Raw genomic sequence first — 57,671 nt, 5'->3', positions numbered from 1 at the left:
GCATGCCCTTGGACTGGTGCTTGACGAAGGCGGTGATGCCCAGCATTTCGTCCGTTTCCCACTTGAACGGCTCGGCCTGCATCTGATTTTCGCGGCACCAGTTGATGCGCTGCTCGATGTTCATGAGCTTGTCCCAATCCTCGAAATAGATCGGGTAGCGCGCGGCCACGCCCGCCATGCTCTCTTCGGCGTCGCCGTGGCAGTCGGTACAGGCCTTGCCAGCCTGGCCGGCCGGCGTTTCCCAGATGTCCATGCCGCGTTCCAGCCACAGGAAGGCGGGGTTCTGGAACTCGTCGTCCTGCATGGCGCGCGTCTGGGCCCCGGCGAAGGTGTAACCGGAGCGCACGTCGCCCACCTTGTAGGGGCCCCAGTCGATGCGGGTGCTGTCACCGTCGGCGGCAAGGGCCGGTGTCGCGGCGAGCATCACCGCGCCCGCGACCGCGGCCAGGGCGGATGCACCGGGCGTCCTGAACGTGTTGGTCATGGGTCCTCCCCCGTTCCTGTTCATTGCGGCCTTGTTTTTTGCGGCCTTTTTGGTGTGCGGGTGTCGGTCGGGTCCCGCCCGGGCGGCGCCGGTCCTGGCGCGATGTGGTGCCGGACACGGCCGGTCAACCGAGCGGGCCGGTCACGGTCGGAGCCGACCGGAGCGCCCGCCGCCATGGAATGCGCCGCCCCTGGTGGGATCACGCCACCTCAATGGACTTGCTGTCCTCGTAGACCGAACCGTCGTCGTCATGCCAACGGAAGGTGAACTCGCCGCTTTCCTGGACCTTGGCGTAGAACGACAGGTACGGGTTGGCGGAAATGGCGGGAGCCAGGTCCACCGAGAAGAACTCGGTGCCGTTGAACTCGGCCACGAACTTGTTGATGATCTGGCGCGGGATCGGATTGCCGTCCTTGTCCTTGCGCTGACCGCTTTCCATGCCGTGGTTGATGAGGGTCTTGATCTCGACAACGTCTCCAGGGGCCGCCTTCCTCGGGGCCTTGACGCGGGGGCGGATGGTCGCCATCGGTGGTGTCTCCTGATGCTGCGCGGTTACGGGGGGCGTTTACGGGGGTCCCGGGTCGGGTCGGGGCGCGGCCGGATCAGCCGCCGCAGCCGCCGATGGTGACCTTGACCTGCTTCTTGCCCATCATGGCCGAGCCGTCGCTGAGCTGGGCGACCGCGATCACGTTCTGTGTGCCGGCCAGGCGCAGGCGGGTCGAGCCGGCGGCTTTGCCGCTCATGGGCGTGAAGTGGAACACGGCCACATCGGGCGACGGGTTGCCGTCGGCCAGGATCATGACGTCGGTCACATGCACGTCGTCGCCCATGGGCGCGTCGATCTCGAAGCTCAGCGGCACGGTGTTGCCGTTCTCGGCGATCTCCGGCAGATCGAGGGACACGCCGCCCTCGGCGGGGACCTCGCCGACCATGCTCTTGATGGCGTCGTTGACGGCCCCCTCGTCGGCGATGGCGAGGGCGGGGAACAGGGTCATCCCGGTCATCACGGCGGCACCGCCGCCGATGCTGAACAGGACGGTGCGGCGGCTGAAGCCGTCCGTTTCATGGGGTCCTTGCATGCGTGTCGTCTCCTTTCCGGTTGTTGGGGGGCCCGGGGCCGGCTGACATCGGCCGCCCGGGCCGCGATCAGTTGTCGGCGGCGGCGCGGGCGCCGCTGGTGTCCTTGAGGGTCATCAGATAGGCGATGATGTCCTCGACCTGCTGCGCGTTCAGGATGGTCTTGCCCTCGAAGCCCGTCCGGACGCGGTGCAGGCCCTCGGTCTTGTAGAAGGCCGGCATCATCGAATAGGGGTTGAGGACCTTCGGGTCCACCATGCGCAGGCGCAGTTCACCCGCGTCGTACAGGTCGCCGACCCCGTACAGCGCCGGCCCGGTCTCGCCGTGGAACTGTTCCTCGGGAATGGGCATCTGGTGGCAGCTCAGGCAGTTGCCGAGCTTGCGATTGATGACCCACTTGCGGCCCATGACCGGGTCTCCCGGGGTCTCGGTGAGAGGCTCCGGGATGGTGTAGCCGTCCACGACGGTATATTCGGGCGCGCTGTCGCCGGCGGTGGCGGGGCCGGTGGTCGCGGCGGCGGCCACCAGGGCGGCGGCGCCGAACAGGGCGGCGGCCGGTCCCGCCCGCATGGTCTTGATCTGCATTCCCCCAGGTCCTCCCTGTGACGTTTTGTTTCCGTTCGGACCGGCGAGGATCGCCCACACGGGGCCGGGCGGGCCGATGAGTCCCGCGACCGCGCACCCGCGCGGCGCGACGATCTGGGGCGCGACCGGCTTCCGGTCCGACGCCTGGGGCGGTCCCACCGGAGGGAGGGACGCATGTCTCGGGGAGCAATGCCCGCGCCTGCCCGGGCCGGTTGGGTCCGGTCGCCTGGAGCAGCGGGGTGGCGGGCCTGTCCCTCCCTGTGTCCGGATGCCTTGTGTTGTTGTTGGTCCGCCCTCGGGGATCCGGGGGCGGCGGCATCCTGGTCTTGCGGACCTCTGCCGGTCTCACGCCGTTCGTGATCCGGAAGAAGCCCCGAAGCGGTTCAACTCCGTTCGGGTCCAACGTTTGCTGGACCCTAGCGCATTAGCTTTTTATAATTCAAGCATGACGGAATGTTCCGTGATTGGCAAGGCCCAGTTTGGCGCTACAGTATTCCGTTGTCCCGCGTGCGGCGAGGCCGTTCCGCGGCCGGACCCGGCCAGGGTTCGGGCAAGATCCCGCCATTTTGCGGTCCGTCCGGACCGGCAGTCCCAGAGGCTCGGAGCGGTGTGATGACCCTGCATATTCGTCCGTCCAAGTCGCTTTGGACCGCCATGATGGTGCTGGGGGTCATGGCCCTGTCCTGGGTCGGTGCGATCCGGGCCGGTGCGGCGGCGGAGCTGGTCATGTTCGAATCGCCGACGTGTCATTACTGCGAGCAGTGGCATGCGGACCTGGGCCCCATCTATCCGAAGACGGCCGAATCGGCGCTAGCCCCCCTGCGTCGGGTGAACCTGCACCAGGATTGGCCGGCGGATCTGCGCGGCATCCGCTCCGTTTCGTTCACGCCGACATTCGTGCTCGTCGAATCCGGGCAGGAGGTGGGCCGGATCACCGGCTACGCCGGGGACGAGTTCTTCTGGTTCCAACTGTCCGAACTGCTCAAGAAACTGCCGCCCGCCGAGGACGGCGCGGCGCAGCGGGAGGGGGGCTCCTGACGACGTGGGCCCATGATCCCGACTCCAAACACAAGAATCGACTTCGTCCAACAGGGAGGAACACCCCATGGGAACGTTTGATCTGAGCATGAAAGGCCTGCGCCGCCTGGCCGCTACTGTGGCCATCGGCGGCGCGGCGGCTCTGGGGGCCGGAACCGCCGCGACCGTGGCCACCACCGGGCCGGCCCTGGCCGCCGAGGGCGAGATGATCGCGCCCACGCTGGGCGACGACGGCCTGTATCATCACGACTTCTTTCTGCAGTCGTTCCTGGACCTGGGCGAGGACCTCGCCGACAGCCAGGCCGACGGCAAGCGTCTGGTCGTGGTGTTCGAGCAGCGCGGCTGCCTCTACTGCAAGAAGGTCAATGTGGAGATCCTGGGGGACCCGGCGATCAACACATATGTGCGCGAGAACTTCAATGTCGTGCAGTTGAACCTATTCGGTGAGCGTCTCGTCACCGACCTGGACGGCGAGGAAATGCCCGAGAAGCAGCTCGCGCGGCGCTGGGGTGTGCTGTTCACGCCGACGTTCGTGTTCCTGCCCGAGGACCCGGCCGACGCCGAGGGGATGACCGGCAAGGACGCCGCCGTGTTCAACATGCATGGCGCGTTCGAGAAGGGCACCTTCACCGCAGCGTTCGAGTGGGTGAAGCAGAAGGGCTATGAGGGCGACACGCACTTCCAGCAGTACGTCGCCGACAAGATCGCCGCCCGCCGCGCCACCGAGGAGGGCGACGCGACTCAGTAGAGAGCGCGCGGCCGCGCGATGAACGCGGGTGCGCGCGGCCGGAATTTCCACGATGCGGGCCTGTATTGCGCCGACATGACATTGCACGGCGGTGCGATTTGGGCGCATCCTTCCCCGGCGGCGGATCGGTCTGGATGGGTTCGGGCCGCCGCCGCAGGTTCAACGTCACAAGAACGTTTCGGGAGGAGTCCATGAAATCGCCCTTGAAGGTGGCCGCCATCGCCCTTGCGGCCACTCTGATGTCCGGTCCGGCCCTGGCGCAGATCGAAAAACCCGAGTGCGTGGCTCCGGCAAAGCCGGGCGGCGGATTCGACCTGACCTGCCGCATTGCGCAGCAGGGCCTCGCCCCGCAACTGGACGACCCCATGCAGGTGACGTTCATGCCGGGCGGCATCGGGGCCGTGGCGATCAACCTGTTCGCGACCACCCGGACCGATGATCCCAATGCCATCGTCGCGTTCTCGTCCGGCTCGCTGCTCAACATCGCGACCGGCAAATTCGGCAAGTGGACCGAGGACGACGTGCGCTTCGTGGGCACCGCCGGGGCGGACTTCGGGGCCGTCGTTGTGCGCGAGGACAGCCCGTACCAGACGCTTGACGACCTGATGGACGCCTTCAAGGAGGACGTGAAGGGCGTCGTGGTCGGGGCCGGCGGCTCCGTCGGCTCGCAGGACTGGATGAAGGCCGCGCTGCTGCTGAAGTCCATCGGCGAGGAGCCCCGGGCCATGCGCTACGTGGCCTTTGATGGCGGCGGCGACGCCATCGCCGGTCTGCTGGGCGGCAGCATCCAGGCGTACATGGGCGACGTCGGCGAGATGGTGCCGCACCTGGGCGCGGGCCAGATGCGCATCCTGGCGTTGATGTCGCCGGAGCGCCTGCCGGAGCCGTTCGCCGAGTACCCCACGGCCATCGAGCTGGGCTACGACGCGGAGTGGACCATCCTGCGCGGCTTCTACATGGGCAAGGATGTCTCCGACGAGGCCTACAACGCCTGGGCCGATGCCTTCAAGGCGGCCTACGAGACCGAGGCGTTCGCCCAGATCCAGAAGGAAAAGGGTCTCATGCCGCTGAATATGGCCGGTGACGAACTGGATGCGTCGGTCAAGAAGCGCATCGCCAACCTGCGAGACGTCGCACGCGAGGCGGGCCTGATCGAGTAGGTCGCGCCGCGGTCTCTTCATCCTTGATCGTGACCACGCACCGCCCGGCCTGGAGTCCGTCGGACTCCGGACCGGGACGGTGTCGGGTCCGCCTTCTGTCCGGAGTCTCGCATGGCCGACCGGATTTTCGCCGCCGTCGTCCTGGCCGTGGTGCTGGGCTACGGCATCATGGCCTTCGCGGTCATCAAGGCCCCGTTTCAGTACGACCCGTTGGGGCCGGAGACCTGGCCCCAGATCCTGACCGTGGCCGCCGCCCTGTGCGGGCTGTACGTGCTGCTCAAGCCGGATGTGTCGGTCATGACCATGACCGGCGGCACCGGGATACGGCTGGTCGTGACCATCGGTCTGCTGGCCGCCTACGCCTGGGCCTATGAGCCGCTGGGCTTCATCGTGTCCACGATCATCTATAGCGCCGCCATGGCCTTCATGCTCGGGGGCAGTGCGGGGCGGGCCATCGCCTTCGGAGTCGTGTCCGGCGTGGCGGGGTACCTGATCGGGGCGTGGCTGCTGGACCTGAACCTGCCCGGCGGCGTGCTCGGCGACTGGGCATAGGGGGGGCACCATGGACGTCATATCCGGGCTGAGCAGCGGCTTCGCGGTCGCCCTGCTGCCCCTGAACCTGTTCCTTGTGCTGGTCGGGTGTTTCGCGGGCACCCTGATCGGGTCGCTGCCGGGCATCGGCCCCATCAACGGGGTCGCGATCCTGCTGCCCATCGCCTATGGCCTGGGTCTGCCGCCCGAATCCGCGCTCATTCTGCTGGCCGGCATCTACTACGGCGCCGAGTACGGCGGCCGCATCTCGTCGATCCTGCTCAACGTGCCGGGCGACGCGGGCGCGGTGATGACCACCCTCGACGGCAATCCGCTGGCGCGCAAGGGTGAGGCGGGTCGGGCGCTGTCGCTGTCCGCCGTCGCCTCGTTCTGCGGCGGCACCATCGCGGTCATCCTGATGAGCCTGTTCGGGCCGCTGCTGGCCAGCTTCGCCGTCACCTTCAGCCCGGCCGACTATGTGGCGCTGATGGTGTTCGCGTTCGCCAGCCTCGCCTCGCTGGTGGGCAAGAACCCGATCAAAACCCTGTTGGGCGCGCTGATGGGGCTGATGCTGGCGACCATCGGCATCGACGCCAACACGGGCGTGGCCCGCTACACCTTCGGCATTCCGGACATCCTGGCCGGGATCGACTTCCTGATCGTGGTCATCGGGCTGTTCGGCATGGCGGAGCTGATCCACATGGTCGAGGTCCAGGTCAGCGGAAAGCTCAAGCTGCTGCCGATCGGCAAGAGCTTCGTCTCCTGGCGCGACATCATGACCGTCAAGTGGACGATCCTGCGGTCGTCGCTGATCGGCTTCTTCATCGGCGTGCTGCCGGGGACGGGCGCGTCGGTGGCCTCGGCCGTCACCTACGGCACGGAAAAGCGGCTCGACCCGGACGGCGGGCGCACGTTCGGGCAAGGCAACATTCGCGGCCTGGCCGCGCCGGAGGCCGGCAACAACGGCGCCGCCGGCGGGGCGATGGTGCCGATGCTGACCCTGGGCATTCCCGGGTCCGGCACCACGGCGATCCTGCTGGGCGCGTTGCTGCTGTTCAACGTGCAGCCGGGGCCGCTGATGTTCGAGATGCGGCCCGAGATCGCTTGGGGCCTGATTGCCTCCATGTACATCGGCAACGTGGCCCTGCTGGTCATCAACCTGCCGATGGCCGGGCTGTTCGCGCGCATGCTGACGATCCCGCAGAAGTACCTGACCCCCCTGATCGCGGTGCTGGCGTTCATCGGGGTGTACTCGGTCGTCGGCAACCCGTTCGACCTGTACATGATCATTGCCCTGGGCCTCTTCGGCTGGGTCCTGCGCAAGCTGGACTTCGCCCTGGCCCCGGTGATCCTGGGCTTCGTGCTGGGCGGGCTGTTCGAGGACAACCTGCGCCGGGCGCTGTCCATCTCCGGGGGCGACTGGTCCATCCTGGTCTCCAGCGGCAACAGCATCGTGCTGTATGGCCTGGCCGTGCTGATCGTGGCGGTGCCGGTGTGGCTCGCCCGTCGCCAGAGGAGCCGTGTTGCCACCGATGGATAAGGCGGCGGCGGCGCGGGTGCTCCTGACCCTGACGGTGGCGGCCGGTGGGGCCGGCGCCGCCGTCTGGGCGGGGATGCCCGCGCCCGCTCTGCTGGGCAGCACGGTGGCGGTGACCCTGGCCGCGCTGGCGCGGCTGCCGGTGCGGATGCCGGTGGCGCTGCGCAACGGGGCCTTCGCCGTCATCGGCTGTTCGCTTGGCACCGGGGTCACGCCCGATTTCCTGAGCGACGCGGCGCGCTGGCCGGTCAGCTTGGCGGTGCTGTGCGCGGTCATCGTCCTGACCATGGTGCTGTCGGGGCGCATCCTGGAGCGGGGATTCGGCCAGAGCCGCGACACCGCCATTCTGGCCACCTCGCCCGGGGCGTTGTCCTATGCCCTGGCGATCTCCAGCGCCGGTGTGGGCGACGCGCGGGCGGTCATGGTGCTGCAGAGCCTGCGCCTGCTGGCCATGACTCTGGTGCTGCCGTCCATCCTCGGGCTGTTGGGCGGGGCCGGCGGTGCGGTCTGGGGCAGCCATCATCCGACCGTGATGGCCTATCCGGTGGCCATCCTGATGCTGGCGGCCGCCCTGGCGGGCGGCTGGGGGCTGGACCGGCTGAAGGCCCCGGCGGCCTTCCTGCTGGCGGGCATCGCCATCAGTGGTGGGCTGCATGGGCTCGGCGTGGTGGCCGGGCAGTTTCCGCCCGCGTTCCTGATGGCCGGATTCACGGTGACGGGCGCCGTCATCGGTACACGGTTCCGGGCGCTGGAGCTGCGGGAACTGGCCCGGCTGGCGCTGGCCGCGCTGCTGACCATCAGCCTCGCGCTCACGATCTCGGCGTCGCTGGCGCTGCTGGTGGCCTGGGGTCTGGCGATGCCGTTCGGACAGGTCTGGGTGGCCTACGCCCCGGGCGGGGTGGAGGCCATGGCGGCCATGGCGCTGTCGCTGGGCTACGACCCCACGTACGTCGCCACGCACCACGTGTTCCGGATCGTCTCGCTGATCCTGGTGCTGCCCGTGGTCCTGCGCGTGTTCGGCAGCGGGCGCGGGCGGGCAGAGGACGCGTAGGTCGGGCCCGACCCAACCCGGTTCAAGGACGAGAAAAATCAATGGCCCGGTCCTGGGTGGGACCGGGCCATGCGTTGTGTGGGCGGAGGGGTGCGGGATATGACCGCCGTCTTCCGGCCGACGAAAAGGCTACACTTTTTGTCGGCCGGCCGGTGCGACCGCACCGGCGCCGCGAAGCGGCGGAGGTGATGCAACGGACGAGTCCGTTGCATCTGATAAACATCAGGCTGCGTCCTGCGCGCTTTTCTCGGCGGCCTTGCGCTTCACGTGGCTGGCGGCGCTGGGTGTGGCGCAGCCGCCGGACTGCCTCGCGGCTTCCTCGGCCGCCTTGGCGGCGTCGGACCGGCTCATCTGCTGGGTGACCAGATCATCGAACACCCACTGCGCGGGACGCTGGTTCTCAAACGACACCTCCGGCGCCATCGGACCGTCGGTCTGGATGCCCTTGAGCGCCAGACCGAGCGCCTTCCACGGCTTCGAGACCGTGTCGGCCACCGCCGTCGCCTCGTAGCCGCAATGCATCATGCAGTTGGCGCACTTCTCATAGCGGCCGGTGCCGTAGCTGTCCCAGTCCGTCTCCTCCATCAGTTCGCGGAAGGTGGAGACGGTGCCCTCGTTCAGCAGGTAGCAGGGCCGCTGCCAGCCGAACACGTTGCGGGTCGGGTTGCCCCAGGGGGTGCAGTCATAGGTCTGGTTGCCGGCCAGGAAGTCCAGGTACAGGCTCGACTGGTTCCACTTCCAGCCCTTGCCCTTGCCCTTCGCGAACAGGTCGCGGAACAGTTGCTTGGTGCGCTGGCGGTTCAGGAACACCTGCTGCGTCGGGGCCCGCTCGTAGGCGAAGCCGGGGGCGATGGTCACCCCCTCCACGCCCAGGTCGTCGGTGGCGAAGCTGACGAAGTTCGCCACGCGGTCCACATCCACGCCCTCGAACAGGGTCGTGTTGCAGGTCACGCGGAAGCCGCGCCGGCGCGCCTCGCGGATGGCGGCCGTGGCCTTGTCGAACACGCCGTCCTGGCAGACGGCGGCGTCGTGGTGCTCCTGGTCCCCGTCCAGGTGAATGGAGAACGTCAGGTACGGGCTCGGCTTGAAGTCGTCGAGCCGCTTCATCAGCAACAGCGCGTTGGTGCAGAGGTAGACGAACTTCTTGCGTTTCGTCAGTTCCTCGACGATCTGCACCATCTGCCGATGCAGCAGGGGCTCGCCCCCGGCGATGGAGACGATGGGCGCGCCGCATTCATCGGCGGCGGCGACGCACTCGTCCACCGACAGACGCTTGTTCAGGATGCTGTCCGGATAGTCGATCTTGCCGCAGCCGGCGCAGGCCAGGTTGCAGCGGAACAGCGGTTCCAGCATCAGGACCAGGGGATAGCGCTTGGTGCCGCGCAGGCGCTGCTTCATCAGGTAGGTCCCGACGCGAAGCTGCTGGATCAGGGGGACGCCCACGGTTTCACCTCTTCTCTGGTCTCGATGTCGTCAGCCTGGACCCGTGCGGTCAGGCCATGTGCAGGTCATGGCGGTCGCGGGAGTCGTCGGGCTCGATGCCCCGGTCCCGCATGGCGTCGGTCAGCACGCGCGGCAGCTTGAACTGCATGTGCTCCTCGATGCCCGATGTGGTTTCGGTGGTCGCCGGCGCCACCTCGCCGATGCGGGCCACCAGATCGCGCACCAGGCTTTCCGGGGCCGAGGCTCCGGCGGTGACGCCCACCACCGAGACGCCCCGGAACCAGTCGTCCTGGACCATGGTGGCGTCGTCGATCAGATAGCTGGGCACGCCCATGGTGGTGCCGATCTCGGCCAGCCGGTTGGAGTTGGACGAGTTGCGCGCCCCCACCACCAGCAGCAGGTCCACCTGCTCCGCCAGCAGGCGCACGGCGGTCTGGCGGTTCTGGGTGGCGTAGCAGATATCCTTGGCGCCGGGGCCCTTGATGCCGGGGAAGCGGCGCTTCAGCGCGGCGATCACCTCGCGGGTGTCGTCCACGGACAGCGTGGTCTGGGTGACGTAACCCACCATCTCGGGGTCGCGCACCTGCAGCTTTTCCACGTCCTCGACGCGGCTGACCAGATGCACGCCGCCCGGGATCTGGCCGCGCGTGCCCTCCACTTCGGGGTGGCCCTCGTGGCCGATCATGATGATCTCGCGGCCCTTGGCGGCCAGGTTCTGCCCCTCGCGGTGGACCTTGGAGACCAGCGGGCAGGTGGCGTCGATCACCGGCAGGGCGCGGCGTTCGGCCTCCTTGACCACCAACTGAGGCACCCCGTGGGCGCTGAACACGGTCATGGCGCCGTCCGGCACCTCGTGCAGTTCCTCGACGAACACGGCGCCCTGGCGGCGCAGGGTCTCGACCACGTGCTTGTTGTGCACGATCTCATGCCGCACGTAGACGGGCGGGCCGTAGATCTCCAGCGCCCGTTCCACGATCTCGATGGCGCGTTCGACCCCGGCGCAGAAGCCGCGCGGGCTGGCCAGGATGACGCGCAGGGCGCTCGGCATTTCGCCGGACGGGGTTTTCGTGGCGGCGGGTGTGTCCACAGGGGCTCTCCTCAAGCCTTTGTCGGATCGGTGATCCTTGTGTATAGGGACGCGCCCTCGCATTGCAACAATCCGGTCCCCTCCCTTTGTGCGTGGACCATGGTCTGCGACTGATTCGCAACAGTGCCCCATCCGCGGGCGCGCCCTTGTCCTGCGGCCGGGGGCGGGGTACGCAGGGAGAGGCGTCCGGCCCCTTCCGTTCCCCCAACAATGAGGCGGTTTCATGCCCACGCTCGTCACCGGCGGTACCGGATTCGTTGGCGCGGCGGTCGTCCGCGCGCTGCTGGCGCGGGGCGAGGCCGTGCGCTGCCTCGCCCGGCCCGGGGGCGACCGGCGCAATCTGGCCGGACTGGACGTGGAGATCGCCGAGGGTGATCTGACCGATCCGGCCTCGCTGAAGGCCGCCGCGCGCGGGGTGGCGGCGCTCTATCACGTGGCGGCGGACTATCGGCTGTGGATCCCGAACCCGCAGGAGATGGAGGCGGCGAACGTCCAGGGGTCGGTGAACGTGATCCGGGCGGCGCTGGAGGCCGGCGCCTCACGGGCGGTCTACACCAGCTCGGTGGCGGTGCTGAAGCCGCATCCCGACGGCTCATCCGCCGACGAGGACACGCCGACCACCGAGGCCGACATGATCGGCGTCTACAAGGGCAGCAAGTTCCGCGCCGAGCAGGCGGTGCGTCGGCTGGTCGAGGTCGAGGGCGCGCCCGTGGTCATCGTCAACCCGTCCACGCCCATCGGGCCGCGCGACATCAAGCCCACGCCCACCGGGCGCCTGATCGTGGAGGCCGCCGCCGGGCGCATGCCGGCCTATGTGGAGACCGGCCTGAACGTGGCCCATGTGGACGACGTGGCGGCCGGCCATCTTCTCGGCTTCGACCGGGGCCGGGTCGGCGCGCGCTACATCCTGGGCGGCGAGAACCTGACCCTGGCCGATATCCTGGCCGAGGTGGCCCGGCTGACCGGCCGCAGACCGCCCAAGGTCAGCCTGCCGCATGACCTGATCCTGCCCTTCGCCTGGACCGCCGAGGGCATCGCCCGGGTCACCGGCAAGGAGCCGTTCGCCACCGTGGACGGCCTGCGCATGGCCAAGAAGCGGATGTTTTTCAGCAGCGCCAAGGCGGAACGGGACCTGGGCTACGTCCACCGGCCGGCCCGCGACGCCATCGCCGACGCCGTGGCCTGGTTCCGGGAGAACGGGTATCGCTAGGGAGTTGGCGCCCGTGTGCGGCCTTTATTGCGCCAGGATCGTGCGCTAGGCCAGACTGATCCCCTCGATCCTGAAGCCTGGACAGGAGCCCGTGCCCATGCCTTCCGCTTCCCTTCCTGCCTGCGCGCGGCGGTCGGTCCGTCGCTCGGCGCGGCCGCTGGCCGTCGCCGTCCTGACCGGACGCCTGTTGGTGGCGACCGCCCTGGCCTTGCTGCCCCTTCAGGCCGCCCACGCGCAGGACAACCGCGCGCTGATCGCCGACATGCAGGTGCGCATCACGCAGCTTGAGGATCTGGTGCGCAATCTGACGGGATCGCTGGAGGAAACGCAGTTCCGCAACCGCCAGCTTCAGCAGCGCCTCGACCTGATCGAGCGCGAGTTGGACATGCGCCTGGGGGCGCTGGAGGGCGGCGGCACGGCGTCAAGCGCGTCCGGCAGCGGCGCGGAGGCCGCGCCGTCGCCGTCCGGCGACGGCGGCGGTTCGGCGCTGGCCCCGGACGAAGGCGTGCTGGGTTACACGAGAACCCCGGCGCCGTCGTCCTCCCGGCCCTCGTCGGGCGGGTTCGCGGGCAGCCCCGCCAACATTCTGCCGCCCGGCTCGCCCGAGGTGCAGTACAACCACGCGTTCTCGCTGCTGAGGCAGCGGGACTACGGCCGCGCCGAACAGGCCTTCAAGGCGTTCGTCGAGGCCAACGGCACGCACACCCTGGCCGGCAATGCTCAATACTGGCTGGGCGAGACGCACTATGCGCGCGAGGATTATGAGTCCGCGGCCGTGGCCTTCGCCAAGGGGTACAAGGAGTTCCCGGACAGTTCCAAGACGCCGGACAACCTGTTCAAGCTCGGCATGTCCATGTCGGCCCTGGGCAAGAAACGCGAGGCCTGCGCGGCGTTCCAGAAGCTGCGCGCGGACTTCCCGAACGTGGCCGGAACGCTGCAGCGCCAGGTCTCCGACCAGATGGCCCGCAACGGGTGTTAGCGGACGCGCCGCCCCTGGAGGTGGAGACCTTCGCGGCCCTGATGGCGCCGCTGGCGCCGTTCGGGCCGGCGCCGCATCTGGCGGTGGGGGTGAGCGGTGGGCCGGACAGTCTCGCGCTGGCCCTGCTGGCGGGCGCGTGGGCGGCGGCCCAAGGCGGGCGGGTCACGGCCCTGACGGTGGATCACGGCCTTCGTCCGGAGTCCGCCGGTGAGGCCCGGCAGGTGGCCGCCTGGATGGCGGGGGCGGGGCTGGATCATGTCACCCTGCGCTGGGTCGGGCCGCGCCCGGCGCATGGTCTGCAGGCGGCGGCGCGGATGGCCCGTCTGGCCCTGATGGAGGCGTGGTGCCGGGCGCATGGCGTGCTCGACCTGCTGCTGGCCCACCACGCCGGGGACCAGGCCGAAACCGTGCTGCAGCGCCTGGGGCAGGGCAGCGGGCCGGACGGGCTGGCCGGCATGGCGCGGGTGTCGTGGCGTCGCTGCGTGCGGGTGCTGCGCCCGGTGCTGGATCAGCCGGCGGGCCGGACGCGGGCCACCCTGGCCGCGCGGGGGCATCCCTGGATCGAGGACCCCAGCAACGCGGACACCGTGTTTCAGCGGGTGCGGCTGCGCCATCTGGCCCCGTCACTGGCGGAAGCCGGGGTCTCGGCCCCGGGGCTGGTGCTGTCGGCGGCCCGGGCGGCCGAAGCGCGCGAGGAGCGCCGCCGCCGTCGCGACGCCCGGCTGGCGGCGACGGTGACCTTCGACGGCCTGGGGGCGGCCCATGTGAACATGGCGCGGCTGCTGGACGGGCCGCCGAGCGAGGTCCGCGCCGCGCTCGGTCGGCTGCTCGCCTGCGTCGGGGGCTCGGAGCGGCCCCCCCGCGGGCAGCCCCTGGAGCGCCTGCGCCGGCGTCTGTCCGAGGCGGGGCCGCCGCGCGGCCTGACGCTGGGGCGCTGCCGGCTTTTGCCGGGGGCGGACGGAACGTGGCGGGTGTGTCGGGAGGACCGGAACCTGCCGGACCCGATGCCTCTGCCGGGGCCGGAGGCGCCGCCGCTGCTTTGGGACGGGAGGCTTCTGGTCAGGGTCGCCGGGGACGGTCCCGATCCGGGCTGGGCTCTCGCGCCGCTGGGAGCCGACGGCTGGCTGGATGTGACCCGCGCGCTGCGAGAGATCGGGGCCGAGCCGCCCACCGTACCTGTTGCCGTGCGGCCGGGTCTGCTGGCGCTGATTTCGCCCGACGGCATGGTTTCTGCCGTGCCCCAGATCGGGTACCCTGTGCGGCCGGTTCGGGGCCTGCCCCGCCTGGACGTGGAACGGGCGCCGGGGACATCCCTGACAGAGGGACCATGCCGCTTGTACGGGGCCGGCGACGGCCTATCTGATGAGGAACCGTAGGACAATCGGCGCGTGCTGGGTCCGGTGCCGGTCCGCCCGCCGTCAGTGAAGGGTTCGAGCCTTGAATTTCAGCCGCAATCTCTTGATGTGGATCATCATTTCCGTGCTGTTGGTGGCGTTGTTCAACGTCTTCCAGGGCTCGGCGCCGCAGACCCCCGAGACGTCGATCCCGTACTCGGAGTTCATCGACCGCGTCGAGAGCAGCGACGTTCGGGACGTCACCATCAAGGGCGAGAGCATTTCCGGCCACTTCGTGGACGACCGGGCGTTCACCACCTTCGCGCCGCCCGACTCGAACGTGGTGCCGATCCTGCGCGACAACGGGGTCAAGATCACCGCGCAGCCGTCGTCGAGCGACACGCCCACGTTCTGGAGCGTGCTGATCTCGTGGTTCCCCATGCTGCTGCTGATCGCGGTGTGGATCTTCTTCATGCGCCAGATGCAGGGCGGCGGCGGCAAGGCCATGGGCTTCGGCAAGTCCCGCGCCAAGCTGCTGACCGAGCGCACCGGCCGCGTGACCTTCGACGACGTGGCCGGCATCGACGAATCCAAGTCGGAACTGGAAGAGGTCGTGGAGTTCCTGCGCGATCCGCAGCGGTTCCAGCGCCTGGGCGGCAAGATCCCCAAGGGCGTGCTGCTGGTCGGTCCGCCCGGCACGGGTAAGACGCTGTTGGCGCGCGCCATCGCGGGCGAGGCCAACGTGCCTTTCTTCACCATCTCCGGCTCGGACTTCGTCGAGATGTTCGTGGGTGTCGGCGCCAGCCGGGTGCGCGACATGTTCGAGCAGGGCAAGAAGAACGCGCCGTGCCTGATCTTCATCGACGAAATCGACGCCGTCGGCCGCCATCGCGGCGCCGGGCTGGGCGGCGGCAACGACGAGCGCGAGCAGACCCTGAACCAGTTGCTGGTCGAGATGGACGGCTTCGAGGCCAACGAGGGCGTCATCCTGATCGCCGCCACCAACCGTCCGGACGTGCTGGACCCGGCGCTGCTGCGCCCGGGCCGCTTCGACCGCCAGGTGGTGGTGCCGAATCCGGATGTGCTCGGCCGCGAGAAGATCCTCAAGGTCCACATGCGCAAGACCCCGCTGGGGCCGGACGTGGAGCCGAAGACCATCGCGCGCGGCACGCCGGGCTTCTCAGGCGCCGACCTTGCCAACCTGGTCAACGAAGCCGCGCTGCTGGCCGCCCGTCGCGGCAAGCGGGTCGTGGGCATGAGCGAGTTCGAGGCCGCCAAGGACAAGGTCATGATGGGCACCGAGCGGCGCTCGATGGTCATGACCGACGACGAAAAGAAACTGACGGCCTATCACGAGGGCGGCCACGCCATCTGCGCGCTGCACATGGCGGAATCCGACCCCATCCACAAGGCGACCATCATCCCGCGCGGTCGCGCCCTGGGCATGGTGATGCGTCTGCCGGAGGGCGACCGCATCAGCATGTCCCGCGCCAAGCTGGAGGCCGACCTTGTGGTCGCCATGGGCGGCCGCGTGGCGGAGGAGCTGATCTTCGGCCACGGCAAGGTCACCACCGGCGCGTCGAGCGACATCAAGATGGCGACCAACATTGCGCGCAAGATGGTCACCGAGTGGGGCATGTCCGACAAGCTGGGGCCGCTGATGTATGCCGAGGACCAGGAAGAGGTGTTCCTGGGGCACTCGGTGGCGCGTCACAAGAACATGTCCGATGAGACCACGCACACCGTTGACGAGGAGATCCGGCGCATTGTCGATACGGCCTATGAAAACGCCCAGCGCATCCTGACGGAGCACCGGGACCAACTGGAAAGCCTGGCTCAGGGGCTGCTGGAGTACGAGACCCTGAACGGCGACGAGATCCGCGCCCTGATGAACGGTGAGTCGATCAACCGTGACGAGCCCCAGGACACGGGATCGGCGCAGGCGCCGCGCGGCGGCCGGCGGGCCTCCGTGCCGACGACCAGCGGCGGCCCGTCGCGCGGCAAGCCCAACATGGGCCCGGAACCCCAACCGGGCGCCTAGCCGTCGTGTCGCGGACGATGCGTGATCCTCAGACCGAACAGGTCGGACCGGATCCTGCCCACAGCGGGCGGGATCCGGCCTTGCCGTGGGGGCTGTTCCAGGATGGGGCGCTGATCCATCCGCTCCGGGGTCTGCTGCTGTCGCCCACCGGGCTGCTGCGAGGGCCGGCGGCCCTGCAGGGCCGGGCGGCGGGCTACGCGGCGCCGCTGGCCGGTCGGGATGATCTGGCGTTTTCCGCCGTCACCCTGTTTACCCGCGCCGACGACCACGGGCCGTGGCATGTCCACGGCAGCGATCTGCCCGCCCTGATGCGCTGGGCCGAGGCGCACGGGCCGGCCATGGTGGCGATCCTTTCGGCGGTGCTGACGCGCCTGACGGCGCCCCGCGCGCCGTTCGCCGGTCTGCCGCTGGACCGCACACGGATCATGGGGATTCTCAACTGCACGCCGGATTCCTTCAGCGACGGCGGCGACCACTTCTCCGCCGACGCGGCCATCGCGAGCGGTCTCGCCATGCTGGAGGCCGGGGCGGACATCCTGGATGTGGGCGGCGAAAGCACCCGGCCGGGCGCGGATCCCGTTTCTCCCGAGGAAGAAGCCCGCCGCGTCCTGCCGGTGGTGCGGGCGCTTGCGGACCGGGGCGCGCTGGTGTCCATCGACACCCGCCGGGCCTCCGTCATGGCGGCGGCCATTGCCCACGGCGCCCGAATCGTCAACGACGTCACCGGGCTGACCCATGAGCCTGAAGCGCTGGCGGTGGTGGCGCGCGAGCAGGTCCCGGTGATCCTCATGCACATGCAGGGCGAGCCGCAGACCATGCAGGCCGACCCCACCTACGAGCGGGCGGCGGCCGATGTCTATGCGTGGCTGGCCGGGCGGGTGGCGGTCTGTCAGTCCGCCGGCATTCCGGCAAGCCGGATCTGCGTGGACCCCGGCATCGGCTTCGGCAAGACGCTGGACCACAACATGGATCTGCTCGGCCACCTGGGCCTGCTGCATGGCCTGGGGGGGCCGGTGCTGCTGGGGGCGTCCCGCAAGAGCTTCATCGCCCGGGCCGCCGGGACCGTGGACGCTGACGGGCGCCCCACGAACCGGCCCAAGGATCGCCTGCCGGGGTCGTTGGCGGCGGCGCTGCGGGCCGTGGACCAGGGCGTGCATATCCTGCGCGTTCACGACGTGCCGGAGACCGTGCAGGCCGTCCGCGTGACGGAAGCGGCCGTCGGCGCGGCCTGAACGGCGGGACGCCCGGCGCAGCGGACTTGACCGGGTGGGCCTGCCGGGGCGATAACCCTTCCATGTTCGGACTCAGCCTCTCAAAGGTGCTGTTCACGATCCTCGTGGTGGTCGTGGTCTGGGGCGCCTTCAAATACTACAGCCGCGCCATCGGCGGCCGCACGCCGGGCGACCGGCCCAGCCTGCGCGACAAGGTGGAACGGGCGGCCCAGGATGCCGTGCGCAAGCGCATGGGCGAGCAGGAGCGGCGCGGGGCCGGCACCACCGAAGACCTGGTGCGCTGCCCGAACTGCGGCGCCTATCACCCCGAGGGCACCCGCTGCGACTGCGGCTATCGCCGCTGAGCAGGCCGGACCAGTTCCCCCGGGCTAACCGACGCTGACTTCGTCCAGGCGGGGCGGGCGCTTGGTGTCCATGTGCGCGACCTGGGCCAGGAACAGTTCGGCGGCGGCGATGGCGTCCATCATGGCGTTGTGCGCCCGATAGCGGGGCAGGTTGTAGCGCTCCCGCGCCGCGTTGAGGCGCAGCGCGCCCTTGGTCGCAGTCTCCTGTTGGCGCTCCACGGAGCGCTGCTCCAGCCGCAACGTGTCCACATAGGGCACGATCAGCGGCTGGCCGTACAGCCGCTTGCAGGCGTGCGACAGGAAGCGCCGCTCCACCGGCGCATAGTGCGCCAGCGGGACCAACCCGGTCATGGCCTTCAGCACCACGGGCAGCACGTCCTCCAGCGGCGGGGCCGCCGCCAGCCGGTCGTCCAGCAGGCCGTGAATGATGGCCGTCTGCTCCGGCACCGGCCGGGTGGGACGCACCAGGATGTGCCGCGCCTCCGCCATATGGACCGCGCCGCGCCGGACGGGTGCGAAGCCGACGCTCAGGATCTCGTCGTGCATGGGGTCAAGGCCCGTGGTTTCCAGGTCGATCGCCAGATAATCGACCGCGTGCCAGGGGGTATCGAGGGTGGGGTAGTCCTCCTGGTAATAGTCCCGCATGGGCCCCGGCTTGCCCACCAGCCACAGGGCGCGGCGCGTCATGTCCAGTCCGAGCACGTGCCTGAGCATGGCGTCCTTCTACTCCGCGGAGGTGGGGGGCGGGTCGGGTTACATCCGGCCCGTCTGATAGGCCGAGGCCAGGGCGCCCTGCATGGTCTTGACCACCGAGAAGGCGTCCTTCAACTGGCTGCGCTCGAAGTTGGACAGCGTTTCCAGCGAGACGTAGTGGTCCGCCCTCTTGTTCTCGCGGATGCGCAGGGCCTGGTGACGCAGCCGCATGGTGCTGATGAAATCCCAGGCATCGCGCAGGTCGGCGGCGCCATCCTTGGAGACCGCGCCTTTCTCCTGCGCGGTTTCCAGGCGGTCCAGCGTATTGACCGAGGGGCTGCCGGCATCCAGCGCATAGACGCGCGCCAGATCGACGATCGGCACGATGCCGCGATGTTTCAGGTCCAGGGTGTTGGCGTGCTCGCCGCCCCGGATCATCACCAGGTTGCGGAAGAACCCGAGCGGCGGCTGCCGGCTGAGGGCGTTGGAGGCCAGATAGGCCAAAAAGATCTTGCTGCCGCTGGTCTTCTTCAGCACGAACGCGCGCAGGTCATGGAACAGGGCATGGTTGCCGTAGATCGGGCGCATGTCGAAGAACACGGACGACAGCATCAATGATTTGGGGTCGGGCTGGTCGATCCACTTCGAGAAGTAATTCTTCCACACCTTCAGCGGCTGGCGCCACTGGTCGGTCATGGCCATGACCTCGCCGGGGCAATAGACATAGCCGCAGATATTCAGTCCGTCGCAGACCATGCGGGTGAAGGCCCGGAAATACTCCCCGTGCTTGGTCTCGTCATAGGAATCGTGCATCAGCAGGCAGTTGTCCTGGTCCGAGCGCGCCGTCTGCTCGTGCCGGGCCTGGCTGCCGGCGGCCAGCCAGACGAAGGGCACCGGCGCGGGGCCCAACCGCATCTCGGCCAGAGCCATCAGGCGCACCGTGGCGGCGTCGGACAGCGACGAGATCACATGCCCGATGTTGTGCGCCGACGCGCCCGTCTCGACCAGTTGCAGGATCAGCTCCGGCACCATCTCCAGGGCATCGCGCATCCCCTCGGCGGTGTCGCGCTTGAAGATGTCGCCGACCAGATAGACGGCCGAGGTGTTCTGGGTCTGCACCAAGTTGGTGTTGGTGATGACGCCGGCCAGCTTGCCGTCCTTCATGACCGGCAGGTGGCGGATGTTGTGCCGGGTCATCAACAGCATGGCGTCGAACAGGTAGTCGTCGGCCGTCAGCGACAGCGGGTCGGGTGTCATGACCTCCGAGACCGGCGTGTCGTAGGGCAGGGCCTTGGCCACGACCCGGTTGCGCAGGTCGCGGTCCGTCAGGATGCCGGCGGCCCGGCCGCCGGAGTCGGCGGGGTCCACCACCATCAGGCACGAGACGGACTGCTCCGACATGCGCGCCCCGGCCTCGCGGATGGTGGCGTCGGGCGGGATGGTGACGGGCGCGCGTTTGAGCATGTCGCCCAGGTGGATGCCCATCAGGTCCAGGTGGGCGTGCGCCGGTCCGGATCCGCGCGGGCCGCCCTGGCCTGCGACGGCACGGCCGGAGCGCAGGCGCTCGCCGCCCGCGGGCTGGAAGAAATAGGCGAACTGCTTGTGGTGCTGGCGCAGGGTGTGGAACGTCTCGGCCGGCATGGCGTAGACGAGGCTGTCCTCGATTGCTTCCACCACGTTGACCGCGCGCCCGCCGCGCAGCAGCGCGGCGGCCCCGGCGGTCTCGCCCTCGCCGACGCGGGCCAGCATTTCGCCGGACGGGTCCCGGGTTTCCAGGGCGCCGGTCCGCACGATGTACAGCGCGTCCACGGTATCGTCCGTCTGGAACAGGCACTTGCCCTGGCGGACGTACAGACCGCGCAGGCTGCCGGCCGCTTTTTCCAGCGAGGCGTCCGGGAGCATATCGAACGGGTGATGCGCGGCGATGAACTCGCGGATCTCGATCAGTTCCACGTCCATGGAGGCGGCCTCGTCTGATCGGGGGCGCAAGGTGGCGGGCCCCGGACACCGGATGGCGACAGAATGCCCGGACTGCGATTGAAAGAAAAGCGCGAGCCCCGAAACCCCGGGGCCCGCGCCATGCAGAGAGGGCGGGCCGCCGGGGCCCGCCCGATCCGCGGATCGGGGATCCTACTCCGCCGCGCTGGTGACGCGCGGGGTGCGGATGTCCTCGACCAGATGCTGGATGTGCTCCGGCGGCTCGCGGGTGATCTTCGAGACCGTGAAGGCCACGATGAAGTTGAGCACCATGCCGACCGCGCCGATGCCCTCCGGCGAGATGCCGAGGAACCAGTTCTCCGGCACGTTGTCGATGACCGGCTCGATGAACACACCCTTGTACAGGACGATGTACCCCATCGTGAACACCAGGCCGCTCAGCATGCCGGCGATGGCGCCCTCGCGGTTCACCTTCTTGGAGAAGATGCCCATCAGGATCACGGGGAACAGGGACGAGGCCGCCAGCCCGAAGGCGAACGCGACCACCTGCGCCACGAACCCTGGTGGGTTGTACCCCAGATAGCCGGCCACCAGGATCGCCACCCCGATCGCGATGCGGCCGGTCATCAACTCCGTTTTCTCGGAGATCCCCGGTGTGATCGTGCCCTTGAACAGGTCGTGCGAGATACCCGACGAAATGACGAGCAGCAGGCCGGCTGCGGTGGACAGCGCGGCGGCGATACCACCGGCGGCCACCAGGGCGATGACCCAGTTGGGCAACTGCGCGATCTCGGGGTTGGCCAGCACGAGGATGTCACGGTCCACGGTCAGCTCGTTGCCGTCCCAGCCGTACTCGGCCGCCTTCTCCTGGAACTCCGGGTTGGCGTCGTTGTAGTACTGGATGCGGCCGTCACCGTTCTTGTCCTCGAACGCCAGCAGGCCGGTGGCCTCCCAGCGCTTCATCCACTCCGGACGCTCCTCGTAGACGAGGTTGCCGTCCGGGCTGCCGACCGCGCCGGTCTGCACGGTGTCGGTCAGGTTGTAGCGCGCCATCGCACCCACGGCCGGGGCCACGGTGTACAGCAGCGCGATGAACAGCAGCGCGAAGCCGGCCGAGGAGCGGGCGTCGCGCACGCGCGGCACGGTGAAGAAGCGCACGATCACGTGCGGCAGACCGGCGGTGCCGACCATCAGCGCCACAGTGATCGCGAACATGTCGATCGTGCTCTTGCTGCCCTCGGTGTATTCGATGAACCCGAGGTCGGTCACGATCTGGTTCAGCCGGTCCAGGAGGTAGGTGTTCGTGCCCTCGATCTGGCTGCCGAAAGCGATCTGCGGGATCGGGTTGCCGGTCAACTGCATGGCGATGAAGACCGCCGGCACCGTGTACGCCAGGATCAGCACGCAGTACTGCGCCACCTGGGTGTAGGTGATGCCCTTCATGCCGCCCAGCACCGCATAAATGAACACGATGCCCATGCCGATGATGAGCCCGGTCAGCAGGTCCACCTCAAGGAAGCGCGAGAACACGATGCCGACACCGCGCATCTGGCCCGCCACGTAGGTGAACGAGATGAAGATCAGGCAGACCACGGCCACCAGGCGGGCGGTCTTGGAGTAGTAACGGTCGCCGATGAACTCCGGCACCGTGAACTTGCCGTACTTGCGCAGGTACGGGGCCAGCAGCATGGCCAGCAGCACGTAGCCGCCGGTCCATCCCATCAGATAGACCGAGCCGCCGTATCCCAGGAAGGCGATCAGGCCGGCCATGGAGATGAAGGAGGCGGCGCTCATCCAGTCGGCCGCGGTGGCCATGCCGTTGGCGATCGGGTGCACACCCTTGCCGGCCACGTAGAATTCGCCGGTGCTGCTGGCCTTCGACCAGACGGCAATGCCGATATACAGCACAAAGCTGAGACCCACCGCGAGGTAGGTCAAAAGTTTGAGTTCATCCATCTTCGCGTCCCCCCTGTCCTACTGTTCGTCCACGCCATGATGTCGATCCAGCGCGTTCATGCGGATCGCGTAGACCGCGATCAGGATCAGGAAGACGTAAATGGCGCCCTGTTGGGCGAACCAGAATCCCAACTTGAATCCACCGAACTCGATCGCGTTGAGGGGGTCCACCAGAAGAATGCCGAAGCCATAGGAGACAACGAACCAGATCACCAGACTGACTATGATATGGGTTACGTTTGCCTTCCAGTAGGCGTCATTGGCGTTGCCTTCGTTGCCGGACATTTGTTCCTTCCTCCCACACCAGTATTGGCCGGATTTTGCCGGCACGCCTGTTCCCCTTGAGCCGGCGCACGCCGTGCGCCGCCCCGTTGGCGCGCCAATACCCGCCGACGCCGCGCGGGGCGGCCGGCGGGTCTCTGCGGGGAGCCATGACCGGGATGCAGCCCAGGGCCGCGACTCCCGCAGGGAAGGACACACTGAACCAGCGTCCCCCCGGCAGGGCAAGCCAAAAATGGCGCAATTCGATGTAACTGGCGTCGCACCAAATGGCCGCGGGACTTCGATCCGCTTCCATTTCAGATGCGGCGGCCGGTCGCTTTCGGCCACATGACGCGTCTCTAATATAGATCGAGGATATACAAATGATGTCGCGGACCGTTCCACGTCAGGTCGCCCCGGCCGGGACGATCGTTGCTGATCGGCCGGTTCTCTTGCCGGTCGGGGCCTGCCGCCCCATATCGCTCGCATGAAGCCCGAGCCCCAGACGCCCCCGTCCGCGCCGGAGACCACCCCCGGGATGGCCGACGATCCCGCGCCCCGTCACCCGGTGCGGCGGGCGATCAACATCGCCGTCGGATCGGTGCTGCTGGTTGTGGGGATCATCATCGCGCCGACGCCCATCCCCATCGGGCTGTTCCTCATCGCGATCGGTCTGTTCATCCTGACGCGGGATTCGGAACGCGCCCGAGAGGCGGTGCGCTGGGTTCGCCGCCGGGTCGGGGCCCTGGACCGGGGCTTGCGCAAGGTGGAGCCCCGGCTGCCGCGCGGCATCGCGCGTGTCATTCACGTGACCGATCCGAATGCGCCGGCGGGCCCGTCCCGACGTCCGGAACCGGCCCCGGCGTCATCGGGATGAAACCTGTTTGACAGGGCCGTCTTTTTCCCATAAACACCTCCCCCACGGTGCCGCCCGGTGCCACACAAGTGCTTCCGCCGCTGGCGGAGGACGCGACGCCCAGGTAGCTCAGTTGGTAGAGCAGGGGACTGAAAATCCCCGTGTCGGCAGTTCGAATCTGTCCCTGGGCACCATCAAAACCCCCGGACCCTTTGGGTTTCGGGGGTTTTGATTGTTCGGGGAGGGCACGGGCCTTGCGGCTTCGCGGCAGGCCCCGCGCCGCGCCCGGTGCGACCGTGTGCCGCAGCGTCCCGTCCCGAAAAGGTGTCCACGAACATCGGACGAGCGGCGTGTTCGCCCTGGCCCATGGGGGCCCCATCTCGCCCAGCCGCGTGGTCTGTTCGGTCCTCGCGCCCCGTTCCGCGACCGGGACCGGGGCGAGCCGCCGGCCCAACCCGATCATGCTTGCCACCACCGCGCCCGCGTCCGGGGCGGCCGTCGATGCGTGAGACGACCCCGAAACCGCGCCATCACGTCCAGGCCGCGCGATCTTCGCACGGGAGGGCGCCTGGTTCAGGCCGCCGGGGACGCCCTTGGCGGCCCCTGAGCGATGGCCGCATCGAAGCCAGCGAGTCCGGTGCTGTCCGGCAGGGTGCGCGCTTGCGACCCTCAGGACAGGCCCGGCCGGGTCCTTCACCCGGTGGGCACCCGGTGGGCACGCGTACGCCCGCTTGCTCGGGTGGACGAGGCTTGGTCGCCGCATGCAAACACCGACGGCGGGGGCAGGCCCGTGTCCCGAGTCTCTTATGCCGCGCGTCCGAGTCGTCATTTCCGAAGGCGAAGAGAAGGGGACCCCGTTTCAATGGATAGGATATTGCTGTGAGATCAGCCAATGGGCGGTGAGTGCCGCGAACGCGCCTCTCACGCGCGTCAGATCCTGTAAAGAAGCGTTTTCTTTCAAGGATGTGCGTGTCGAAAGACGGGGGTGCGCCGCGCCATCCCGGTTCTTTGGAAGGAGATTGCATAAAAATGATGGTTTTTTGAGCGGTCCAACGAAGGGTAGGGTGTGGACATATGAAAACCGAGTGCCGGACTCGGATACCCTGTGAGACAGGAGACCCCTTCAGAACGAGGGCGCGCACACCGGCTGCACCGCTCCGGGACCGAACCGCAGGCATCCGAACGCCCTGCCATCACGGTCCGGGATCATTCGGGGAGTTTCGCATCGGCAAGACACCAGACCGATGCCGCGAACAGGAGATGGGGACATGACTGTGATTCGTTGGAAGACGGCCGCTCTGGGGGCCATAGTTGGGGGCAGCATGATCGGTGCGGTGGGCAGCGCCAACGCGGCCGTCCTGACGATCAGCGACATTGTGGCCGAATGGTCGAATCCGGCCCCCGGCTCGGGCATCGCCATCAACAACGGCGGCGATCCCATCACAGCCCGCTGGGGCAACAGCACGGGGTTTGGCCAGAGTGGCTACGACTTCTCGGCCACCGTGCCGCCGGCGGTCGGCCTCGATGCCGGGGATACCTTCACCCTGGGCGAGTTCAAGCACATCAACTATCCGATCACGGGCACGACGCTGAGCAGCATCGATCTCGACATCAAGTTCGTGACGGATCAGGGCGACATTTTCACCAAGTACACCTTCAATCACAATGAAACGACGAACACGGCGCCCTGCCTGCCGGGCAGCGCCACGGTGTGTGACGATGTGGTAACCGCGGCCGCGAACTCTGGGACGTCGCAGACGTTCTTCATCGACGGCACGCAGTACATGCTCGACATCACCGGGTTCCAGGTGGGCGGAACCACCTTTTCCGAGTGGCTGACCGCTGAAGGTGGCGTCAACACGGCCAATCTTCAGGCGTCTCTGAACGTGGTCCCGCTGCCGGCGGCGGCCTGGTTCATGCTGACGGCCCTGGGCGGTCTGTTCGGCTCCCGCTGGCTGAAGAAGGGCCGCGCGGCGGCGTAACAATCGCCCGCGTTCCAAGCATCCAGACAACGCCCCGGGTCCGTGCGGCCCGGGGCGTTTTCCGTGGGCAAAGGCCCGCCGTCGGCTCATCCAATGGGCTGGTCCGGGAAGCACAACTCATGGCGCGCACGCCATTCCGGGCCCACATAGTTGATGATGAGCGACCGGCGCACGCCGGTAATCGGGCGCGCCTCGAACCCGTGCCAGGTGGACTCCGACGGCACGAAGATCAGGGCCGTGTTGGCCCGGAAGGGCTGGCGCTGCGCCGGTTGATCGGGGCCGGCGTAGAAGTCCGTGCCCCAGTCGGCGGCTTCCGGCCCGCTGGTCAGCGGGGCCAGCAGGGTGAACCGCTTCACGCCGATGTCCGTGTGCGGTTCCAGCCAGAAGCCCTCGGTGTCCTGAGCGTATTCGATGCGGAGATACGAGCCCGTCAGGTCCACGTCGCACAGAGCCTCGATGGCCGCGATCGTGCGCGGATCCTGGAGCGCCTCGGCCACCGCCCGGCAGGCCGGCAACCGCGCCTGCTGCGCCGGGTCGAAATAGGCCCTGGCGGCGTTGTTCTCCTCGCGCCGGCCCAGGCGATAGGTCATGTCGGAGACGGCGATGGGCAGCGCCTCCATCTGCTGCGCGACGGCGTCGGGCCACGGCCGGTCGAGAAGCCAGTGGCCGAACGGATCCGTTCTGCGGTCGGCGCGCGCGAGGGCGGACCGAAAGGTCTCCCGGACCGGGTCCGAAGCGGTGACAGGCGGCATGACCGGATCAGTGGCGTGCATGGGCGGCTGTCCTTCCGTGCGGACCCCGCGACGGGGGCAGGGCTCCGAAGCCTATCATGTCCGGCGAAGGGTTCCAGCGTGCAACCTCGGAGCGGCGGGGAAATCGACCGTTCTCCTGGACCCGGCGGGCCGTCCGCGCCATGATCCAGCGCGACCGAGGTCCGTATTCGACACGAAGGAGTCCTGTTCATGACCGCTGCCGCCCCGCTCTCCAATTGGGAGGACATTCTCGACCTGGAAGGCCAGCTCTCCGAGGAAGAGCGCATGATCCGCGACAGCGCGCGCGCCTATTGCCAGGACAAGCTGATGCCGCGCGTGCTGATGGCCAACCGGGAAGAGCGGTTCGATCCCGAGATCATGACGGAGATGGGCGCACTGGGCCTGCTGGGTCCCACCATCCCGGAGCAGTACGGCGGCGCCGGCGTGAATCATGTGGCCTACGGGCTGATCGCGCGCGAGATCGAGCGCGTGGACAGCGGCTACCGCTCCGCCATGAGCGTGCAATCGTCGCTGGTCATGCACCCCATCCATGCCTACGGCACCGAGGCGCAGAAGACCAGGTGGCTGCCCCGGCTGGCCACCGGCGAGACGGTCGGCTGCTTCGGGCTGACCGAGCCCGATCACGGCTCCGATCCCGGCGGCATGAAGACCCGCGCGGAGAAGATCGACGGCGGGTACCGCCTGAGCGGGGCCAAGATGTGGATCACCAACAGCCCGATCGCCGACGTGGCCGTGGTCTGGGCCAAGTCCGATGCCCACGACGGCCGCATCAAGGGCTTCCTGGTCGAGCGCGGCATGGCCGGCTTCTCCACGCCCAAGATCGAGGGCAAGTTCTCGCTGCGGGCCTCGATCACCGGCGAGATCGTGCTGGACGGCGTGGCGGTGCCCGAGGAGAACCTGTTGCCCGGCGCGGTCGGTCTGGGCGGCCCCTTCGGCTGCCTGAACAAGGCGCGCTACGGCATCGCCTGGGGCGTGCTGGGCGCGGCCGAGTTCTGCTGGCACGCCGGTCGCCAGTACACGCTGGAGCGCACCCAGTTCGGCCGCCCCCTGGCCGCCACCCAGCTTGTTCAGAAAAAGCTGGCCGACATGCAGACCGAGATCACCCTGGGCCTGCAGGGCGTGCTACGGCTGGGCCGCCTGATCGACGAGGGCCGCGCGGCGCCCGAGGCCATCTCGCTGATGAAGCGCAACAACTGCGGCAAGGCGCTGGACATCGCCCGCGTGGCTCGCGACATGCACGGCGGTAACGGAATCATGGACGAGTACCACGTCATCCGCCACGCGATGAACCTGGAAACCGTGAACACCTACGAGGGCACGCACGACATCCACGCCCTGATCCTGGGCCGCGCCCAGACCGGGTTGCAGGCCTTCATGGGGTAGCCCGATCAGGCATGGTGACGCCCGGCCCTGGCCAAATCGGCCGCCGCGATTCGCGGACGCGGCCCGATCCGGGCGGGTCCGGGCGGGCCCAAGCGGCCCGGGCCGCCGCAGCCTGCCGCCCTGCCGGGGTTTGCGGTTGCAGGCGCCATGGGCTATGGCATGATGAACCCGAGACTGCGAGCCGGACCGGATCATGACCAGCACAACCGAGACTGCCAGCGCGACGGAGACCGGCGGATCGGGGTCCTCGAACCTGCCCGACACCGTTCAGTTCGAGCATGTCTTCTTCCATAAGGTGGACGACCTGTATTTCTGCCTGGAACACGGCACGGAACAGCCCCTCGCCGTTGTCTCCCTGGGGGAAGAAAAGCTGAGCCTGCCTTTCCCCGGCATCCAGCGCGAATTCAAGATCGAGCCCGGCAGCCGGGACGGCGTCATGCTGTCGCTGCTGGCCAAGGGCCTGAAGTACGTCAAGGGCCTGCGTATCGGCGATCCGGTGCCCAAGGAGGTCACCTCGGGCGAGGCCTCGTGGTCGCCCAAGGAAAAGCACAAGCAAATCGCCTATCACCGGCTGGCGATGCAGTTGCTGGGGTGGCTGTCCGGCGACGAGCACGTGATCTCCAACCCGGATGAACTGATGCAGGTGGCGGGCGACCCCACGTTCCGCAAGCAGGTCAACGACGCCTTCGGCGAGGCGGCCCGGGCGCTGGGCCTGCCCAACAAGGAAGCAGTCACCGAGATGATCCAGGGCCTCTCCCATGAGCTGGCCTACATCGAGGCGTTGCGGGACGAGTTCGCGGCCATGCAGCGCATGCTGCGCAAGACCGAACTGCTGCGCCGACTCTACAAGGACGAGCACTCGCAGTTGGAGACGGCGAACTCGTTGATCCGGCTGGTGACGCTGGCGGTGGCCGATTTCGGCGAGCGGTTCGAGACCGTGGACGCCCAGACCGGCGAGATCATGGCCGCCCTCAAGAACCTGGATACGGTGAAATCCTACCTGCACAAACAGCGCGACGACCTGCGCGCCCGTCTGGTGGCCTGGGGCGATCTGCTGGTGAAGTGGAACAATCACCCCATGAAGCCCGGCCGCGAGACCGAGGATTTGATGCTGGAAACCTTCCGGTTCCTGGCCCCCCGCTACATGCCCGTGGACGAGTGGGTCATGATGTCCCGCCTGCAGGACGCCGAGCACAAGAAGAAAGTCACCGAGATCCGGATCAAGAAGGAAAAGAAGATCAAGTACATGCGCGGGCGCATGCACTGGAACTGATGCCGGCCGGGGCGCGCGGCTTTGATCCTCAGGACGTGCGCCACGAAAAACCGGCGTCATCCTGACGGAGCGGAGCGACCGAAGGACCTCGTGCAGGGGCATGCACCGCCCGGCCCCACTTGATGCTTCCTCCCGAGATCCGTCGCCGCCTTCAGCGGCTCAGGATGACGCGAAGGAGTCGGCAAGAGTCGGGGCCTCTCACCGCTGGTATGAGGCGGCGCGGCTGCGCCGGGACAGCCCGCGCAGCCCCCGAAGGCCGAACAGCCCCCCCAGGCCCGTCAGCAGGAACCAGGCCGCCGCCGGCAGCGGGACATACCCGATCGGCACCTCGCCGCTGCCGGGGATGGAGGTCGGGCTGATATCAAGGTCATCGACCGCGAACCGGGAAATGCGGGCCGGATGATCCGACCGGACGCCGTCGAGGACCTGGAAGGTCAGCATGTCCAGCCCCGTCCAGTTGAACCCGAAGTAGGTCGCCTGAGTCTCGCTGGCCGTGATGTTGGTCTGTTGCAGGAGGGTGGAGCCGTAATAGCCCGTGACCTGGATGGTCAGGTCGCTGAAATGGGAGGCCGTGAAGTGCCCGCCCGCGAAGCTGAACAGGGTGCTGCTGCGGATCGTGTCGATGTTCGCATAGTGGCCGGTCAGCACGTTGCGCCCCGACGTGTTGGCGTTCTGGTAGCCCGGCGCCGAGGATGCCGGGTACCGATCCTTTTCGATCACGTTGCCGGTCCAGGCGCTCCAGTCCAGTCCTTCGTAGCCCTCGGGCAGGGGGCCGGCCAGATTGGTCAGCGGAACGTCTTCGAAGTCGATCACCGCGGCCTGTGCCGCAGCAGTACCAAACAAGGTGGCCGCGATCAGGGCGGCCGCAATACGCTGTCTCATTGATCCGGGCTCCTGCTGTCAAAACCGAAAGTTGAGACTACCAAAGCGTCACGAATGTATGTAGCAGGAGAGGCGCCGGACCGGCAATCTTAACTTTTGTGCAGGGTCTAGTGTCCTGCTTTTTCATTCACGACCGGACGCTCTATACGGTTCGTCTAGGCGCTGTTGCGATCGGCGAGGAACCGGACTCGTCCGGTTCCTCGCCGATCAGGATGAGATGTGTGACTCGGATCGCCATGGAATGGGGAGGGTCGGGGAGGGGTTGGATCGCCGAACGCCACCACCTCAGACTCCCGCCACCCCGGTTCTCGACGATGCGCCAACGAAAACGGCGGGCGCGCCCGAAGGCACCGCCCGCCGTCTTCAAGGGTCACGCCATGGCGCGCGCCGGCTGGTTCCGGCTTACCGATCCACCTCGGCGCCCTTGCCCTTCAGCAGCACCGACTGCGCGGCCGCCAGACGGGCGATGGGCACGCGGTAGGGCGAGCAGGACACATAGGCCAGCCCCACGCCCTCGCAGAAGTGGATGGAGTTCGGATCACCGCCGTGCTCGCCGCAGATGCCCAGCTTGATGTCCGGGCGCGAGGTGCGGCCACGCTCGGCGGCGATCTTCACCATCTCGCCGACGCCGTCCACATCGATGCTCTGGAACGGATCGCGGGCGTAAATCCCCTTCTGGGTATAGACCTCCAAGAATGGCGCCGAGTCATCGCGCGACATGCCCAGGGTGGTCTGGGTCAGGTCGTTGGTGCCGAAGCTGAAGAACTCCGCATGCTCGGCGATGCCGCCGGCCTGCAGACAGGCGCGCGGCAGCTCGATCATGGTGCCGACCTGATAGGCGATCTCGCGGCCCTTGGCGGCGAAGGTTTCCTTGGCCACACGGTCCACCAGGGCGCGCATGGGCTCCAGTTCCTTCACCGCGCCGACCAACGGGATCATGATCTCGGGCAGCACGGTTTCACCGGCGGTCTCCGAGACCTCCAGCGCCGCCTCGAAGATGGCGCGGGCCTGCATCTCGTAGACCTCGGGGTAGGTGATGCCCAGGCGGCAACCGCGATGACCGAGCATCGGGTTGGATTCCTGCAGCATCGCCACCCGGCTCTTCACCATGGCCGCGTCCACCCCGGCGGAGGCGGCCACATCGGCGATTTCCGTGTCCGAGTGCGGCAGGAACTCGTGCAGCGGCGGGTCCAGCAGGCGCACCGTGACCGGCAGGCCGCGCATGATCTGGAACACCTCGACGAAGTCCTGGCGCTGATAGGGCAGCAGGTGCTCCAGGGCGGCGCGACGGCCGGCCTCGTCCTCGGCCAGGATCATCTGCCGGATGTGGATGATGCGCTTGGGATCGAAGAACATGTGCTCGGTGCGGCACAGGCCCACGCCCTCGGCGCCGAACTTGCGGGCGGTCGAGCAGTCCTCGGCGGTCTCGGCGTTGGCGCGCACGCGCATGCGCCGGACCGCGTCGGCCCATTCCATCAGGTCGGCGAAGTCGCCGCTCAGCTCCGGCTGCAGGGTCGGCACCTCGCCCAGGAAGACCTCACCCTTGGCGCCGTCCAGGGTGATGATGTCGCCTTCCTTCACGACCTTGCCGCCGACGGTGAGGGTCTTCTTGTTGTAGTCCACGCGGATTTCGCCGGCGCCCGCGACACACGGCACACCCATGCCGCGCGCCACGACGGCGGCGTGGCTGGTCATGCCGCCGCGGGTGGTCAGAATGCCCTGGGAAACGTGCATGCCGCCGATGTCCTCCGGCGAGGTCTCGACGCGCACCAGCACCACCTTCTTGCCCTTCTGGGCCCAGGCCTCGGCCTCGTCGGCGGTGAACACCACCTGACCGGAGGCGGCGCCGGGCGAGGCCGGCAGGCCGTGGCCGAGCAGCTCGCGCGGCGCGTTCGGGTCCAGGGTGGGGTGCAGCAGTTGGTCAAGCTGTTCCGGCTGGACGCGCAGGATCGCCGTTTCCTTGTCGATCATGCCTTCATTGCACATGTCCACCGCGATCTTCAGCGCGGCGGCGGCGGTGCGCTTGCCGTTGCGGGTCTGGAGCATCCAGAGTTTGCCTCTCTGGATCGTGAACTCCATATCCTGCATGTCTTTATAGTGCAGCTCCATGTTGTCACGGATCGTGACGAGCTGCTTGTAGATCTCCGGCATGGTCTCTTCCATGGCCGGCAGGTCGGAGTTGTTGCGCTCCTTGCCGGCGATGGAGATGTTCTGCGGCGTCCGGATGCCGGCCACCACGTCCTCGCCCTGGGCATTGACCAGATACTCGCCGTAGAAGGCGTTCTCGCCGGTCGAGGGGTCGCGGGTGAAGCACACGCCGGTGGCGGACTCTTCACCCATGTTGCCGAACACCATGGCCTGCACGTTCACGGCCGTGCCCCAATGGGCGGGAATGTGGTGCAGGCGCCGGTAGGTCTTGGCGCGCTGGTTCATCCAACTGCCGAACACCGCGCCGACCGCGCCCCAGAGCTGGTCCACGGGGTCTTCGGGGAACGCCGAGCCGAGCTGCTCCAGAACCTTCGCCTTGTAGACGCCGACCAGGTGCTTCCAGTCATCGGCCGTGACGTCGGTATCCAGACGGTAGCCCTTGTCTTCCTTCAGGGCGTCCAGGATTTCCTCGAAGTGGTAATGGTCCACACCCAGCACGACGTCGGAATACATGGTCACGAAGCGCCGGTAGCTGTCGTACGCGAACCGGGCGTCGCCGGACAGCGCGATCAGGCCCTCTACGGTGGTGTCGTTCAGGCCCAGGTTCAGCACCGTGTCCATCATCCCGGGCATGGACGTCCGCGCCCCCGAACGAATGGAGAGCAGCAGCGGATTTTTAGGGTCGCCGAACTTGGCGCCCATGATGGTCTCGATGCGGCCCAGGTTCTCCATGACCTGGTTTTTCAGGTCATCCGGATAGGTTTCGTTGTTGTCATAGTAGAATGTGCAGACTTCGGTGGTGATGGTGAAACCCGCCGGGACGGGCACGCCCAGCGAGCTCATCTCCGCCAGGTTGGCGCCCTTGCCACCCAGCAGGTTTTTCATGTCGGCACGGCCATCGGCCTGGCCGTCTCCAAAGAAGTAGACCCACTTCGACATGTTCCCTCACCCTTCGATTTTGGAGAAGTCGGCCACGCTGCCCATGGCCATTTGGATGCGTGACAGCAGCCGGAGGCGATTGCGACGGAGAGACGGTTCGTCGGCGTTGACGGTTACGGTGTCAAAAAAGGCGTCTACGGGTGCGCGCAGGCGGGCCAGGGCGGCCATGGCCTTCTCGAAGCGTTCTGCCTCGATGGCGCGCGACGCGACGGACCCGGCGTCTGAAAGGGCCGTGTAGAGCGTCGTTTCCTCGTCGGTCCGCAGAAGATCGGGCTCGACCTCCTGGTGGGTGTAGCGGACGCTGTCCTTGCGTTCCTCGATCCGCACGATGTTCGCGGCCCGTCGATAGGCCGTCAGCAGGTTCGATCCATCATCACTGTCCACGAAACGGGCCAGCGCGTCTACCCGTGCCAGCAGGCGGACCAGGTCGTCCTCGTCGCCCAGCGCGAACACCGCCGAGATCAGATCGTGGCGGACCCCCCGGTCTTTCAAGTGAACCTTCAGGCGGTCCGCGAAGAACGCCAGAAGGTCGTCCAGCACGGTCTCGGACCAGTTTCGGTCCATGTCCCGCGCCGCGGCTGCGCCATCTTCCTGCGCGCCCTGCTCGCGGTCCTTGCGCACGGCAGCTTCGGCCTGCCGCAGATAGGCCATCCGCGCGGCCCCGAACACCGGCCGAAGGGGCAGCCGCAACCCGTTCTCCTCGATCAGGCGGATCACGCCCAAGGCGGCCCGCCGGAGCGCGAACGGATCGCGGGATCCCGTCGGCTTCTCGTCGATCATCCAGAAACCGACCAGGGTGTCAATCTTGTCGGCGAGGGCGACCACGACCGAGACGGGCGCGCTCGGGCAGCGGTCCGACGGACCGATGGGCGAATAGTGGTCGGCGATGGCGGCCGCGACCGCGTTGGGCTCGCCGTCGTGACGGGCGTAGTACCGGCCCATCAGGCCCTGAAGCTCCGGGAACTCGCCCACCATGCCGCTGGGGAGGTCGGCCTTGCACAGCAGCGCCGCGCGGTCGCACAGGGCCGCATCCGCGCCCGGCACCAGACCGGCGAGATGGGCCGCAAGCGCCCGGGTGCGCTCCATCTTGTCGTGATCCGTGCCCAGGCGGGCATGGAACACACGATTGGCGAGCGCGTCCACGCGGGCGGCCAGGGGCACCTTGCGGTCCTGATCCCAGAAGAAGCGGGCATCGGACAGGCGCGCGCGCAGCACCCGCTCGTTGCCGGCGACGATGCGCGCGCCGCCGTCCTCGGATCGCGTGTTGGCGACCACGATGAAGCGGGCGGCCAGACTGCCGTCGGGTTTCTCCAGACTGAAATATTTCTGGTGGCCGCGCATGGCGGTCGCGAGCACCTCCGGCGGGACATCCATGAAAGCGTCGTCGATTCGGCCCATCAGGACCTCGGGCCATTCCACCAGCCCGGCGACCTCGTCGAGCAGACCGGGGTCCGGGCGCAGGCGCAGACCCTCGGCGGCGGCCAGGGCCTCGGCGCGCTCCTGGATCATCCGCCGGCGCTCGCCCGCGTCCAGGATGACGAAACCGTCCCGCAGATGGGCGCGATAGTCGGCGAGGCCGCCCACCGTCACCGGCTCGGGGGCCAGGAAGCGGTGACCGCGCGTCTCCGCCTGGAACGGCAGCACCGCCGTTTCGGCGGGCGGGGCCGACGGGTCCGGCACGAAGGCCACGGGCACCAGCGGCGCGGCCCCATCGGCGCGCGCGCCGGCGGTGGCGCCCAGGGCGAGCCCGCCCTTCAGCGGCGCGCCGTCGAACACGGCCAGGATGCCGTGCAGCGGCCGCACCCAGGCGAAGGCGCTCGCGGCCCAGCGCATGGACTTGGGCCAGGGCAGGGCGGTGATCGCGGCATGGATCAGGCCCGGCAGCACCTCGGCCGTCGCCCGGCCCTTGTGTTCGATGACCGCGAACAGCACCGGCCCCTTGGGCGTGTCCCGGCGCTCCACCTGATCCAGGGTCAGGCCGACCGCGCCCAGAAAGCCCTGGATCGCCTTGTCGGGGGCGTCGGCCTTGGGGCCCTTGCGTTCCTCGCGGGTGTCCGGCTGGGCCAGGGGCAGGCCGGTGACGGCCAGCGCGAGGCGGCGCGGCGTGGCCCAGGCCTCGGCCGCCTCGAAGGCCAGCCCGGCGCCGTTCAGGCCGTCGGTGACGAGGCGCTTCAGGTCCTCGGCGGCGCGCCGCTGCATGCGGGCGGGGATCTCTTCGGAGAGCAGTTCAAGCAGCAGGTCGGCCATCGCTCAGACCTCCCTGCCGGTGGCGGCCACCGACGGCGGCAGATGGCCTCGGCTGCGCAGCCAGCCCTCGGCGCAGCCCTTGGCGAGCGCCCGCACCCGCCCGATGTAGGCCGCGCGCTCGGTCACCGAGATCACGCCGCGCGCATCCAGAAGGTTGAAGCGATGCGAGGCCTTGAGGCACTGGTCATAGGCGGGCAGGGCGAGGCCGGCATCCAGCAGGCGGGCGCATTCCGCCTCGGCGTCGGCGAAGTGGCGGAACAGGGCTTCGGTGTCGGCGTGCTCGAAGTTGTGCGCGGAGTATTCGCGTTCGGCCTGAAGGAACACGTCACCATAGGATACGCCGGCCCCGTTGAAATCCAGGTCGTAGACGTTTTCCACCCCCTGCACGTACATCGCCAGCCGCTCCAGGCCATAGGTCAGTTCCAGCGAGACCGGGTCGCAGTCGAAGCCCCCCACCTGCTGGAAGTAGGTGAACTGCGAGACCTCCATGCCGTCGCACCACACTTCCCAGCCCAGGCCCCAGGCGCCCAGGGTGGGGCTCTCCCAGTCGTCCTCGACAAAGCGGATGTCGTGTCGCAAGGGGTCGATGCCAAGGGTCCGCAGGCTGCCCAGGTACAATTCCTGCGCGTTCGCCGGGGACGGCTTGATGATGACCTGGAACTGGTAATAGTGCTGCAGCCGGTTCGGGTTTTCGCCGTAGCGGCCGTCGGTCGGGCGGCGCGACGGCTGGACGTAGGCGGCGGCCCAGGGCTCGGGACCAAGGGCGCGCAGGGTGGTGGCGGGATGGAACGTGCCCGCACCCACCTCCATGTCGTAGGGCTGCAGGATCACGCATCCCTGATCGGCCCAGTAGGACTGCAGGCGGAGGATCAGGGACTGGAAACTGGGCGGCGATGCCGGCGCGTCAGGGGGCATTGGGGGGCTCGTCTGTGGGGAGGCGGGAGAAGGCAGAGTGCGGGCAAGCTAGCGGGGCCGTCCGGCGGCGGTCAAGGCGGGGTGGGGCCGGGCGTGCGCTCTGGCCATGCGGAAAGGGCCGCCACCGGGATGGTGACGGCCCTTCGGACCGGATCCGTGATCGAAGTCCCCCGCCGGACGAGGGTCCGAGTCCTGGGGTCAGGCAGTCGCGCCCGCGTCGCCCTTCTTGAGCCAGCGGGTGCCGACCAGACCGCCCAGGGCGGTCAGCAGGAACCAGGCGGCGGCCGGCAGCGGCACCGCGCCCACGGTGAAGTCGTCGGCGCCCCAGCCGTCGTTGCTGGTGCTCTGGTCGAAGATCACCTCGAACAGGTCCACGTCGGCGCCGAATGCGGCCGTCACGAAATTGATGGTGCCGTTGGGCTGCTTGGAGGAGGTGAAGCCCTCTTCCAGGGTGCTGTTGTCCTTGAAGGTCAGCTTGAACACGCCGCTGACGTCATTGACGTCGGTCATGAAGAACGACAGCGCGTTGATGCCGGTCAGGTTGTTGAACACCCACTTGACCTGCTTGGAGTCGTTGTTCTCCAGGTAGCGGCCGTCCAGGCTGTCGCCGGTGACGTTGCGGCGGCCGCCCATCCAGCTCTCCTTGGAATGGAAGGCGCCGGTGCCCTCGACGGAGATGAGCTGGCCGCGCTGGCCGGCCTTGGTCGAGGAGAAGTCACCGACGGCGGTGTTCAACACGGCGCCGCCGCTGTAGTCGGTGCCGGCGGCAAGGCCCTCGAAGTCCTCGGTCGCGGCAACGGTCTTGTTGGTCCAGAACGCGCTCTCGATCACCCGCAGGTCAGACAGGGAGCCGGTGTGCACGTCGATGAAGGACGCCTGCGCGGTCGAGCCCCACAGCGCGACGGCGCCGACGAGGGCGGGAAGGGCATACTTGAACATGAAAACGTCCTCCGGATGAAAAGCGGTCAGCCTGGTCGGGCGATGGCGGGCCGCCGGGGCCCATGCGTTGGTCCATGGCCGGGATATCGCGACCGTGCCAAGATCTGGTGTTGTTGCAAAGCCGGTTCGGCAAGTGCGGACAACCAGCCTCAAAATCATACAAAATGCGAAGAAAATCCATACACCAAATGGAGGGGTGGCCATTTGGTGGATTCGTTTGGGATCTATATCCATTGGTCAGGGTGGGCTGTCCCCAGTATTCCAACCCGCCCGATGGATATAGTCGAACCCGAAACGAAAAGGCCGCCACCTTCACGGTGACGGCCTGTCGCTTGGCCTGGGTGGAACCCCGGCGCGGGCCGGGGTCCGGATCCCGGGATCAGGCGGCGGCGCTCGCCTCGCCCTTCTTCAGCCAGCGGGTGCCGACCAGACCGCCCAGGGCGGTCAGCAGGAACCACGCGGCGGCCGGCAGCGGCACTGCGCTGACGGTGGCCGTGTCGAGGTAGAAATCCTCGCCGTCCGCGATGCGAGCGAAGGCGAACGTCTGGCCGACGAAGCCGGACAGGTCGGTCACACCATGCGTGTAGCTGGTGCCGTTCAGGTCGATGGTCAGGGCACCGGCGCCGTACACGTTGTGGTCCCGGTCGCGGAAGATCAGGTTGTCCAGGGACACGGAGGTGGAGAAGGCCAGAATCAGGGTCTCCAGAACGCCGCTATTCGTATCACCGGCGCGGCCCGTGTTGTCATCAGAGCCGGTGCCGCACTGGAAGCTGCTGTTGACGGTGGAGCAGACGCCCAGGCCGGCCAAGCCGCCCGAGTAGCCGTCCAGATAAGCTTCGGACTCGCCATAGTAGGCCGTGCCAGCGGTGGCATCGTTGGTGGCGGAGGCCTTCACGCCGATACCGTCCACGGTCCAGATGTCGTTCGTGGTGTCGAAAGAGCCAGCGTACCCGCCCAGCGGGCCGGTGAACCCGCCCCAGGTGGCTTCGTTCGAGCCGCCGCTGGCGCCGTTCGGGTCGGCGAGCTCGCTGAACTCGAACACGGCGGCGGACGCGGGCTGGGCCACCGCCAGACCGGCGGCAAGGGCGGCAGCGCCGGCGAGGATATGCGTACGGGTCATCATGGTCAGTGTCTCCCCTTGTGTGGGCCGGCCGCCCTGTTGCGGCGCGTCGCCCTGGTCTTCATGAACCCGTGCCGGTGGAGAAATCCCGTCTCCGGAGCAATCGGCCAGGACGTCCGGACATCCCTTTCGGATCGGTCCTTTGCGCGGCCATGATCGCCAACGCCTGCACGGTGTGCCCTTGATGGCGGCGCCCATCGTTTCTGTTTTAGGGGGTCGCGACGACAGCCTGTCGCGTGGGGCGCTCTGGACAAATATGAGAATTGAACAAATTCCAATACAAAACCATCCACCAAGAGGTGAGTCCTCCTTTTGGTGGAGGCCCTTGCGAGGCAGCATCGATCCGGGTGCCTCGCCCTCCACCTTTCGGTTTATGTCGAAAGTCATAGATTGCGTCATGGGCCGCAAGAAAACGCACATTGCGTGTGGTGACGGGGCGCTAGGCAACCCAGATCAAGGGTTGTAACATTCGCGCGGGAGGGGCGGGATCATGTTTCCAGCGGGTTCGAAGGGAAGATCATGCAACCCGGAAGACCGAGTGCGGGCGAGGCGGAACCGGACTCCCTGATCCAGTGGGTCGAGGCCATGCCGGTCCCCTGTGCGCTGACGGTTCGCACCGACGGCCGGTCCCTGGCCCTGAACACGCATATGCGGGCGTTGCTGGGAATCGAGCCGGAGACGCCCGCCTCGACCCTCCGGTTCTCGCGCTTCTACGCCGACCCGGGCCGGCGGGCCGGACTGATGGCCACCCTGGCCGAGGTTGAGGTCATCCGCGACATGGAATTCGATGCCGTCCGCATGGACGGGACGCCGGTTCCGTGCCTCGTCTCATTGCGGATGGTCCGCTGGCAGGATGTCGATGCCGTCCTTGTGTGTCTGGTGGACATCGGGGGCCGCAAGGCGACCGAACGCGCCCTGCGGGCCAGCGAGGAGAAATTCCGCGAGATCGCGGAGAACACCAGCGATGTCATCTGGCACCTGGACAGCAGCCTGACCATCACCGATGTCGGCGGCGGACACCGCCTCGTCGAGTGGCTGGACCGCACGCCTCTCGTCGGGGCCTCGGCGCTGTCGGTGTTCACGCCGGAAAGCGCCGTGGCTCTGCGCGACGTCATGACGGAGCGGGCCACGCGAGAGGCCGCCGGCGTGCGCACGGGGCGGGCTCGCCACGAGGTGCAACTCCTCAATGTCCGGGGCGAACGCCTGTGGGTGGAACTGACCGTCTACCCCCATCGGGGCGAGGGGGGCGCGCTCATCGGCCTGTTCGGGGTGATTCGGGACATCTCGGAACGCAAGCGGGCCGAGACCGCGCTGCGCGGCAGCGAGCGCCTGTTCCGGCAGATGTTCGACGCGGCGCCGCTGGCGAAGCTGCTGGTCGATCCGGCCTCGGGCCGCGTGTGCCGGGCCAACGCCAGCGCCGCGCGCTTCTACGGCACCGATCTGCACACCCTGACCACCCGCACGGTGGCCGATCTCGCCGCCGACGCCGCCGACGCCGCGAAAGTCGCCGACAGCCTGCTGGCGCAACTGCGCGTCTGTGCCGCGCGCGAGGACGGCGTGGTGGAGCAGTCCCACCGTCTGCCCAGCGGCGAGGTGCGCCGGGTCGCGGCTCACGTCAGCCATGTGGACGTGGTCACCGGCGAGGCGCACCCGACCCGGTATCTTTATATCAGCCTGTTCGACATCACCGACCGCGAACGGTACGCCGAGGAACTGCGCTATCGCAACGAGGCGCTGCGCGATTTCACGGCGGCGGTGTCCCACGACCTGCAGGAACCGCTGCGCATGGTCAGCAGTTATCTCGGGCTGCTGGAACGCCGCCACGGCGATCGGTACACCGAAGACGAGCGCACCTTCATCACCTACGCCAAGGACGGAGCCGCGCGGATGGGCTCCATGATCCGGGGTCTGTTGACGTATGCCCGCCTCGACACCCAGGCCAAGCCCCATGAGCCGGTGGATCTGGCCGAGGTGGTCCGGACCGTGCTGACCAATCTGGGTCCGCAACTGACCGACTCCGGGACCCGCGTCACGGTGGCGGCCCCGCTGCCATTCGTCCATGGCGATGCCGACCAGATGGTCAGCCTGTTCCAGAACCTCATCGGCAATGCCGTCCGGTACCGCTGCCGGGAGCGTCCCAGCGAGATCACCATACTGACGCGGCCGGCGCGCGAGGGCATGGTTGACCTGGGCGTGCAGGACAACGGGATCGGCATCGCGCCCGGTCAGCGGGAGCGGGTGTTCGGTGTGTTCCAGCGACTGCGGGAAATCCCCGACGACGGCGGCACGGGGATGGGCCTGGCCATCTGCCGCCGAATCGTCGAGCGCCACGGGGGTCAGATCTCCGTGGAGTCGGAGCACGGCCGGGGCTCCACGTTCTGGTTCACGCTCCCCCGGGCCCATCCGCGGGCGTCGTCGCTCTGACGATCGGGCTTCAGCCCGCCTCGGGGTCCGGGGCGACGCGGAACCCGTCCGGCGGTAGCGTGGGGTCGAACGAGACCACCACGCCGCGCCCGATGGCTGGCACGGGCACGCAGCCGGGCGGGCGGGCGTCCTCGGGATGGACGCGCTCGCCGCCGGGACCGAACCCGATCATCCGCACCTTGCCGCTGGAGAAGACATCCACGTACAGGTCGAAGCCGACGAACACGGCCTCGGCGGGCACGGGGTGGGTAGCAATGGCGCGGCCCAGCTCACGCAGGCGACTCATGGGGGGCCTCCGCTCAGCCGACGAATCGGTTGGTGATGGGATACCGGCGGTCCCGCCCGAAGGCCCGCAGCGTGATCTTGACCCCGGGCGGGGCCTGCCTGCGCTTGTACTCCGCCACGTTCAGCAGGTGCCAGACCCGGTGCACCGTTTCGGTGTCGTGGCCGGCGGCGATCAGGTCCGAGACCCCCTGTTCGCCCTCGATCAGGCCGTTCAGGATGCGGTCGAGCACCGGATAGGGCGGCAGGCTGTCCTCGTCCTTCTGGTCCGGGCGCAGTTCGGCGGTGGGCGGCTTGGAGATCACGCGCGCGGGCATCACCGGGCCGTCCGGTCCCCGCATGCCCGACGGGAGTCCGTGGGCGTTGCGCCACAGGCACAGCCGGTTGACGGTGGTCTTGTAGACGTCCTTCAGCACCGAGAAGCCGCCGCACATGTCGCCGTAAAGGGTGGCGTAGCCGACGCTCATCTCCGACTTGTTGCCGGTGGACAGCACCATGGGGCCGAACTTGTTGGACAGCGCCATCAGCGTGACCCCGCGCGCGCGGGACTGGATGTTTTCTTCCGTGATGTCGGCGGGCCGGTCCTCGAACAGGCCGCCCAGCATCTGCCCGAACGCGCCGATGGCCGGGCCGATGGACACGGTCTCGTAGCGGATGCCCAGCATCTGCGCGACGCCCTCCGCGTCCTCCAGGCTTTCCGCCGACGTGTAGGGCGACGGCATCATGACGCACCACACCCGCTCCGGTCCCAGGGCATCGACCGCCACCGCCGCCGACAATGCGCTGTCGATGCCGCCCGACAGGCCCAGGATGACGCCCGGGAACCCGTTCTTGTTGACGTAGTCCCCCAGCCCCGTGACCAGGGCGCGGTAGACGGCCTCGTCCTGGTTGTAGGGCGGCACCAGGGGCGCATCGGCGCAGGTCCAGCGGGCGGGATCACCCGGGTCCCGCGTCCAGGTGGTGCAGACCACCGCCTCGCCCCACGACGGCAGGCGTCCGACCAGCGCGCCGGCCGCGTCCACGACGAAGGACTCCCCGTCGAACACCAGTTCGTCCTGGCCGCCCAGCTGATTGACGTAGACCAGCGGCAGGCCGGTTTCGCTGACCCGGGGCCGGGCGTTTTCCAGCCGCTGGCCGTGCTTGTCCACCTCGAACGGCGAGCCGTTCAGGACCAGCAGGATCTCGGCGCCCTCCCGGGCCAGGTGGCCGGCCACCTGCGGGCCCCACATGTCCTCGCACACCATGATGCCCAGACTTGCGCCCCGGAAGGCGACCACGTCGGGCAGGGGGCCGCGCGAGAACACCCGGACCTCGTCGAACACGCCGTAGTTGGGCAGCAGGAATTTCAGGATCACGGCGCGGACCTCGCCGCCGTCCAGCAGCAGGGCGGCGTTGCCCAGCTTGCGCCGGCCGTCGTCCGGGTCGGTGAAGCGCCAGGGCGCGCCGATCAGCAGCGCCGGGCCGCCGTCGGCGGTCTCGCCCGCCAGCGTCAGGGTCGCCGCCTGGATGGTGTCGAGGAAGGCCGAGCGGAACACCAGGTCCTCGGGCGGATAGCCGCTCAGCACGAGTTCGGGAAACACCACCAGGTCGGCGCCGTCCCGCGCGGCCTCGGCCCGGGCGGCGCGCACGCGTTCGGCGTTGCCGGCGATGTCGCCGACGGTGGGGTTGACCTGCGCCATGGCGATGACGAGCCGGTCTTGGCGGTCGGACATGCGGGCTTACTCCACAACACCACGGGGCCACGGGGTCGCGCTGCGGTCGGCGGACCGCCCGTTCCTCTTACGGCAGACGGACCGCGCCGGGCCAGAGGCGATTTCGGCGCGGATCCGGTATGATGCCGGCCGACGGAAAGGGTCATCCTTTTCGTCGGCTGGCCGGCCCCACTGGGCCGGCGCCGCGAAGCGGCGGAGCCGCGCGCCCCAAAAGGGGCGCTGCGGCGACAAAAACAAAGACTCATCCTGACAGGGCGCCGGGGCGACCCAGCGTCGAAGGAGTCCTCCTCATCGTCGCGCGGTATCAAAGCGTCAGGATCCGCTCTCGGCCACCGTGATATCGGGGGCCGAGAGCGCGTCGGGAAGGTCCATGATGCTCGGGTCCACCCCGGGCGCCACCGGAGCGCCAAAGGGAGCCGGCGCGGGCCGGGCGTCCAGATAGGGCGGCGCATACCCCGGCGGCATGGGATAGGGCGAGGGCTGCGCCGGCGCGCCCGGATAGGACATGGGATAGCCGAACGGAAAGCCCTCCGGCAGCTCCCGGGGCGGGGCAGGGGCCGGTCCTGGGGCCGGTTCTGTGCCCGGTTCCGGGGCCGGTGGAGCGGGTGGCGTCGGCGCCGGGAGAGGGGCCGCGTTGCTCGGCGCGGGGGACTCGATCACTGGGATCGGCGGGTCGGGCAGCATCCGGGACGCCGGCGGCGTCGGTGTGCCCGTCGGCATGGCTGCCCCGCCCATTCCGGCGGCGTCGACCACGCGCGCCGTCAGTGTGTCGCGAGCGGCGGCCGACAGGCGGCCGGCCTGGGTCATCTCCGCCAGCGCGGCGCGCGCCCCCGCCACCACGGCTTCGCGGCCGGCCACATCCGTGCGGGCCCGCGCCGCCATGGCGCCGAGCAGGGCCACCGCCTCGGGATCATCCGCCGCGCGCTCGAACGTCAGGGAGCGGGCGGCGGCATAGAGCGCACCGGGGTCCACGGTCGTGACGCTCTCGCCCGGGTCCAGGCGGGCGGTCATGGCGGCCATGACCTCGGACAGCGAGGTCGCGCCGGCCGGCAGCGATCCCACTCCGGCCAGGATCGCCGAGGCCAGCGCCAGGGGCAGGGTGCGCCGCCGGACGCCCCTGCGGGCCTTCGGTGCCGTGCTGTCGCGTGCCATGGGGTCCTCCCCGAACGGCCCCGGGCCAGGGGCGTTGCGGTGCGATTTCGATGCTCAAGAATACCGACTGTCCGGGTCGCGGTAAATCCGTGTCCGGGATGACCGTTTGCACCTATTCTGATCGGCGCGGCGTCGCCCGTCGCGCTTCACGATCGGATCCGAGCGAGAGCCCGCCGATGCCCGTCCCTGTCCGAGACCGCCCGGAGTCCGGCGCCGTCGCCCTGTTGCTGCTGGTGCTGTGGGCGCCGTTGCCCCTGGCCAGCAACCGGCCGTGGTCGGCGGCGCTGCTGGCCGTCGGCCTGTTCGCGCTGGCGGCGTGGGCGGCGGCCCGGACAGACGGTCCGCTTGTGCCGCGCGACGGTCTGGCGAGAGCGGCGGGGGCGCTGGGGCTGGTCGTGCTGGCCTGGGTGGGGGTACAGGCCGCGCCGGGGCTCGGGGCCGGGGCGCAGCCCTGGCGCGACATGGCGGCGCTGACCGGGCGCGCGCCCTGGGGCTCGCTGTCCATGACGCCGTGGGAGACGGCGGCGGACGCGGTGCGCCTGGCGGCCTATGCCACGGCGGCTCTGCTGGGGGCCGCCCTGCTGCGCGAGGCATCATGCCGGGTCATGGTCATGCGCGCCCTGGCCCTGTGGGTGGCGACCCTGGCCGCCTATGCGCTGGCGGATCTGGCGAGCGGGTCCTATCGCATCGGCTGGATGGACAAATGGATCTATCAGGACGTGGCCACGGCGACCTTCGTGAACCGCAATGCGTGGTGCGTCTATGCCGGGATCGGCGCGGCGGCGGGCCTGCTGGCGGCCGGAGGGGCGGCGACGAGTCGGACGCGCCGGCTCTGGCAGGGCGGGGCGGCGGTCTGCCTGCTGGGCGCGCTGTTCAGTGAATCGCGCTGGGGCCTCGCCTGTGTGGCCGCCGGTCTGGCGGCGCTCGCCCTCCTGCGGCCCGGTCCTCCGCCCTGGCGCGCGCTCCTGACCGGGGCCGGTGCGGTGGCGGCCGCGCCGCTGGTGATGTGGGCGACAGGGCATGGGCGGTTTCTGGGGCGGCTGGAGCCGGCCACGGTGCTCGGCGATCTGCGCTGGGATCTGTACCGCGTGACGCTGGACGCCATTGCGGCCGCGCCCTGGACCGGGCACGGCCTGGGCAGCTATCCCGTGCTCTATCATCAGGTGCGCGACCCGGCCTTGTCGGACGCGGTGGTGTTCCACGCCCACGCCGTGCCTCTGGAACTGATGGCCGAGTTGGGCGTCCCGGCCGCGCTGGCCTTGATGGCGGCTTATGGCGTGCTGGTCTGGCGAGCGGCGCGTCGGGCGCGTGCAACCGGCGAGCCGTTGGCGCGCCTTGCGGCGGCGGCGGGGATCATGGCCGGTCTGCACGGCCTGCTGGACTTCTCGCTGCAGATACCGGCGCTGGCGGTCACGGTCCTGGTGCTGCTGGGGGCCGCCTGTCCCGCCACGCCCCCCAGCGCGCCCGCGCCTCGGCCAGCGCGGGGACATGGGGCGCCAGCCTCCGTCCCCGCTCCATGAGCCGCGCCACATAGGGATCGGGCGCGCCGCGCAGGGCCTCGGCCCAGGCCAGTCCGGTCCAGGCGAAGGCATCGGTGGGCGAGGCGGCAAGGGTGTCCCGCCACGCCTCGGCCGCGTCGTGCAGGCGGTCGGTGCGCCCGTGCGCGATGGCCTCGGCGAAGGCGGCCTCCGCGCGCCGCCCGGGATCGGGGACCGTGACCGCGCGCACCAGCAGGGCCGCCGCGAAGGCGGCGAGCAGCAGGAACACGGCGGCGGTCGCCCGACGCCTCATGGGACCTCTCCCAGGCTTGTGAGGGCGTTTCCGTAGGCCGCGACCATGGCCGCGAACCGCGCGGGGATGTCGTCGGCGGGGGCGGGGCGCGGCGCCCGGGCCGCCGCCGCCAGGGCGCGGGCGAGGGCGGGCGGATCGCCCGGCGGCACCAGCCACGACGTCGGCCAGTGCGCCGCCTGTTCGGCGATTCCGCCAACCGCCGTCGCCACCAGGGGCAGGCCGGCGCGCTGGGCTTCCAGCACCGCACGCGGCGCGGCCTCGGCATGGCTGGGGCAAACGGCGACATCGGCGGACGCCCACAGAGCCGCCATGTCCTGGCGCTCGCCCAGCAAGTGGACGCGCCCGCGCAGGGGGGCGGGCAGACGCGCGATGGCGCGGCGGACCCGCTCCGCATAGCCGTCCACGTCCCGCCCGGCCCAGAGCACCCGGACCCGCGCCTGGAGGTCATCCGGCAGCAGCGGCAGGGCGTCCATCAGGTCGAGTGGGGCCTTGCGCGGGCACAGGGCCCCGGCGGCCAGCACGACGAGATCCGCGCGTCGGGGCGCCTGCGGGTGGACCTGTTTCCGGTGGATCGCGTTGGGGATGATCGTAACCCGGTCGGCGGGAACGCGGTCCGCCGAGGCCCGCGCCGTCGCCCGCGAGACGAACACGACGCGGTCCGCCAGACTGAACGCCGCCAGGACGCGGGCCTGAAGGACGCCCGACAGGTCGGCCACCGCCTCCGGCCCCGGTTCCCGGAGGGTCCAGAGGCACGGCAGCCCGGCCCGGGCCGCCGCCTCCACCCCCGCGAACGCGCGCAGGCCGTTGACCAGCACCACATCGGCGCCCTTGAGCGCGTCGGCCAACCGTCCCACGAGCCGGTCCAGATGGCGCGCGGTCAGCGGCCGTCCCGGATCCATCAGGCGGACCGGCCAGCCGGCCGCTGTCCAGGCGGCGCGCAGGGGACCGTCATGAAGGGCGATCCCGAGCGCCGATGTTGCGTGCCCCGCCTCGGTCAGGCCCCGGGCCAGCTCCAGCAGGCTGAGCGGCGCGCCGTCCCGCGCCAACGTCTCCCCGATGCAGGCGAGGCGGGGCGGACGCGCGCCGGTCCTGGTCGCTCCGGATATGCCTGGGTTCGGAGTTTTGACGCCAACAGGACAGCGCGAGGCGATCCCCAACCGCCGCCCAATCTCCCGCGTCTCGCCCAGCAGGACGAGGCGCCCCAGCGTGCCCAGGCTGCGCGCCAGACCCACCGGGCGCAGGCGCGCGGCGCGGGCGTGGCGGCGGGCTTCGTCGGGTCGGCGGGGCGGGGTGTCGTACAGGCGCTCGTGATGCGATATCAGGGTGGGCAGGCCGAACCGGGCGGCGTGCGCCCGGGCGGCGGCGCGGGCCGTGGCGAGGGCCTCGGGGTCATCCAGCAGCGCCAGCACGTGCGCGGCCAGCGCCTCGGGCGAGGGTGGTTCGACCGGCACACCGGCCAGCGCCTCGGCCACGCCGCCGGCGGCGCAGGCGACCACCGGAACGCCATGCGCCTGCGCCTCAAGCAGGGCATTGGGCAGGCCCTCCGCCGCCGAGACATGCAGCAGCACCGAAGTCTGGGCCAGATGCGGACGGACATCGGGCACATGGCCGGGCGTCTCCACCGACAGATCCAGCGCGTGGGCGTGCGCGCGGACCGCATCCCGCATGGGGCCATCGCCCAGCAGGCGCAGCCGCACGTCCGGGCGGGCCGCGCGCACCCGCGCGGCGACCTCAAGCCAGAGCAGAGGGCGCTTGTGCGGCACCAGCCGGAACACGCCCAGAACCAGGGGCGGCGCGTCACCGTCGCACGGTAAGATCGCGGGCCGCGCGACTCCGTTGGGGATCACGAGGGGGAACGCGATCCCGGCCCAGCGCCGATGATCCTCCGCCACCGCGCGGGCGTTGGCGGTGACCGCCACGGCCGGATGCCGCGCCAGCGCCCCCAGCCCCGGCCTCAGCGCGGACGCCAGCGGATGCGCCATCATATCCGGCGCACGATTGCGCAGGCCGACGACCACACGCGGCACGCCCAGCACCGCCGCCGCCGCGCCGGCCGTCACCGCCGTGGCATCCAGCCACGCATGAACCGCGCGCGGCCGCAGCGCGGCCAGCCATCCCGCGACCCCCAGCAGGTCCCCGGCGACCGCATCCGGCAGGCCCGCCGCCGACCGCTCCAGGTGGGCCAGAGCCGGGCAGGCGCCGGGCGGCGACGAGGTCCACACCTCCACCGGCACGCCCAGCCGGTCCAGGTCCGGCCACAGGGCATCCGCGCCCGGGCGGTCGTGCAGGTGCTTGACCAGCACCCGCACCGGCCAACCGCGCGCCACCAGTCCGGCCGTCAGGGCGAGCATCTGGCGTTCCGCGCCATTGCCGACCAGAGAGGGCAGCACCATGACCAACGGTCCGTCGGCCCGGCCCTGCACGGGCATGCGCGTGGTCAGCACGCGCCGCCACGCGCGCCCGGATGCGCCCGGCATGCTGGCACGGGCGCGGCGGACCGCCCGTCCCAGCAGCAGCGCCGCCGGGTGGCGCGTGGACCATGCCCCGCCGGCCTCGCGCACCACGATCGCTGGCACCCTCTGGCGCATCGCCGCCCACAGGACCGAGGCCGTCAGGGATCGCACCCCGCCCGGTGCTTCCAGCCGATCGCAAGCAGGCAGGCACAGACGCCAGTCCCGGGGATCGCCCGGCGCGTGCGTGACATCCCGGCCCAGGACCGCCGTCCGGGTCATGGTCTGCGCACCCGCCCGCGCCGCGCCGCCCGGCGGGCGAACCGGCGCGGGTCCCAGGTCAGGGCGGCGGCCACTCGCCACCACGGCACCGTCCGGGCGGCCTGGATGGCCCGGCGCCGGCGCCATGCGGTGGGCAGGCCGGCGATCCCGTCCCGGACCCCGCGCGCCTCCACCGCCAGTCGCCCGCGCCGCGCCGCGCGCACGAGCAGCAGCGCGACCACCAGCACCACGCCCGGCGTCACCAGCCCCAGCAGCGGCCCCGGCATGTCTTTGGCCAGCAGCCACAGCCGGTTCCGCGCCGTGTGATAGCGGACGAAGTCGCTGTCCAGCCCGGTCGTGGCGGAGCCCACATGCAGCACCGCGGCAGAGGGCACGAACACCACCGTCCCGCCCCGCAGGCGCAGGCGAAACGACAGGTCGGTGTCGTCCAGGTAGCAGAAGAAGTCCCCGTCGAAGCCGCCCACGGCGTCCCAGGCGGCGCGCCGATACAGGGCGGCGGCGGCACAGGCGGCGAAGCATTCGCCCTCGACCAGCGTGCCGAGCGGCGGCACGGGCTCCCATATCCCGCCGCGCCAGACCAGCCCGACCGGCGCCATCTCGTCGCCCAGGCCGTCGCACACCGAGGGATCGGCGGCGTCCCGTTGCAGGCTGGCGAAGGCGGCCGCCTCCGGATGCCGCCCGGCGGCGGCGCGCAATTCCGCCAGCCAGTCCGGCGCCGGGAAGGCATCGGGATTCAGCAGCGCGAGGAAGGGCGGCGTGTCATCCGGCCCGAAGTCCGCGCCGCGATTGTTCGCCGCCGCGAAGCCGATGTTGTCGGGCAGGCGCAGAACGCGCACGCGCGCATCGTCCGGGAGCGCCGGGTCCAGCACGGCAGGATCGCTGCCGTTGGCGACCACCACGGCCTCGAACCCCGGATCCGACTGGGCGCACAGATGCGCCAGGCACCGCGCCAGAAGAGGGCCTTCGTTCATCGTCACCACCACCACCCGCACCCAGGGTCGCGCGGTCATGCAACCGCCTCCGCGTCCTCCAGGGGGGTGAACCGCGCGAACGTGCGGTCGCACGCCTCGGTGCAGGCGGTGTCGCAGCGCCGCGCGCCGTCCAGCCAGTCGAACGAGCCGTCAAACAGATTGCCCAGCCACAGGCGGTCGCGCGAGCATCGCCGGGCGTTGCCCAGGGGGTCGATGTGGCAATAGGCCATGCCGGCGTCGCAGGTCTTGGGGCCGTTGGCGGCGTGGGCCTCCTGGCCGGCGATGTCGCTGCTCATGGACACGCCGGCCGCGCGCAGCCGGGCCAGATCGTCGGCGGTGTAGGTCGGCGCGGCGTCCCCGGCCGGGCGGTTGAGGAACTGGCCGCGCGCCTCCAGGCCCAGCGCCCGCAGGCGGGCGATCCAGTCCGGCAGGGCGTCGATCCAGCGCGGATCGGCGACGATGGTGCAGGCGATGCGCGGGCGCAGGGACGGGCGGCGGCGGAACAGCCCGGCCAGGGCGGCGGCGCGGGCGGCGAAGCCCTCGAAGTCCGCATGGTCGGGGTGGAACGAGAGGGTGACATACTCGAACCGGCTCCACAGACCGGCCGGCCACTGCTCGGGCGGGCGCCACAGGTTGGTGGTCAGGCGCAGCGAGGCCGGATAGCCCATCACGAAGTCCGCGAACCCCTTCAGCACCGTGGGTTCGCCGCCCGCGATGTGGACCAGCGGCGCGCCGATGCCGATCAGGGCGTCCCGCCACGCCGTCAGTGGGCGTTCGCCGGGCTGGCGGGTCTTGCTCTTGATGCGGCAATACGGGCAGTCGTAATTGCACAGCAGCGACGGCAGGATGATGGCCAGCCGCCGTTGCCCCGGGTTCGGTCCGATGGCGGCGACGGGCCGGCTCATGCCCCGGACTCCCGGCGCAGGACGGCGGTGTGCCAGTCGATGCCCAGCAGGCGGAAGCCGGGGGTCGCCGCCGCGTCCTCCCAGACGAACGGGGCCACGTCGGGCCAGGCCTCGGCGTCCGCGTCGTCGATCACGGCGAGCCCGCCCGGCCGCAAAAGGGGTGCATAGGCGCGCCAGTCGTCGGACAGGCCGGCGCGGTCGTGGCGGCCGTCCAGGACCAGCAGGCCGATGCCGCCTCGTCCCGCCCAGCGGCGCGTCCGGGCCAGCGCCAGCGGGTGTTCACTGGGCCGGCGGATCAGGGTCAACGCCCGCCGGGGCACCCCGGCATGCGACAGGGTGGCGCGAACGGCGGCCTCGGTGACCCGCGCGCCCGTCACGGGATCGTCCGGCGCGCCGTAACTGCCGCCGTCCAGCGGGTCGATCCCCAGCAGGCGCAGACGGCGGCCCGGTCCTTCCGCGCCCATGGCCAGGACCGCCAGACCGAGCCCGAACAGCACCCCCACCTCGATGGCGCGCAGGTCCGGGCCGGGGCTGGCCCGCGCCGCCAGCGCCCGCAGCACGGCGGCGGGCAGGCTGCAGGCCAGCCGCGCGCCGGTCCGGCTCTCCAGGCCGCGCAGCCGCTCGGCGAGAGCGGAGAGGGCGCGCGGATCCGTGTCCGGCAGGCCGAGGGCCGGCAGCCAGTGCGCGCGCAGGCGGTCCAGGTCGGCATCCGTGACGGTGCGGGAGAACGGCCGCACCCGGGCGATGCCCGCGAGGCCGGCCCGGTCCAGATCCCGGTCGGCCCCGTCCACCCGCGCGCGGAGCGCGGCCAGCCCGGCGGTCAGATCCTGGCGCTGCTCGGTCAGGGCCGCACGCAGGGCGGCGGCGGTCTCCCGGTCACCGCGCGCCGCCGCCCGCGCGGCCTCCGCCCCGGCGCGGTCCATTTCGGCGCGGAGGGTGTTCAGTCGGTCGTCCAGGGCGTCCGCAAGACCGTCGGTGTCCCGTTCGGTTTCCGCAAGGCGGCCTTCCACCTCGCCCATGCGGTCGTTGGTGGCGGCCAGGGCCTCCACCAAGGCGGAGCGCAGGCGCTCCTGCTGGCGGGACAGGGCGGCTTCCAGGTGACGGTCGGCCGCCTCGCGGGCGTGGGTCTCGGCGGTGCGGGCGGTGTCCAGGGCGGCGAAAAGGTCGGTGCGGGCGGCCTCCAGGCTCTCCGTCAGGCGGCCGTCCAGGCCCGCCAGATCATCGCGCAGCCAGCCCACGTGCCGCTTGAACTTCGCCTCCAGGCGGCGGGCGTCGGCGTGCCGCTCCAACAGTTCCATCCGGCGGCCGCGTACGTGGCCATAGGCGACGAACCCCAGCGCGCCGGCCATGGTGCCAGACGCGACCAGGAACGACCATGGCAGGGGCAGCGCGGGTGCTGCGCCCGCGCCGGCCACCACAGCCACGGCCAGCGGCGTCCGCCAGCCGCCCAGGACGCCGGCCATCTCGCCCGCCAGCCTTCGGCCGCGCCGCCAGACGGGATCGGGCGGCGGGACCTCGGGTGCGGGCGGCGCCGCCTCTGCCGGGGGCGGCGGCGGGTCCAGGTCCTGCGTGACCTCGGGCCGGGGATCGAGCGTCAGGGCAGCCCGCACCATCCCCGCCAGGGCGTCGTCGTCGGGCAGGCCGGCGTCCGGATGGACGGCGATCAGGTTGCCCCAGCCGTCCGCTTCCGGCAGGGGGTCGGCATCGCCGGGCGGCCAGGGGAGCAGCCGCCGCCAGTCGTGCCGGGCGCCGTAGCGCACGACGGGATGCCACTCGCTGATGAAGACCCGGTAGTCCCGGCCCTGCAGCAGCGCCACCAGATCGCCCATGGACCAGCCCAGCGGCAGGGTCTTGCGGTTCTCGAACTCCACCATGACCACGCGCGGGCGCCAGCGCGCCCAGTCCAGGCCCAGCAGCACGTGCGCATCCCAGCCCTCGGCGTCCACCTTGAGCACGTCCACGGCCTCGATCCCGTGCCGGTCCAGGACGGCCGTCAGGGTCTCCGCCGGGACCCGCGCCGTCTCCCGGTGGCTGTCCAGGAACGGGGCCAGTGTGGCCACGCCCGTGCTCTCGGGCGCGGTGTAGAGCGGCACGTTAGCGGCCGGCACATCGGACAGGGCGCAGGGCTCCACGATCACCCCGGCGTCGTCGCCCACCCGGTCCAGCAAGGCGGCCCGGTTGCTGGGCTCGGGCTCGACCGCCAGGACCCGCCAGCCGGCGGCGCGGAACGGCGCCAGAAAGCCGCCCCGGTGCGCGCCCGCATCCACCAGACGGCCGGGCGCGGTGGTCTGGAAGCGGGCCAGGGCGAGCAGCAGCGCGGCCTCGTCCAGGCGGGCGCCGTCGGTGCGGGGATGGTCGCCGGACAGCACGCGCCGGGCGTGCCCGGCCACGGCCTGCCGCGTCCAGGTCATCAGAGCGGCCTGTCGGGGGGCCAGGGTGTAGTCCGAGAGGGCCAGCGCCCGGCCGGCGGCGCCCATGCGGGCCACTTCGTCCGGAGTCTCCACCAGCCGGCGCAGCGCCGCGCGCAGGGCGTCCGCGTCGCGCGTGGTGACCATCGCGGCCGCTCCCGATCCCGCGAGGGCGGCGATGGTCGCCTGATCCGGCGGGCCGTAGCCCAGGACGGCCGCGCCCGACGCCAGCGCCTCCGGCAGGGTGTTGGCCAGGGAATGGCGGGTGTGGGCGCGGCTGTCCTCGTCAAAGCCATAAGCGATCAGGACCACGTCCGCCGCCCGCAGCCGGGCGCGGTAGGGGGACGGGTCCTCTCCCTCCGCCCGGGTCGCAGCCACCCCCATACGGTCCGCCGCCAAGGCCCGCGCGGGCGCGATCCAGGGCGGTAGGACACGGACCGCGAAGCGCACCAGCAGGCGGCCGGCGGCCCGGTTCAGGGCATCGACCGCGTCCGCCACATCGACGACGGCGGCCCGGTTCATGTCCTCCGCCAGGGCCCCGACATAGAGCAGGTCGAGCGGCCTGCCCGCGTGCACACCCGCGCCGGGGGGCGTTTCGCGCGGCGGCCAGTCCTCCGGGGCGATGCCGTTGGCGAGCGCGTGCCACGCCCCGCCGCCGTAGCGGTCGCGGAACGCCGCCGCCATCGACGCGCCGATGGCCAGGCGCACCGCCGCGCGGCGGGCCAACCAACCGAGATCCTCCGCCCAGACCTGCGCCGCCAGGGGCTGGGTGCGGGCGAGCAGCGCCGGCCAGTCGTCCATCAGGTGCAGCACCAGGGGCGCGTTGAGGCCCTCGATCAGGTCCAGGGCCAGCGGGTGCAGGTGCCCCCGCGTGGGCTGCGGGCGGTAGGACACGGCCTCGGGCGCGAAGGCGCGGGCGCGCGCGGCGGCCGTCGGGGCATCAAGGTCCGCCTCCACCGTGCCGTCCGGATGGTGGACGGTGAAGCGGTCCGGCGTCGCGTCCGGCGTGATCGCCAGGCGGCGTCCGCCCGCCCAGGGGGCCAGCAGGGCGGCCTTGACCTGCCCGGTGGCGGACAGGCTGCCGATCGGCGTGAGGTCGAGCACCAGCAGGCGCGGAGCCGGGGCGGTGTCATCCGCCAGCACACGGTCGAGGGGGATGCGGGGCACCAGATTCAGCCGTCCGCCGGGGGTCGCGTTGACCAGCCGCACCCCCATGCCGCCCAGCACGTCGCGCGCGGTGGCGAAGGCGCAGGCCATGTTCTCCACCTGGGGATCGTGCCAGCGGTTCCCCTTGCCGAAATAGTCCGGGTGGAAGTGGTTGGGGTCGTCGCTGGCCATGTCCAGCACGCCCGGCCCCTGGTCGCCGCCCGTGCGCTGCACGTCGGCGGGCAGGGCGTAGTCCAGGTCGATGCCCAGCAGCACGATTTCGCGCGCCCCCAGGAACACGGCGAGCTGGATGGCCGTGAAGGCGACCGTGCAGCCGGCATAGGTGCGCGCCAGCGCGTCCAGCGAGACATCGAAGCGGTCCGGCCAGCCGGGCCGGGGCCGGTGGTCGAACCACAGCACGTCCGGCCCCTCGTCCAGACAATAGGCCAGAGTGAGCGGAAACAGGCGCGTGATCCCGGCCGGCAGGGTGTTCAGGGCGGCGGCCCGATCCTCGGCGACCAGATGATCCTCGACCAGATAATACGTCGGCCGGAAGCGGGTCTTGGGGAAGGCCAGGAACAGCCCGTTGACCCCGATGGTCACCTGTCCGGCCAGGGCGTCCAGGTCGATCCGGCCCAGGCTGGGGCCGTTGCCCAGCACGAAGACCCGCCCGCCCTGGTGGCGGTCGCCCCGGTGGCGGTCACGCAACGCGGCGAGACGCGGCCGGTGTTCGGCCTGCCAGCGGCCTTCGTACAGGGACACCACGCGGCGCAGGCCGGCGGCGCGGGCGGCGGGGTCCACACGCTCCGTGGGCAGGAAGATGGGCGCGCGCAGGTCCGCCGGCAGACGTGCGATCAGGGCGGCGGCTTCGGCCTCCGGGTCGGTCCCGGCCGCGTTGTCCGGCCGGTGGATGGCCCCCGCTGCTCCCGTCATTGCCGTCCCGTGCTGGCCCAGTCCCGCAGTCCGTGTTATTCAGGATATATTGATTGTACCCCAATTGAACACGCAATCATTTTTCGGACCCGGGGGGCGCGGATGGTCCGGTTCCGTCTTTTCTCGGTGCTGTGCGCCGCCGGCCTGATGGCGGGGACTCTGGGGGGCTGTGCGTCGGGAGCCCCCGACGGCTTCTGGGCCCGCGGTCTGGCCGGTCATCACTACACCGAGGGGGCCCGCCGCAAGCTGGAAGGCGACCCTCACGCGGCCCTGGGCGCCTGGGCGCGCGCCGCCGAGGCGGGCCATGCCAAGGCGTGGTATCAGCTTGCGCACCTGTATGGGTCGGAGGCCCTGGGGCCGCGCGATCAGGCGGCTGCGCTGACCTATGCGCGGGAGGCGGCGCAGGGCGGCTTCGCGCCCGCGCTGCATTACGTGGGGGCCTCGCTGCTGCACGGCTGGGGCGGTCTGGATCCGGACCCGGCGGCGGCCGAGCCTTTCCTGCGCCGGGCCGTGGCCGCCGATATGGGGCGGGCGCGAGCGGACCTGGGCGTGCTGCTGCTGAACCGGGCCGGGGGGCGCCAGGACCCGGCGGCCTGGTCGGCGCGGGTCGAGGGCCTGTCCCTGCTCCGTGAGGCGGTCGCGGACGACGACCCGGTGGCGGCGTGGCGGCTGGGGGCGGTGCTGGCCGAGGGCACGCATGTCCCGCGTGATCCGGCCCGGGCGGTCGCGCTTTACGCGGATGCCATGGAGGGCGGTGAGTTTCGCGCCGCGTTGCCCCTGGCGCGCCGTCATGTGCTGGGTGACGGCATCGCACCGGACCCGGCGGCCGCGCGGGCGCTCCTGGACCGCATCGAGCGGGCGGGGCCGGGGCACGTGCGGGTCGATCTCGCCCGGGCGCTGCTTGACGCGGACGATCCGTTGCCCTTCGATCCGCCGCGTGCCCGCCGCCTTCTGGAGCGAGCCGCGACCGAGGACGGGCGCGTGCGGGCCCACGTGGCGCTGGGCAAGCTGCTGGCCGAGGGCGCGCCCGGCGTTGCGCCCGATCCGGCGGCGGCCCTGTCTCATCTTCGCACGGCGGCGGCGGCCGGCAACGGCGAGGCCACCCGCTATGTGGGCGTGCTGCTGGAGGACCAGGGCCGCCCCGACGCTGCCCTTTCGTGGTTCCTGGAGGCGGCCGGGCAGGGCCACGCCCATGCGGCGGTGGAGGCGGCGCGGATTCTGCTGGACCGAGGCGACTCCGCGTCCGCCCGACAGGCGGTGGCGCTGTTGGCGGGCGTGGCGGCGGACCATGACCCGGCGGCGCTTCAGCTTGCCCGGGTGGCGCGGGACGGCGCGGGCGGGACACTGCCGCCCGACCCGGCGCTGGCCCGTCGCTGGTTCGAGCACGTGCGGCGGACCGGCGGCCGGGTGGCGGCCGCACAGGCCACGAACGACCTCGCCCGCATGGTGCTGAGGGGACAGGGCGGCCCTGCCGACGCCCGCGCCGCGCTGGCGCTGTTCCACGACGCGGCGGCGGCCGGCCACGCCTGGGCGGCGCTGGAGCTGGGGCGGCTGTACGATACGGGCGTGCCCGGTATCGCGCAGGATCGCCAAGCCGCGTGGCACTGGTTCCGCGAGGCCGCCGCGCGTGGGGTGGCTCAGGGGCACACGGCGCTCGCGAAGGCCCTGATCCGCGACGGCCAGGGGCCGGAGGCGATCCGTCAGGCCTTCGCCCACTTCGAGCGCGCGGCGGCAGAGGGCCACGCCTGGGCGCTGGTCGAAGCCGGTCGCGCGGCCGAGCGCGGGGCCGCCGGCCAGCCCGGGGACCCGGCCGTCGCGCGGGCCTGGTACGAGCGCGCCCTGGCCGAGGGCGTGGACGCCGCCCCGGGGGCCCTGGCCAGCCTGCACGAGCGCGGCCTGGGCGTGCCGCGCGACGACGCCCGCGCCCTGGCGCTGTATCACCAGGGGGCGCGGGCCGGGAACGCCTGGGCCACCTACAAGGTCGGCGCGTTCGTGGCGGAAGGCCGGGGCACGCCCGCCGACCCCGACGCGGCGCGGGCGTGGCTGACCGCCGCGCGGGCGGACGGCGTGGATCAGGCGGCGGACATGCTGGGGCGTCTGGAGCGGGGCGAGGTGGGCCCCTTCGGGCCGGCGACCGGGTCTGGCCCGCGCCTGCGGATCGAGGTCAGGCCGGCCGGCTTCTGAGCACGGTCCGCGCCTGGTTCGAACGATCTCCACATCATCCCAACGATGGAAAATCTATCCTGCGGGTGCGGTATTGGGCCTTTTGGATCCAACAGCGAGAGCGCGAAATCCGATGGGCATAATCGGGCATTTCCTTGATTTTTGTGTAGTCTTCTGCCATTCTGTGGATGCCCACTGATGTCTGAATATCGCGGGGAGGGGGCCCCGTTTTTTGGGGCAATGAACCCTCCAGGAGGTGAACCATGGTGATGATGGACCCAAACCTCTCGTCCGCTGACACACCGCATGTTCAGGTGATCGCCAAGTGCTTCGACATGCTGCCGATTGTTGCCAGCGCCTGGACCGAAATGACGCTGGCGGGGCCGCATGGCACCGAAAAGGTGCACGACATGCTGCAACGGTGTGTCCACAACGCGGAGGCCAACGGCGACTCCGCGCTGGCGGCGACGTCGCGCAGCGCGCTGCAGATCTTCGACGCCAGAACGCGCGCCGGATTGGCGCTGACGGACCAGACCCGCCAGCCTGATGGCGCGATGCACTGACGACCGGCTGCGACAGCACCCGTCCTGATGCGGCGGAGGCGCGCGATGCGTCTCCGCCGTTTGCTGTTTGACGGGGCGGATCACGGCGCCCTTGTTTTTGGTTCATCACGGATTTCCGCGGGACCGGAAAGAGTTCCTCTGTCGTCGCGCTTCGAGCTGAGCAACCGGGAACATGGGTAACACTATTGACCGGCAACATGGGTAACGGTGTTCTGTGTTTGTTCGGCTTTGCGCCGCCCCGGCCGGGGCGGCGCAAAGCGTCGGAGTTTTCGGTTGGCTTGGTCGATGACACCCAACTTGATG

45 protein-coding genes and 1 tRNA gene (1 of these 46 running past the window's edge) are annotated in these 57,671 nt (G+C 70.0%); 21 read left to right on the top strand and 25 right to left on the bottom strand.

Features of this window, described 5'->3' with window-relative positions; translation table 11 throughout:
* The 4 genes from soxA to soxX form a co-directional block, all read right to left on the bottom strand.
* Nucleotides 1-484 carry the 5' portion of a sulfur oxidation c-type cytochrome SoxA gene (gene soxA, locus GHC57_RS08050; protein ID WP_246152205.1) on the bottom strand. 350 nt of this gene lie to the left of the window's left edge, so the window shows 484 of its 834 coding nt (coding positions 1-484); its start codon is at nt 482-484; its stop codon lies beyond the left edge, outside the window.
* Between the two features lie 199 nt (nt 485-683).
* Nucleotides 684-1,010 (bottom strand): thiosulfate oxidation carrier complex protein SoxZ, encoded by a 327-nt coding sequence (gene soxZ, locus GHC57_RS08045; RefSeq protein WP_153342987.1) that lies wholly within the window; start codon nt 1,008-1,010, stop codon nt 684-686.
* Nucleotides 1,011-1,086: 76 nt separating this feature from the next.
* The gene (gene soxY, locus GHC57_RS08040) at nt 1,087-1,563 is read right to left on the bottom strand and encodes a thiosulfate oxidation carrier protein SoxY (protein ID WP_153342985.1); all 477 of its coding nucleotides are present in this window, start codon (nt 1,561-1,563) and stop codon (nt 1,087-1,089) included.
* Between the two features lie 67 nt (nt 1,564-1,630).
* Entirely contained in the window at nt 1,631-2,146 is a 516-nt protein-coding gene (soxX, locus tag GHC57_RS08035; protein WP_246152204.1) for a sulfur oxidation c-type cytochrome SoxX, read from the bottom strand.
* A 612-nt stretch (nt 2,147-2,758) separates the two neighbouring features.
* On the opposite strand from soxX, the gene GHC57_RS08030 reads away from it, so the two are divergent.
* From GHC57_RS08030 to GHC57_RS08005, 6 genes are all read left to right on the top strand, one after another.
* Complete coding sequence (locus GHC57_RS08030) at nt 2,759-3,184, top strand: thioredoxin family protein (protein WP_246152203.1); 426 nt, start codon at nt 2,759-2,761, stop codon at nt 3,182-3,184.
* Nucleotides 3,185-3,251: 67 nt separating this feature from the next.
* Nucleotides 3,252-3,932 (top strand): SoxW family protein, encoded by a 681-nt coding sequence (locus GHC57_RS08025; RefSeq protein WP_211369147.1) that lies wholly within the window; start codon nt 3,252-3,254, stop codon nt 3,930-3,932.
* A 191-nt stretch (nt 3,933-4,123) separates the two neighbouring features.
* The gene (locus tag GHC57_RS08020; RefSeq protein WP_153342983.1) at nt 4,124-5,092 is read left to right on the top strand and encodes a Bug family tripartite tricarboxylate transporter substrate binding protein; all 969 of its coding nucleotides are present in this window, start codon (nt 4,124-4,126) and stop codon (nt 5,090-5,092) included.
* Between the two features lie 111 nt (nt 5,093-5,203).
* Nucleotides 5,204-5,644 (top strand): tripartite tricarboxylate transporter TctB family protein, encoded by a 441-nt coding sequence (locus tag GHC57_RS08015; RefSeq protein ID WP_153342981.1) that lies wholly within the window; start codon nt 5,204-5,206, stop codon nt 5,642-5,644.
* A 10-nt stretch (nt 5,645-5,654) separates the two neighbouring features.
* Nucleotides 5,655-7,163, top strand: a complete 1,509-nt coding sequence (locus tag GHC57_RS08010) for a tripartite tricarboxylate transporter permease (RefSeq protein WP_153342979.1) — start codon at nt 5,655-5,657, stop codon at nt 7,161-7,163.
* Nucleotides 7,156-8,211 (top strand): AbrB family transcriptional regulator, encoded by a 1,056-nt coding sequence (locus tag GHC57_RS08005; protein ID WP_246152208.1) that lies wholly within the window; start codon nt 7,156-7,158, stop codon nt 8,209-8,211. Before GHC57_RS08010 ends, GHC57_RS08005 begins: the two co-directional genes overlap by 8 nt.
* Nucleotides 8,212-8,433: 222 nt before the next feature.
* On the opposite strand, the gene hpnH is transcribed toward GHC57_RS08005, so the two are convergent.
* Nucleotides 8,434-9,654 (bottom strand): adenosyl-hopene transferase HpnH, encoded by a 1,221-nt coding sequence (hpnH, locus tag GHC57_RS08000; RefSeq protein WP_170294757.1) that lies wholly within the window; start codon nt 9,652-9,654, stop codon nt 8,434-8,436.
* 49 nt (nt 9,655-9,703) lie between these two features.
* Nucleotides 9,704-10,702 (bottom strand): 4-hydroxy-3-methylbut-2-enyl diphosphate reductase, encoded by a 999-nt coding sequence (gene ispH / locus GHC57_RS07995; RefSeq protein ID WP_153342998.1) that lies wholly within the window; start codon nt 10,700-10,702, stop codon nt 9,704-9,706.
* A gap of 262 nt (nt 10,703-10,964) precedes the next feature.
* Here ispH and hpnA point away from each other — a divergent pair, with 262 nt between their 5' ends.
* The 6 genes from hpnA (at nt 10,965) to GHC57_RS07965 (ending at nt 17,881) form a co-directional block, all read left to right on the top strand.
* The gene (gene hpnA, locus GHC57_RS07990) at nt 10,965-11,951 is read left to right on the top strand and encodes a hopanoid-associated sugar epimerase (protein ID WP_153342975.1); all 987 of its coding nucleotides are present in this window, start codon (nt 10,965-10,967) and stop codon (nt 11,949-11,951) included.
* 97 nt (nt 11,952-12,048) lie between these two features.
* Nucleotides 12,049-12,930, top strand: a complete 882-nt coding sequence (ybgF, locus tag GHC57_RS07985) for a tol-pal system protein YbgF (RefSeq protein ID WP_153342973.1) — start codon at nt 12,049-12,051, stop codon at nt 12,928-12,930.
* A complete protein-coding gene (gene tilS / locus GHC57_RS07980) occupies nt 12,924-14,306 on the top strand; it encodes a tRNA lysidine(34) synthetase TilS (protein WP_153342971.1) in 1,383 nt (460 codons plus the stop codon). Before ybgF ends, tilS begins: the two co-directional genes overlap by 7 nt.
* 85 nt (nt 14,307-14,391) lie before the next feature.
* Nucleotides 14,392-16,305 (top strand): ATP-dependent zinc metalloprotease FtsH, encoded by a 1,914-nt coding sequence (gene ftsH, locus GHC57_RS07975; RefSeq protein WP_170294756.1) that lies wholly within the window; start codon nt 14,392-14,394, stop codon nt 16,303-16,305.
* Between the two features lie 80 nt (nt 16,306-16,385).
* A complete protein-coding gene (gene folP / locus GHC57_RS07970; RefSeq protein WP_246152202.1) occupies nt 16,386-17,537 on the top strand; it encodes a dihydropteroate synthase in 1,152 nt (383 codons plus the stop codon).
* A gap of 62 nt (nt 17,538-17,599) precedes the next feature.
* Nucleotides 17,600-17,881: a hypothetical protein gene (locus GHC57_RS07965; protein ID WP_153342965.1), complete on the top strand. Its 282-nt coding sequence runs from the start codon at nt 17,600-17,602 to the stop codon at nt 17,879-17,881.
* Between the two features lie 24 nt (nt 17,882-17,905).
* Here GHC57_RS07965 and GHC57_RS07960 read toward each other — a convergent pair whose 3' ends face one another.
* The 4 genes from GHC57_RS07960 to GHC57_RS07945 form a co-directional block, all read right to left on the bottom strand.
* Nucleotides 17,906-18,595 (bottom strand): exonuclease domain-containing protein, encoded by a 690-nt coding sequence (locus GHC57_RS07960; RefSeq protein ID WP_211369146.1) that lies wholly within the window; start codon nt 18,593-18,595, stop codon nt 17,906-17,908.
* A 39-nt stretch (nt 18,596-18,634) separates the two neighbouring features.
* Nucleotides 18,635-20,563, bottom strand: a complete 1,929-nt coding sequence (locus GHC57_RS07955; protein ID WP_246152201.1) for a putative nucleotidyltransferase substrate binding domain-containing protein — start codon at nt 20,561-20,563, stop codon at nt 18,635-18,637.
* A 141-nt stretch (nt 20,564-20,704) separates the two neighbouring features.
* Entirely contained in the window at nt 20,705-22,468 is a 1,764-nt protein-coding gene (locus GHC57_RS07950) for a sodium:solute symporter family protein (RefSeq protein ID WP_153342963.1), read from the bottom strand.
* 18 nt (nt 22,469-22,486) lie between these two features.
* On the bottom strand, nt 22,487-22,753 hold the full coding sequence (locus tag GHC57_RS07945) for a DUF4212 domain-containing protein (protein ID WP_153342961.1): 267 nt from the start codon (nt 22,751-22,753) through the stop codon (nt 22,487-22,489).
* Nucleotides 22,754-23,267: 514 nt separating this feature from the next.
* Here GHC57_RS07945 and GHC57_RS07940 point away from each other — a divergent pair.
* From GHC57_RS07940 to GHC57_RS07930, 3 genes are all read left to right on the top strand, one after another.
* Nucleotides 23,268-23,606 (top strand): PGPGW domain-containing protein, encoded by a 339-nt coding sequence (locus GHC57_RS07940; RefSeq protein WP_170294755.1) that lies wholly within the window; start codon nt 23,268-23,270, stop codon nt 23,604-23,606.
* A gap of 97 nt (nt 23,607-23,703) precedes the next feature.
* Nucleotides 23,704-23,779, top strand: a tRNA-Phe gene (locus GHC57_RS07935).
* A 1,074-nt stretch (nt 23,780-24,853) separates the two neighbouring features.
* The gene (locus GHC57_RS07930; protein WP_153342957.1) at nt 24,854-25,567 is read left to right on the top strand and encodes a THxN family PEP-CTERM protein; all 714 of its coding nucleotides are present in this window, start codon (nt 24,854-24,856) and stop codon (nt 25,565-25,567) included.
* An 86-nt stretch (nt 25,568-25,653) separates the two neighbouring features.
* On the opposite strand, the gene GHC57_RS07925 is transcribed toward GHC57_RS07930, so the two are convergent.
* Complete coding sequence (locus GHC57_RS07925; RefSeq protein ID WP_246152200.1) at nt 25,654-26,340, bottom strand: 2OG-Fe(II) oxygenase; 687 nt, start codon at nt 26,338-26,340, stop codon at nt 25,654-25,656.
* 189 nt (nt 26,341-26,529) lie between these two features.
* Here GHC57_RS07925 and GHC57_RS07920 point away from each other — a divergent pair, with 189 nt between their 5' ends.
* Together GHC57_RS07920 and GHC57_RS07915 are read left to right on the top strand one after the other, a co-directional pair.
* Nucleotides 26,530-27,723, top strand: a complete 1,194-nt coding sequence (locus GHC57_RS07920) for an acyl-CoA dehydrogenase (RefSeq protein WP_153342955.1) — start codon at nt 26,530-26,532, stop codon at nt 27,721-27,723.
* A 193-nt stretch (nt 27,724-27,916) separates the two neighbouring features.
* Nucleotides 27,917-28,996 carry a hypothetical protein gene (locus tag GHC57_RS07915; protein WP_153342953.1) on the top strand — a complete coding sequence of 360 codons (1,080 nt, stop codon included), beginning with the start codon at nt 27,917-27,919 and terminating at the stop codon, nt 28,994-28,996.
* Between the two features lie 198 nt (nt 28,997-29,194).
* Here the strand turns inward: GHC57_RS07915 and GHC57_RS07910 are convergent, their stop codons facing one another.
* From GHC57_RS07910 to GHC57_RS07885, 6 genes are all read right to left on the bottom strand, one after another.
* Complete coding sequence (locus GHC57_RS07910; RefSeq protein ID WP_153342951.1) at nt 29,195-29,878, bottom strand: VPLPA-CTERM sorting domain-containing protein; 684 nt, start codon at nt 29,876-29,878, stop codon at nt 29,195-29,197.
* 402 nt (nt 29,879-30,280) lie between these two features.
* Nucleotides 30,281-32,965 carry a pyruvate, phosphate dikinase gene (gene ppdK, locus GHC57_RS07905; protein WP_153342949.1) on the bottom strand — a complete coding sequence of 895 codons (2,685 nt, stop codon included), beginning with the start codon at nt 32,963-32,965 and terminating at the stop codon, nt 30,281-30,283.
* Between the two features lie 6 nt (nt 32,966-32,971).
* Entirely contained in the window at nt 32,972-35,212 is a 2,241-nt protein-coding gene (glyS, locus tag GHC57_RS07900) for a glycine--tRNA ligase subunit beta (RefSeq protein WP_153342947.1), read from the bottom strand.
* Nucleotides 35,213-35,215: 3 nt separating this feature from the next.
* Complete coding sequence (locus tag GHC57_RS07895; RefSeq protein ID WP_153342945.1) at nt 35,216-36,127, bottom strand: glycine--tRNA ligase subunit alpha; 912 nt, start codon at nt 36,125-36,127, stop codon at nt 35,216-35,218.
* 198 nt (nt 36,128-36,325) lie between these two features.
* Complete coding sequence (locus GHC57_RS07890) at nt 36,326-37,066, bottom strand: VPLPA-CTERM sorting domain-containing protein (protein WP_170294754.1); 741 nt, start codon at nt 37,064-37,066, stop codon at nt 36,326-36,328.
* Nucleotides 37,067-37,445: 379 nt separating this feature from the next.
* Nucleotides 37,446-38,189, bottom strand: a complete 744-nt coding sequence (locus GHC57_RS07885) for a VPLPA-CTERM sorting domain-containing protein (RefSeq protein ID WP_153342941.1) — start codon at nt 38,187-38,189, stop codon at nt 37,446-37,448.
* Nucleotides 38,190-38,705: 516 nt separating this feature from the next.
* Between GHC57_RS07885 and GHC57_RS07880 the strand changes: the two genes are divergently transcribed.
* Nucleotides 38,706-40,610, top strand: a complete 1,905-nt coding sequence (locus GHC57_RS07880) for an ATP-binding protein (protein WP_153342939.1) — start codon at nt 38,706-38,708, stop codon at nt 40,608-40,610.
* A gap of 10 nt (nt 40,611-40,620) precedes the next feature.
* On the opposite strand, the gene GHC57_RS07875 is transcribed toward GHC57_RS07880, so the two are convergent.
* From GHC57_RS07875 to GHC57_RS19515, 3 genes are all read right to left on the bottom strand, one after another.
* A complete protein-coding gene (locus GHC57_RS07875) occupies nt 40,621-40,896 on the bottom strand; it encodes a hypothetical protein (RefSeq protein WP_153342937.1) in 276 nt (91 codons plus the stop codon).
* 13 nt (nt 40,897-40,909) lie between these two features.
* Entirely contained in the window at nt 40,910-42,604 is a 1,695-nt protein-coding gene (locus tag GHC57_RS07870) for an NAD+ synthase (RefSeq protein ID WP_153342935.1), read from the bottom strand.
* 312 nt (nt 42,605-42,916) lie between these two features.
* Nucleotides 42,917-43,756: a hypothetical protein gene (locus GHC57_RS19515; RefSeq protein ID WP_211369145.1), complete on the bottom strand. Its 840-nt coding sequence runs from the start codon at nt 43,754-43,756 to the stop codon at nt 42,917-42,919.
* Between the two features lie 176 nt (nt 43,757-43,932).
* On the opposite strand from GHC57_RS19515, the gene GHC57_RS20240 reads away from it, so the two are divergent.
* Nucleotides 43,933-45,276, top strand: a complete 1,344-nt coding sequence (locus GHC57_RS20240) for an O-antigen ligase family protein (RefSeq protein ID WP_153342933.1) — start codon at nt 43,933-43,935, stop codon at nt 45,274-45,276.
* On the opposite strand, the gene GHC57_RS07855 is transcribed toward GHC57_RS20240, so the two are convergent.
* From GHC57_RS07855 to GHC57_RS07835, 5 genes are read right to left on the bottom strand one after another with little or no spacing between them, the layout of a single operon-like run.
* Nucleotides 45,167-45,547 (bottom strand): hypothetical protein, encoded by a 381-nt coding sequence (locus tag GHC57_RS07855; protein WP_153342931.1) that lies wholly within the window; start codon nt 45,545-45,547, stop codon nt 45,167-45,169. The two genes, GHC57_RS20240 and GHC57_RS07855, sit on opposite strands and share 110 nt — an antisense overlap.
* Nucleotides 45,544-48,279, bottom strand: a complete 2,736-nt coding sequence (locus GHC57_RS07850; RefSeq protein ID WP_170294753.1) for a glycosyltransferase — start codon at nt 48,277-48,279, stop codon at nt 45,544-45,546. Before GHC57_RS07850 ends, GHC57_RS07855 begins: the two co-directional genes overlap by 4 nt.
* Nucleotides 48,276-49,289: a glycosyltransferase family 2 protein gene (locus GHC57_RS07845; RefSeq protein ID WP_153342927.1), complete on the bottom strand. Its 1,014-nt coding sequence runs from the start codon at nt 49,287-49,289 to the stop codon at nt 48,276-48,278. The genes GHC57_RS07850 and GHC57_RS07845 overlap by 4 nt, the downstream gene beginning before the upstream one ends.
* Nucleotides 49,286-50,155, bottom strand: coding sequence for a hypothetical protein (locus tag GHC57_RS07840; RefSeq protein ID WP_153342925.1), 870 nt, complete (start codon nt 50,153-50,155; stop codon nt 49,286-49,288). The genes GHC57_RS07845 and GHC57_RS07840 overlap by 4 nt, the downstream gene beginning before the upstream one ends.
* The gene (locus GHC57_RS07835) at nt 50,152-54,642 is read right to left on the bottom strand and encodes an FkbM family methyltransferase (RefSeq protein WP_153342923.1); all 4,491 of its coding nucleotides are present in this window, start codon (nt 54,640-54,642) and stop codon (nt 50,152-50,154) included. The genes GHC57_RS07840 and GHC57_RS07835 overlap by 4 nt, the downstream gene beginning before the upstream one ends.
* 102 nt (nt 54,643-54,744) lie before the next feature.
* On the opposite strand from GHC57_RS07835, the gene GHC57_RS07830 reads away from it, so the two are divergent.
* Together GHC57_RS07830 and GHC57_RS07825 are read left to right on the top strand one after the other, a co-directional pair.
* The gene (locus tag GHC57_RS07830) at nt 54,745-56,826 is read left to right on the top strand and encodes a tetratricopeptide repeat protein (protein ID WP_153342921.1); all 2,082 of its coding nucleotides are present in this window, start codon (nt 54,745-54,747) and stop codon (nt 56,824-56,826) included.
* 242 nt (nt 56,827-57,068) lie between these two features.
* Nucleotides 57,069-57,368: a hypothetical protein gene (locus tag GHC57_RS07825; protein ID WP_153342919.1), complete on the top strand. Its 300-nt coding sequence runs from the start codon at nt 57,069-57,071 to the stop codon at nt 57,366-57,368.
* Nucleotides 57,369-57,671: the final 303 nt, after the last annotated feature.

Origin of the sequence: Roseospira navarrensis (assembly GCF_009601025.1) — a bacterium.
In the GTDB taxonomy this organism is placed as follows: Bacteria; Pseudomonadota; Alphaproteobacteria; order Rhodospirillales; family Rhodospirillaceae; genus Rhodospira; species Rhodospira navarrensis.
The sequence above is the reverse complement of the archived record's forward strand: the minus strand, read 5'-3'. Positions and strand labels throughout refer to the sequence as shown.

Coding starts and splice junctions, on each gene's coding strand:
- soxZ (WP_153342987.1), bottom strand. CDS start 1,010: ATGGCGACCATCCGCCCCCGCGTCAAGGCCCCGAGGAAGGCGGCCCCT.
- soxY (WP_153342985.1), bottom strand. CDS start 1,563: ATGCAAGGACCCCATGAAACGGACGGCTTCAGCCGCCGCACCGTCCTG.
- soxX (WP_246152204.1), bottom strand. CDS start 2,146: ATGCAGATCAAGACCATGCGGGCGGGACCGGCCGCCGCCCTGTTCGGC.
- GHC57_RS08030 (WP_246152203.1), top strand. CDS start 2,759: ATGACCCTGCATATTCGTCCGTCCAAGTCGCTTTGGACCGCCATGATG.
- GHC57_RS08025 (WP_211369147.1), top strand. CDS start 3,252: ATGGGAACGTTTGATCTGAGCATGAAAGGCCTGCGCCGCCTGGCCGCT.
- GHC57_RS08020 (WP_153342983.1), top strand. CDS start 4,124: ATGAAATCGCCCTTGAAGGTGGCCGCCATCGCCCTTGCGGCCACTCTG.
- GHC57_RS08015 (WP_153342981.1), top strand. CDS start 5,204: ATGGCCGACCGGATTTTCGCCGCCGTCGTCCTGGCCGTGGTGCTGGGC.
- GHC57_RS08010 (WP_153342979.1), top strand. CDS start 5,655: ATGGACGTCATATCCGGGCTGAGCAGCGGCTTCGCGGTCGCCCTGCTG.
- GHC57_RS08005 (WP_246152208.1), top strand. CDS start 7,156: ATGGATAAGGCGGCGGCGGCGCGGGTGCTCCTGACCCTGACGGTGGCG.
- ispH (WP_153342998.1), bottom strand. CDS start 10,702: ATGCCGAGCGCCCTGCGCGTCATCCTGGCCAGCCCGCGCGGCTTCTGC.
- hpnA (WP_153342975.1), top strand. CDS start 10,965: ATGCCCACGCTCGTCACCGGCGGTACCGGATTCGTTGGCGCGGCGGTC.
- ybgF (WP_153342973.1), top strand. CDS start 12,049: ATGCCTTCCGCTTCCCTTCCTGCCTGCGCGCGGCGGTCGGTCCGTCGC.
- ftsH (WP_170294756.1), top strand. CDS start 14,392: ATGTGGATCATCATTTCCGTGCTGTTGGTGGCGTTGTTCAACGTCTTC.
- GHC57_RS07965 (WP_153342965.1), top strand. CDS start 17,600: ATGTTCGGACTCAGCCTCTCAAAGGTGCTGTTCACGATCCTCGTGGTG.
- GHC57_RS07960 (WP_211369146.1), bottom strand. CDS start 18,595: ATGCTCAGGCACGTGCTCGGACTGGACATGACGCGCCGCGCCCTGTGG.
- GHC57_RS07950 (WP_153342963.1), bottom strand. CDS start 22,468: ATGGATGAACTCAAACTTTTGACCTACCTCGCGGTGGGTCTCAGCTTT.
- GHC57_RS07945 (WP_153342961.1), bottom strand. CDS start 22,753: ATGTCCGGCAACGAAGGCAACGCCAATGACGCCTACTGGAAGGCAAAC.
- GHC57_RS07940 (WP_170294755.1), top strand. CDS start 23,268: ATGGCCGACGATCCCGCGCCCCGTCACCCGGTGCGGCGGGCGATCAAC.
- GHC57_RS07930 (WP_153342957.1), top strand. CDS start 24,854: ATGACTGTGATTCGTTGGAAGACGGCCGCTCTGGGGGCCATAGTTGGG.
- GHC57_RS07925 (WP_246152200.1), bottom strand. CDS start 26,340: ATGCACGCCACTGATCCGGTCATGCCGCCTGTCACCGCTTCGGACCCG.
- GHC57_RS07920 (WP_153342955.1), top strand. CDS start 26,530: ATGACCGCTGCCGCCCCGCTCTCCAATTGGGAGGACATTCTCGACCTG.
- GHC57_RS07915 (WP_153342953.1), top strand. CDS start 27,917: ATGACCAGCACAACCGAGACTGCCAGCGCGACGGAGACCGGCGGATCG.
- GHC57_RS07910 (WP_153342951.1), bottom strand. CDS start 29,878: ATGAGACAGCGTATTGCGGCCGCCCTGATCGCGGCCACCTTGTTTGGT.
- ppdK (WP_153342949.1), bottom strand. CDS start 32,965: ATGTCGAAGTGGGTCTACTTCTTTGGAGACGGCCAGGCCGATGGCCGT.
- glyS (WP_153342947.1), bottom strand. CDS start 35,212: ATGGCCGACCTGCTGCTTGAACTGCTCTCCGAAGAGATCCCCGCCCGC.
- GHC57_RS07895 (WP_153342945.1), bottom strand. CDS start 36,127: ATGCCCCCTGACGCGCCGGCATCGCCGCCCAGTTTCCAGTCCCTGATC.
- GHC57_RS07890 (WP_170294754.1), bottom strand. CDS start 37,066: ATGTTCAAGTATGCCCTTCCCGCCCTCGTCGGCGCCGTCGCGCTGTGG.
- GHC57_RS07885 (WP_153342941.1), bottom strand. CDS start 38,189: ATGATGACCCGTACGCATATCCTCGCCGGCGCTGCCGCCCTTGCCGCC.
- GHC57_RS07880 (WP_153342939.1), top strand. CDS start 38,706: ATGCAACCCGGAAGACCGAGTGCGGGCGAGGCGGAACCGGACTCCCTG.
- GHC57_RS07875 (WP_153342937.1), bottom strand. CDS start 40,896: ATGAGTCGCCTGCGTGAGCTGGGCCGCGCCATTGCTACCCACCCCGTG.
- GHC57_RS07870 (WP_153342935.1), bottom strand. CDS start 42,604: ATGTCCGACCGCCAAGACCGGCTCGTCATCGCCATGGCGCAGGTCAAC.
- GHC57_RS19515 (WP_211369145.1), bottom strand. CDS start 43,756: ATGGCACGCGACAGCACGGCACCGAAGGCCCGCAGGGGCGTCCGGCGG.
- GHC57_RS20240 (WP_153342933.1), top strand. CDS start 43,933: ATGCCCGTCCCTGTCCGAGACCGCCCGGAGTCCGGCGCCGTCGCCCTG.
- GHC57_RS07855 (WP_153342931.1), bottom strand. CDS start 45,547: ATGAGGCGTCGGGCGACCGCCGCCGTGTTCCTGCTGCTCGCCGCCTTC.
- GHC57_RS07850 (WP_170294753.1), bottom strand. CDS start 48,279: ATGACCCGGACGGCGGTCCTGGGCCGGGATGTCACGCACGCGCCGGGC.
- GHC57_RS07845 (WP_153342927.1), bottom strand. CDS start 49,289: ATGACCGCGCGACCCTGGGTGCGGGTGGTGGTGGTGACGATGAACGAA.
- GHC57_RS07840 (WP_153342925.1), bottom strand. CDS start 50,155: ATGAGCCGGCCCGTCGCCGCCATCGGACCGAACCCGGGGCAACGGCGG.
- GHC57_RS07835 (WP_153342923.1), bottom strand. CDS start 54,642: ATGACGGGAGCAGCGGGGGCCATCCACCGGCCGGACAACGCGGCCGGG.
- GHC57_RS07830 (WP_153342921.1), top strand. CDS start 54,745: ATGGTCCGGTTCCGTCTTTTCTCGGTGCTGTGCGCCGCCGGCCTGATG.
- GHC57_RS07825 (WP_153342919.1), top strand. CDS start 57,069: ATGGTGATGATGGACCCAAACCTCTCGTCCGCTGACACACCGCATGTT.